General features: G+C 72.1%; 37 protein-coding genes (1 of these 37 only partly in view). 25 read left to right on the top strand and 12 right to left on the bottom strand.

What is annotated here, in order from left to right:
* On the top strand, positions 1 to 798 hold the 3' portion of the coding sequence (locus tag ACFYNL_RS33745; RefSeq protein ID WP_388810337.1) for a hemolysin family protein. It extends 222 nt beyond the left edge of the window; only the last 798 of its 1,020 coding nucleotides appear in the window; its start codon lies beyond the left edge, outside the window; the stop codon is at positions 796 to 798.
* Between the two features lie 142 nt (positions 799 to 940).
* Positions 941 to 2,092 (top strand): acyltransferase family protein, encoded by a 1,152-nt coding sequence (locus ACFYNL_RS33740; RefSeq protein ID WP_388810334.1) that lies wholly within the window; start codon positions 941 to 943, stop codon positions 2,090 to 2,092.
* Here the strand turns inward: ACFYNL_RS33740 and ACFYNL_RS33735 are convergent.
* A complete protein-coding gene (locus ACFYNL_RS33735; protein WP_388810331.1) occupies positions 2,071 to 2,580 on the bottom strand; it encodes a DUF6174 domain-containing protein in 510 nt (169 codons plus the stop codon). The two genes, ACFYNL_RS33740 and ACFYNL_RS33735, sit on opposite strands and share 22 nt — an antisense overlap.
* Before the next feature lie 221 nt (positions 2,581 to 2,801).
* Here ACFYNL_RS33735 and ACFYNL_RS33730 point away from each other — a divergent pair, with 221 nt between their 5' ends.
* Positions 2,802 to 3,575 carry a carbonic anhydrase gene (locus ACFYNL_RS33730; RefSeq protein WP_388810329.1) on the top strand — a complete coding sequence of 258 codons (774 nt, stop codon included), beginning with the start codon at positions 2,802 to 2,804 and terminating at the stop codon, positions 3,573 to 3,575.
* A gap of 280 nt (positions 3,576 to 3,855) precedes the next feature.
* Here ACFYNL_RS33730 and ACFYNL_RS33725 read toward each other — a convergent pair whose 3' ends face one another.
* Positions 3,856 to 7,887, bottom strand: coding sequence for a molybdopterin-dependent oxidoreductase (locus ACFYNL_RS33725; RefSeq protein WP_388810326.1), 4,032 nt, complete (start codon positions 7,885 to 7,887; stop codon positions 3,856 to 3,858).
* 243 nt (positions 7,888 to 8,130) lie between these two features.
* On the opposite strand from ACFYNL_RS33725, the gene ACFYNL_RS33720 reads away from it, so the two are divergent.
* The 4 genes from ACFYNL_RS33720 (at position 8,131) to ACFYNL_RS33705 (ending at position 11,482) form a co-directional block, all read left to right on the top strand.
* On the top strand, positions 8,131 to 8,520 hold the full coding sequence (locus ACFYNL_RS33720; protein WP_019756151.1) for a cell division protein SepF: 390 nt from the start codon (positions 8,131 to 8,133) through the stop codon (positions 8,518 to 8,520).
* Between the two features lie 684 nt (positions 8,521 to 9,204).
* Complete coding sequence (locus tag ACFYNL_RS33715) at positions 9,205 to 10,494, top strand: AAA family ATPase (protein WP_388810324.1); 1,290 nt, start codon at positions 9,205 to 9,207, stop codon at positions 10,492 to 10,494.
* Positions 10,491 to 10,817 (top strand): nucleotide pyrophosphohydrolase, encoded by a 327-nt coding sequence (locus ACFYNL_RS33710; RefSeq protein WP_388810321.1) that lies wholly within the window; start codon positions 10,491 to 10,493, stop codon positions 10,815 to 10,817. The genes ACFYNL_RS33715 and ACFYNL_RS33710 overlap by 4 nt, the downstream gene beginning before the upstream one ends.
* Positions 10,818 to 11,011: 194 nt before the next feature.
* Positions 11,012 to 11,482 (top strand): DUF6099 family protein, encoded by a 471-nt coding sequence (locus tag ACFYNL_RS33705; RefSeq protein ID WP_019756147.1) that lies wholly within the window; start codon positions 11,012 to 11,014, stop codon positions 11,480 to 11,482.
* Positions 11,483 to 11,656: 174 nt separating this feature from the next.
* Here ACFYNL_RS33705 and ACFYNL_RS33700 read toward each other — a convergent pair whose 3' ends face one another.
* Positions 11,657 to 11,833, bottom strand: coding sequence for a hypothetical protein (locus ACFYNL_RS33700; protein WP_388810319.1), 177 nt, complete (start codon positions 11,831 to 11,833; stop codon positions 11,657 to 11,659).
* Between the two features lie 244 nt (positions 11,834 to 12,077).
* Here ACFYNL_RS33700 and ACFYNL_RS33695 point away from each other — a divergent pair, with 244 nt between their 5' ends.
* The 3 genes from ACFYNL_RS33695 (at position 12,078) to ACFYNL_RS33685 (ending at position 17,277) form a co-directional block, all read left to right on the top strand.
* Positions 12,078 to 13,001 (top strand): LLM class F420-dependent oxidoreductase, encoded by a 924-nt coding sequence (locus ACFYNL_RS33695; RefSeq protein WP_388810317.1) that lies wholly within the window; start codon positions 12,078 to 12,080, stop codon positions 12,999 to 13,001.
* Between the two features lie 239 nt (positions 13,002 to 13,240).
* Positions 13,241 to 14,731: a 3' terminal RNA ribose 2'-O-methyltransferase Hen1 gene (locus ACFYNL_RS33690; protein WP_388810314.1), complete on the top strand. Its 1,491-nt coding sequence runs from the start codon at positions 13,241 to 13,243 to the stop codon at positions 14,729 to 14,731.
* Complete coding sequence (locus tag ACFYNL_RS33685) at positions 14,728 to 17,277, top strand: polynucleotide kinase-phosphatase (protein ID WP_388810312.1); 2,550 nt, start codon at positions 14,728 to 14,730, stop codon at positions 17,275 to 17,277. The genes ACFYNL_RS33690 and ACFYNL_RS33685 overlap by 4 nt, the downstream gene beginning before the upstream one ends.
* Before the next feature lie 102 nt (positions 17,278 to 17,379).
* Here the strand turns inward: ACFYNL_RS33685 and ACFYNL_RS33680 are convergent, their stop codons facing one another.
* Positions 17,380 to 18,279: a hypothetical protein gene (locus ACFYNL_RS33680; protein ID WP_388810309.1), complete on the bottom strand. Its 900-nt coding sequence runs from the start codon at positions 18,277 to 18,279 to the stop codon at positions 17,380 to 17,382.
* A complete protein-coding gene (locus ACFYNL_RS33675) occupies positions 18,276 to 19,313 on the bottom strand; it encodes an SPFH domain-containing protein (protein WP_388810306.1) in 1,038 nt (345 codons plus the stop codon). Before ACFYNL_RS33675 ends, ACFYNL_RS33680 begins: the two co-directional genes overlap by 4 nt.
* Positions 19,314 to 19,438: 125 nt before the next feature.
* Between ACFYNL_RS33675 and ACFYNL_RS33670 the strand changes: the two genes are divergently transcribed.
* Positions 19,439 to 20,662, top strand: a complete 1,224-nt coding sequence (locus ACFYNL_RS33670) for an arginine deiminase (RefSeq protein WP_388810304.1) — start codon at positions 19,439 to 19,441, stop codon at positions 20,660 to 20,662.
* A 61-nt stretch (positions 20,663 to 20,723) separates the two neighbouring features.
* Positions 20,724 to 21,731: an ornithine carbamoyltransferase gene (gene argF, locus ACFYNL_RS33665; RefSeq protein WP_388810302.1), complete on the top strand. Its 1,008-nt coding sequence runs from the start codon at positions 20,724 to 20,726 to the stop codon at positions 21,729 to 21,731.
* 7 nt (positions 21,732 to 21,738) lie between these two features.
* On the opposite strand, the gene ACFYNL_RS33660 is transcribed toward argF, so the two are convergent.
* Entirely contained in the window at positions 21,739 to 22,191 is a 453-nt protein-coding gene (locus tag ACFYNL_RS33660) for an ATP-binding protein (protein ID WP_388810299.1), read from the bottom strand.
* Positions 22,192 to 22,498: 307 nt separating this feature from the next.
* Here ACFYNL_RS33660 and ACFYNL_RS33655 point away from each other — a divergent pair, with 307 nt between their 5' ends.
* Together ACFYNL_RS33655 and ACFYNL_RS33650 are read left to right on the top strand one after the other, a co-directional pair.
* The gene (locus ACFYNL_RS33655) at positions 22,499 to 23,326 is read left to right on the top strand and encodes an enoyl-CoA hydratase family protein (protein WP_388810297.1); all 828 of its coding nucleotides are present in this window, start codon (positions 22,499 to 22,501) and stop codon (positions 23,324 to 23,326) included.
* The gene (locus tag ACFYNL_RS33650; RefSeq protein WP_388810295.1) at positions 23,311 to 25,626 is read left to right on the top strand and encodes a bifunctional salicylyl-CoA 5-hydroxylase/oxidoreductase; all 2,316 of its coding nucleotides are present in this window, start codon (positions 23,311 to 23,313) and stop codon (positions 25,624 to 25,626) included. Before ACFYNL_RS33655 ends, ACFYNL_RS33650 begins: the two co-directional genes overlap by 16 nt.
* Positions 25,627 to 25,635: 9 nt before the next feature.
* Here the strand turns inward: ACFYNL_RS33650 and ACFYNL_RS33645 are convergent, their stop codons facing one another.
* Both ACFYNL_RS33645 and ACFYNL_RS33640 read right to left on the bottom strand, forming a co-directional pair.
* Positions 25,636 to 26,448 (bottom strand): PaaX family transcriptional regulator C-terminal domain-containing protein, encoded by an 813-nt coding sequence (locus ACFYNL_RS33645; protein WP_388810291.1) that lies wholly within the window; start codon positions 26,446 to 26,448, stop codon positions 25,636 to 25,638.
* A gap of 15 nt (positions 26,449 to 26,463) precedes the next feature.
* Entirely contained in the window at positions 26,464 to 28,077 is a 1,614-nt protein-coding gene (locus tag ACFYNL_RS33640; protein WP_388810288.1) for an AMP-binding protein, read from the bottom strand.
* Between the two features lie 172 nt (positions 28,078 to 28,249).
* On the opposite strand from ACFYNL_RS33640, the gene ACFYNL_RS33635 reads away from it, so the two are divergent.
* Together ACFYNL_RS33635 and ACFYNL_RS33630 are read left to right on the top strand one after the other, a co-directional pair.
* A complete protein-coding gene (locus ACFYNL_RS33635; protein ID WP_388810286.1) occupies positions 28,250 to 29,419 on the top strand; it encodes an acyl-CoA dehydrogenase family protein in 1,170 nt (389 codons plus the stop codon).
* A complete protein-coding gene (locus ACFYNL_RS33630) occupies positions 29,416 to 29,814 on the top strand; it encodes a RidA family protein (protein ID WP_388810283.1) in 399 nt (132 codons plus the stop codon). The genes ACFYNL_RS33635 and ACFYNL_RS33630 overlap by 4 nt, the downstream gene beginning before the upstream one ends.
* Before the next feature lie 85 nt (positions 29,815 to 29,899).
* Here ACFYNL_RS33630 and ACFYNL_RS33625 read toward each other — a convergent pair whose 3' ends face one another.
* A complete protein-coding gene (locus ACFYNL_RS33625) occupies positions 29,900 to 30,094 on the bottom strand; it encodes a DUF5999 family protein (protein WP_388810281.1) in 195 nt (64 codons plus the stop codon).
* A 293-nt stretch (positions 30,095 to 30,387) separates the two neighbouring features.
* Between ACFYNL_RS33625 and ACFYNL_RS33620 the strand changes: the two genes are divergently transcribed.
* From ACFYNL_RS33620 to ACFYNL_RS33585, 8 genes are all read left to right on the top strand, one after another.
* Positions 30,388 to 30,867 (top strand): DUF6299 family protein, encoded by a 480-nt coding sequence (locus ACFYNL_RS33620; RefSeq protein ID WP_388810279.1) that lies wholly within the window; start codon positions 30,388 to 30,390, stop codon positions 30,865 to 30,867.
* Between the two features lie 940 nt (positions 30,868 to 31,807).
* Positions 31,808 to 33,727 (top strand): RiPP maturation radical SAM C-methyltransferase, encoded by a 1,920-nt coding sequence (locus ACFYNL_RS33615; protein ID WP_388810276.1) that lies wholly within the window; start codon positions 31,808 to 31,810, stop codon positions 33,725 to 33,727.
* Complete coding sequence (locus tag ACFYNL_RS33610) at positions 33,724 to 34,665, top strand: TauD/TfdA family dioxygenase (protein WP_388810274.1); 942 nt, start codon at positions 33,724 to 33,726, stop codon at positions 34,663 to 34,665. The genes ACFYNL_RS33615 and ACFYNL_RS33610 overlap by 4 nt, the downstream gene beginning before the upstream one ends.
* A gap of 23 nt (positions 34,666 to 34,688) precedes the next feature.
* Positions 34,689 to 35,987, top strand: a complete 1,299-nt coding sequence (locus ACFYNL_RS33605) for an MFS transporter (RefSeq protein ID WP_388810271.1) — start codon at positions 34,689 to 34,691, stop codon at positions 35,985 to 35,987.
* Complete coding sequence (locus tag ACFYNL_RS33600) at positions 35,984 to 36,235, top strand: MbtH family protein (protein ID WP_388810269.1); 252 nt, start codon at positions 35,984 to 35,986, stop codon at positions 36,233 to 36,235. Before ACFYNL_RS33605 ends, ACFYNL_RS33600 begins: the two co-directional genes overlap by 4 nt.
* 50 nt (positions 36,236 to 36,285) lie before the next feature.
* A complete protein-coding gene (locus ACFYNL_RS33595; RefSeq protein ID WP_388810266.1) occupies positions 36,286 to 39,549 on the top strand; it encodes an amino acid adenylation domain-containing protein in 3,264 nt (1,087 codons plus the stop codon).
* Between the two features lie 13 nt (positions 39,550 to 39,562).
* Positions 39,563 to 46,516 carry an amino acid adenylation domain-containing protein gene (locus ACFYNL_RS33590; protein ID WP_388810263.1) on the top strand — a complete coding sequence of 2,318 codons (6,954 nt, stop codon included), beginning with the start codon at positions 39,563 to 39,565 and terminating at the stop codon, positions 46,514 to 46,516.
* Complete coding sequence (locus tag ACFYNL_RS33585) at positions 46,513 to 50,472, top strand: amino acid adenylation domain-containing protein (RefSeq protein WP_388810261.1); 3,960 nt, start codon at positions 46,513 to 46,515, stop codon at positions 50,470 to 50,472. Before ACFYNL_RS33590 ends, ACFYNL_RS33585 begins: the two co-directional genes overlap by 4 nt.
* A 105-nt stretch (positions 50,473 to 50,577) precedes the next feature.
* Here ACFYNL_RS33585 and ACFYNL_RS33580 read toward each other — a convergent pair whose 3' ends face one another.
* The 3 genes from ACFYNL_RS33580 to argG all read right to left on the bottom strand — a co-directional run bounded on the left by ACFYNL_RS33580 (position 50,578) and on the right by argG (position 53,975).
* Positions 50,578 to 52,107, bottom strand: coding sequence for a helix-turn-helix domain-containing protein (locus ACFYNL_RS33580; protein ID WP_388810258.1), 1,530 nt, complete (start codon positions 52,105 to 52,107; stop codon positions 50,578 to 50,580).
* 65 nt (positions 52,108 to 52,172) lie between these two features.
* Positions 52,173 to 52,370 (bottom strand): DUF4236 domain-containing protein, encoded by a 198-nt coding sequence (locus ACFYNL_RS33575; protein ID WP_388810256.1) that lies wholly within the window; start codon positions 52,368 to 52,370, stop codon positions 52,173 to 52,175.
* Between the two features lie 150 nt (positions 52,371 to 52,520).
* Positions 52,521 to 53,975: an argininosuccinate synthase gene (argG, locus tag ACFYNL_RS33570; RefSeq protein ID WP_388810253.1), complete on the bottom strand. Its 1,455-nt coding sequence runs from the start codon at positions 53,973 to 53,975 to the stop codon at positions 52,521 to 52,523.
* Between the two features lie 471 nt (positions 53,976 to 54,446).
* Here argG and ACFYNL_RS33565 point away from each other — a divergent pair, with 471 nt between their 5' ends.
* Positions 54,447 to 57,245 carry an aconitate hydratase gene (locus ACFYNL_RS33565; protein WP_388810250.1) on the top strand — a complete coding sequence of 933 codons (2,799 nt, stop codon included), beginning with the start codon at positions 54,447 to 54,449 and terminating at the stop codon, positions 57,243 to 57,245.
* The last annotated feature ends 426 nt before the right edge of the window (positions 57,246 to 57,671 follow it).

Raw genomic sequence — 57,671 nt, 5'->3', positions numbered from 1 at the left:
GCGGTCGCCGAACCGGCCATCGCGCACCTGCTGGAGCCCGGCTTCGAGGCCGTCCACCTGCCGCACGCCCTGGTCCACCCGGTCGCCTTCGTGATCGCGCTGACCGTGGCCACGTATCTGCACATGCTGGTCGGCGAGATGGTCCCCAAGAACATCGCCCTCGCCGCCCCCGTACCCAGCGCCCTGCTGCTCGGCCCGCCTCTGGTGGCGCTCACCCGGGCCCTGCGGCCGTTCGTGTTCGGCATCAACGCCTTCGCCAACGCCCTGCTGAAGCTGCTGCGCGTCGAGCCCAAGGACGAGGTGGACGCCGTGTTCACCGACGACCAACTGGTGCGCATGGTCGTCGACTCCAGTGAGGCCGGGCTGCTCACTCCCGCCGACGGGGAGCGCCTGCGTGACGCGCTGGAGCTGGGCACCCGGCCGGTGGGGGAGATCCTGGTACCGGTGCAGCGGATGCACACCGTCGACCACACCGTCACCCCGGCCCGGCTGGAGCGCGTGGCCGCCGAGGCCGGCTTCTCCCGCTTCCCGGTCACCGGCCCCGAGGGCGCCCTCCTCGGCTATCTGCACATCAAGGACACCCTCGGCGTCGCCGACCGCGACCGGCCCTTCCCGCCCGGCGCCCTGCACCGGGTCACCCGGGTCCGTATCGACACCCCGCTCGACGACACCCTCACCGCCCTGCGCGCCGAGGGCAGCCATCTCGCGGGTGTCCTCGGCGAGGGCGGCAAGGTGATCGGCTTCGTGACCATGGAGGACGTCCTGTCCGAACTGGTCGGCCCCGCCGCGGGGGTGTGAGTGAGCCGGGTGCCGTGTGCGGTCCGGCCGGACGCAGGCGAGCGCCCGGGTTGGCTCATACCGTGTGCGGTTGGCTCATAACGTGTGCGTTCGCACAGGGCGTTGTTGAGCCCGGGGGCGGGCGTGTGCTTAGGGTGCTCCGATGTCCCCTGACGCCACACCCGTACCCACCGTCACACGCGCACCGAAGCGACAGCCGCAGCCTCTGCTGCCCGCAGTGCCCGCAGTGCCCGCAGTGCCCGCGGCGAGACGGCCCGGTGAGCGCGTCGTCCTGCTCGACAACGCCAAGTACCTGGCGATCGTGCTGGTGGCGGTCGGCCACGCCTGGGAGCCCCTGCGGGAGGGCAGCCGGGCCGTCACCGCCCTGTACATGCTCGTCTACGCCTTCCACATGCCGCTGTTCGTCATGCTGTGCGGCTACTTCTCGCGCGGCTGGGAGGCGAGCCCCGCACGCGTCCGGCGCCTGGTCGGCCGGGTCGCCGTGCCGTACCTCGTCTTCGAGGTGGCGTACACCCTGTTCGTCCGGTGGGCCGGGGACGACCCCGACCGTCCCCTCAGTCTGCTGGACCCGCTGTACCTGACCTGGTTCCTCGCGGCCCTGTTCCTGTGGCGGCTGACCAGCCCGCTCTGGCGGCTCATGCGGTGGCCGTTGCCGTTCGCACTCGCCATCGCGATGCTCGCCACCCTCACACCGTCCATCGGTGACGACCTCGCCCTCCAGCGCGTCCTGCAGTTCCTGCCGTACTTCGTCCTGGGCCTGCTGCTGAGGCCGGAGCACCTCCGGCTGGTCCGCCGCCGTGCGGTGCGGGCCCTCGCCGTGCCGGTCTGGGCCTGCGCCCTGACGGTGGCGTACTGGGCGGTCCCGCGCATGGACTACGCCTGGTTCTTCCGCAGCGAGAGCGCCGAGGCACTCGCCGCGCCCGCCTGGTACGGGCCGGTGATGACGCTGGCCGGTTTCGGCTGCTCGACCGTCCTGGTCGCCGGTTTCCTCGCCTGGGTGCCCGGTCGCCGGACGTGGTTCACCGCGCTGGGCGCCGGGACCCTGTACGGCTTCCTGTTCCACGGGTTCGTCGCCCAGGGCGCCAAGTACCTGGGCTGGTACGACCCGGACTGGATCCGGCGGCCCCTGGGCGAGATCACCGTCACGCTGGTCGCCGCAGCGGTGATGACCGCACTGTGCACCCCCGTCGTACAGCGGGTCTTCGGCCGGCTGGGCCGCCGGTGGCGAGCGCACCCGACGGCGGCCGACGAGGACGACATGCCGAGCCGTCGTCAGTCCTTCGTCCGCGCGTAGTCGCTGATGACGTACAGGGCCTCGTCATCGATCGCGTCCTCCTCCCAGTCCAGCGAGATCCGGACCGGGTGCCCGTCGGCCGCGTACCGGGCCTGCGCCTCGTCGGCGCCGTCCCGTCGCGCCCGGTCCAGCTCGGCGAGGAGTTCCCCGAGGGTGGGCACGGCGTCGGGTACGCGCTCGGCCACGCTCCGGCCGCTGTCGTCGAGACCCACGGCATCGACCACGGCGCCGTCGCGGACCGTGATCCGGAAGGTGCCGAGCAGGCTCCGCTCCCCGCGGCTCGACAGGAGCGTGTAGGTGTAGGAGCCGGGCTCCTGCCAGGGGACGTGGCTTTGGGCCGCCGCCCCCCGCGCCGCGTCCCCTCCCGCGGAACCGGAGGCCGCCGGCGTCCCGGTGCCGCAGGCGGCGGCCGCGCAGATCAGCCCTCCGACCAGAGCGGCACGAGCCCCGGCACGGGCGGCGGTGGGTACGACGATCACGGCGACCATCCCTTCGACGACGACTACCGCTATGACGCCGCCCGCCCGGTGAACGTTCGACCCGCCCGCAGGCCGCCGACTGTCCGGCCCCGCGCACCCGTCGGGTGACGCTCCGTGAATTGGCCCCGTGCTTCTCGTGCCCTTCATCAGCGCTGTACGGGCGCTAACCGCCGCTTCGCAACAGTGGCAACACCGCCCCACCGGGGAGGAATCAAGAAGGGAACACAGACATGGGCAGTGTCTCGGTGCCGCAGCGCAGAGCGTTTCTCGTCGGCGGTCTGGCCGCCTCCGCGGCCGTCATCACCGGCTGTTCGGCCAAGTCGGAGGCCGGCACGCCGGTGGCGAAGGTGGCCGCGGGGTCGGCGCCCACCCCCTCGCCCGCCGCCGCGGGTGCGCGGCCCGACTCGCCCCGCACCGCGTTCGACCGGCTGATGGAGGGCAACACCCGCTGGGTGGACGGGAAGCCGCAGCACCCCGACCAGACCCCGGAGCGGCGTACGTTCGTCGCCGAGGAGCAGAAGCCGTACTCCGCGATCCTCTCGTGCATCGACTCCCGGGTGCCGCCGGAGCTCGTCTTCGACACCGGCATAGGTGACCTGTTCGTGATGCGTACCGGCGGTCACGTGGTCGCCCCGGTGGTCACCGGCTCGGTCGAGTACGGGCCCCTGACCGCGGGGACCTCGCTGATAGTCGTCCTCGGGCACCAGCGGTGCGGCGCCGTCAAGGCGGCGTACAAGGCGCTGAAGGACAATCAGCCGCTGCCCGGCAACCTGCAGTCGATCGTCGAGGCCCTGCGCCCGGCCTACCAGGAGGTGTCCAAGCAGAAGCACGCCGACCCGGTGGACGCCATGATCCGGGCCCACACCCGGCAGACCGCCGCGGACCTGCGCAGGAGCAGCAACCTCTCCCCGCTGCTGAGGAAGCGCGAGGTGGCGGTCGTCAGCGCCTACTACTCACTGGACACGGGCCGTGTGGAGGTCCTCGGTGGGGCCCCCGCCGCCTGACGCAGCCGCACACCGGACGCACCTGACGCCTGCGCTCCCGATGAACCCGGCGCGCCTGAGAGGCGGCCGGTCATCGGTCTGCGGCGGCTCCACCGCCGCCCGAACCGCACCGCCCGAACCGCCCCCGCGGCCGAGCCGATTGCGGCCACCCCGCGGCATCACGGGCGCGGGCACCGCCCGGGTACCCGGGACCGCTCCGGCGACCACAGCGGCGTCGGCCCCGCGGCGAGGAGTCCGGTGCGAGCCCGGGGAGACGCTCCCCGCGGCCCGCGCACCGCGGTCAGTACACGTCCCTGACGTACCGCTTGGCCGCCGCCAGCTGTTTCACGTACGCCGACGCCTCGGCCTCCTCCAGCCCGCCGTGCGCGACCGCGATGTCCCGCAGCGCCCGGTCCACGTCCTTGGCCATGCGGGAGGCGTCACCGCACACGTAGAAGTGGGCGCCGTCCTGGAGCCAGCGCCACAGCTCCGGGCCGTGCTCACGCATCCGGTCCTGGACGTACACCTTGTTGCGCTGGTCGCGCGAGAACGCGGTGTCGAGCCGGGTGAGGGTGCCCTCGTCGAGCAGACCGGTCAGCTCCTCCTCGTAGTAGAAGTCGCTGGCCCGGTGCTGCTCGCCGAAGAACAGCCAGTTCGGCGCGCGGTGGCCGAGTGCGCGCCGCTCCTCAAGGAAGCCCACGAAGGGTGCGACACCCGTGCCCGGACCCACCATCACCATCGGCGTCGAGGCGTCGGCGGGCGGCCTGAAGTGCGGGGAGCGCTGCACGAAGACCGGCACCTCGGTGCCGGGTCCGGCGTCGGCGAGGAAGGGGGAGCAGACCCCGCCGCGGGGCCGGCCGCGCAGGTTCTCGTACCGCACCACGGAGACGGTCAGCGAGACGCTGTGCGGGTCGACGAGCGGGCTGGACGATATGGAGTACAGGCGCGGCTGAAGCTTCTTCAGCACTCCGGCCCACTCCTCGGCGCCCGCCCGCACGGGGTGCTCGGCGATGACGTCCACCGCCTGCCGGCCCCAGCTCCACTGGGCCAGGCCGTCCTTGTTGTCGGGCCGCAGCAGCCGACGCAACTCGCGGTCGTCCCGCACCCGTTCGGCGACGAAGCGCAGCAGGTCGGGGGTGATCCTGGTGATGTCGAGGTGCCGGTGCAGGGCTTCGGCGAAGGCGACGACGCCGGCACCGTCCAGCTCCACCGCGGTCGAACCGTCCACGCCGGTGACCGCCAGCCACTCCTCCACCAGCGCCGGGGAGTTGACCGGTCGCACGCCGAGCGCGTCGCCCGCCTCGTACGTCAGTGACGTCCCGCTCGTGTCGAACGTGAACCGCCGCACCTCCTTGCTCGCGCCCGGCAGGCTCAGCAGCCGGTTGCCGACGAGACGGGCGGTGGCCGGGGCGGGCTTGGCCCTGGGCCTGTCCACGGCGGCGGGGGCGGCCGCGGAGCCCAACGCCGTGAGGACCTGGTCGAGCCACACCCCCGCCGACGGCTCGTAATCCGGCTCGCAGTCCGTACGCGGAGCCAGGCGCACCGCGCCCAGCTCGTCCAGCCGTGCGTCGAGCCGGCGCCCGTGCCCGCAGAAGTCGTCGTACGACGAGTCACCGAAGGCGAGCACGGCGTACCGCACCCCGTCCAGACGGGGAGCCCGCTCGTCGGACAGCATGTCCCAGAACCCGGAGCCGTTGTCGGGCGCGTCGCCGTCCCCGAACGTGCTGGTGATCAGGAGCAGGTCGGCCGTGCGGGCGAGGGCGCCGACGTCGGCCTGGTCCATGCCGACCAGGCTGGCCCGGTGGCCGGCCGCGCCCAGCCGCTCGGCGGCGGCGGTGGCGAACTCCTCGGCGTTGCCGGTCTGCGAGGCCCACAGCACGACCACCTCGCGCCCGTCCTGCCGTGGCGCGGCGGGCTCGGCCGCCGCCCGCGAGTACATGCCGGCGAGCACGCCGTTGACCCAGGTCGCGTGCTCGGGACTGAAGGGAGCGTCCGGCGGCAGGACGGGGACGCCGGGCGCGCCGGAGTCGATGCCGGCGAGGAAGCCGGTCAGGTACAGGCGTTCCAGGGAGGTCAGGACGGGCGGCGGCGAGGGGGGCAGCCCGAACGGGTCGGCACCGGGGGTGACGGCCGTCGGGACCACCACCCCGGCGGGCTGCGCCGGTACCGGGGACGCGGGCGGTGTCGGCTCGTGGACCTTCGCCAGCGACACCGCGCACACCTTGAACTCGGGCTGGAAGGAGATCGGATCCACCGCGTCGCCGGTCACCGCGTTGACGCTCAGATACTCACCGAACAAGTCGTTCCAGTGGAACGGCGCGAAACAGCACCCCGGCCGCACCCGGTCCGTCACCACCGCGGGCAGCACCGCACGACCCCGCCGCGAGGCGACCTCCACGCGGTCCCCGTCGGCGATCCCCAGCGCCTGCGCGTCCCGCGGATGCACCTCGACGAACGGCCCCGGATTCAGCTTGTTGAGCTTGGCGACCCGCCCGGTCTTGGTCAGCGTGTGCCACTGGTGCTGCACCCGCCCGGTGTTCAGGACGAAGGGGTAGTCGTCGTCCGGCAGTTCGGCGGGCGGCATGTGCGGGCGCGCGTGGAACACCCCGCGCCCGCTCGGCGTCGGGAACCGCAACCCGCCGTCCGCGTCCACGTACCGGATCGGATTGCGCGCGGGCCCGTCCAGCTCGGCGGCCGGCCACTGCACGGGCGTCTCCCGCAGCCGCTCGTAGGTCACCCCGCGCAGGTCCCAGCCGGTCGCGGGGTTCCAGGCCCGCCGTATCTCCTCGAAGACGTCCTCGGCGCTGTCGTACGAGAACCCCTTCTCGTACCCCATCGCGCACGCGACGGCCGCGATGATCCGCCAGTCGGCCATCGCCTCGCCCGGCGGGTCGGCCACCGCCCGGGTCAGCGTGAGGTCGCGCTCGCTGTTGACGAAGACGCCCTCGCCCTCGGTCCACATCGCGCCGGGCAGCACGACGTCGGCGTAGGCGTTGGTCTCGGTCTCGCCGAAGACGTCCTGGGTGACGACGAACTCGGCGGCCTCCAGTCCCTCGATGACGGTACGGCGGTTGGCGACCGAGGCGACCGGGTTGGTGCAGATGATCCAGCAGGCCTTGATCTCCCCGTCGGCCATCCTGCGGAACATCTCGATCGTGCCCTTGCCGACGCCGTCGGCGCGCAGGGTGCCCGGCGGCAGCTCCCACAGCTCCTCGACGAACGCCCGCTCGGCGGGCACGGCGACGGACCGCTGCCCCGGCAGCCCCGGCCCCATGTAGCCCATCTCGCGCCCGCCCATGGCGTTGGGCTGCCCGGTGAGCGAGAAGGGCCCGGAGCCCGGGCGGCAGATCGCGCCGGTGGCCAGATGCAGGTTGACCAGGGCGTTCGTGTTCCAGGTGCCGTGCGTGGACTGGTTCAGGCCCATCGTCCAGCAGCTCATCCACTCACCCGCCTCGCCGATCAGCCGCGCGGCCGTGCGCAGGTCCTCCTCGGCGATCCCGGTGATCTCCGCGACGGCGGCCGGCGCGTAGTCGGCGAGGAAGGCGGGCATCCCCTCCCAGCCCTCGGTGTGCGCGGCGATGAAGTCGGGGTCGGTGTGGCCGTTGTCGACGAGCAACCGCAGCAGGCCGTTGAGCAGGGCGAGGTCGGTACCCGGCTCGACCTGCAGGAACAGGTCGGCCTTGGCGGCGGTCGCGGTGCGCCGCGGGTCGACGACGATCAGCTTGGCGCCCGCCTTGACCCGCTCCATCATCCGCAGGAAGAGGATCGGGTGGCAGTCGGCCATGTTCGAGCCGATGACGAGGAAGACGTCCGCCCTGTCGAAGTCCTCGTACGACCCGGGCGGCCCGTCGGCGCCGAGCGACAGCTTGTAACCCATGCCGGCGCTCGCCATGCACAGCCGCGAGTTCGACTCGATCTGGTTCGTCCCCACGAACCCCTTGGCCAGCTTGTTCGCCAGGTACTGGGCCTCCAGGCTCATCTGCCCCGAGACGTAGAAGGCGACCGCGTCCGGGCCGTGCTGGTCGATGATCGCGCGCAGCCGCCGCGCGGTCTCGGCGATCGCGTCGGCCGTGGGGGAGGGCACCGGCTCCTCGCCCCGGTCGTCCCTGACGAGCGCGGTCGTCAGCCGACCGGGCGCGGCGAGCATCTCGGCCGTGGTCGCGCCCTTCGTGCACAGCCGGCCCGCGTTCGCCGGGTGGGCCTTGTCCCCGGACGCCTTCAGGACCGTACGCCGCCCGTCCGGTCCCGTCCCGACGTCCAGCAGGACTCCGCAGCCCACCCCGCAGTACGTGCAGACCGTCCGGACCTGGGTCGTGGAGGTGGTCGAGGTCACGCGCTGCCCTTCTCCGGCGGTAGGGGTGGTGTCTGGAGCGTACGAATTGCCCGTTACGTCGATGTCACATCCCTTGATCATGAGGAGTTACGTCGGCCACACAGCCGCCGGGGGCGCCCTGTGAGGGGGTGGACGGCTCAGGTGCGGCGGTCGCGCACCGTGTCGCTGTTGGGCCGAACGGGTGACTTGAGTTAAGAATTGGCCGGTGCAGGTAATGAAGGCGAGTCAGGTCGGGGGGAGCCGGTGAACAGCCACGACGTCACCGATGAACAGTGGGAGGGGCTCGCCCAGGTCGTTCCTTTGCGGGGCCGGGACGCCTGGCCGTCCGCAGTGGACCATCGGGTGCCCCCGGAGGCGGTGACGGAGCCACGGCGCCGGTTCGTCGTCCTGCGGGTCAACGTCTTCGCGGACGCCCGTGAGGTCGCCGAGACGCTGATGGCCGGGATCCCGGTGCTGCTGGACCTGACCGGGGCGGAGACCGAGGTCGCCAAGCGGGTCCTGGACTTCAGCACCGGTGTCGTCTTCGGCCTGGCGAGCGGGATGCACCGGGTCGACCGGAACGTGTTCCTGCTGACGCCGCCCGGCACCGAGGTGAGCGGGCTGATGGAGGGCGCCGGCGTCCCGGGCGCGTGAGCGGTCCGGCCGGCGCGGTACCTCGATCGTAGGAAGGGTGCGAGGCCGGAACGGTTCGCCTGAGGGGCCGGGTCCTACGGTCCGGACATGGCCGTGTCGTCTGAGTCTGGTGCCCCCCTCTCGCCGCTTCCGGAGACCCCTGGGGAGCCCGGGGCGCCTTCACGGGCCCTTGGGGTGCCCGGGGCGCCTTCACGGGCCCTAGGGGTGGCCGGGGCGCCTTCACGGGCCCTAGGGGTGGCCGGGGCGCCTTCGGGAGAACCTGGGGATGCCGGGGGGCCTGTGGAGGGGTTCGGGGTTGGCGGGGCGCCTTCGGGGGCTGCTGGGGTGCCTGGCGCTCCTTCGGGAGGATCTGGGGAGCCTGGGGCACCTTCGGAACGGGGGGAGCCTGGGGCGCCTTCGGGAGGATCTGCGGAGCCCGGGGCGCCTTCGGAACGAGCTGGGGAGCCTGGGGAGCCTTCGGAACGAGCTGGGGAGCCTGGGGAGCCTTCGGGAGGGCCTGGGGTTCTAGAGGTGTCCGTGTCCGCGGAAGTGTCCGGGGTCCGTGGGGTGTCCTCGGGTGCCTCTGGCGACCCTGGGGTGTCCGCGGGTGCCCGCGGAGGTGCGGGTGCCCGCGGAGGGTCAGGGACGTCTGCGGGTGCCCCAGGGGGGTCCGGGGCGTCCTCGGGTGCCCCTGGAGGGTCAGGGATGTCTGCGGGTGCCCCTGGAGGGTCCGGGGCGTCCTCGGGTGCTCCAGGAAGGTCCAAGGCGTCCGCCGGAGCCCCTCGGTCCTCCGATGTGCCGGGGCGTGGTCCCCGGGTGCCCGGGCCGGCTTCTCAGGATCCCGAGTCGTCGGCGGCCCGTCCGGCGGGCGGGTGGGCGCGGGCGGACCGGCCGTGCGTCACCGAGCTGCGGCTGTCCGCGTTCGCCGGGCATCGGCGGGCGGTGTTCGGGCTCGGGCCGCTCACCCTCCTCGCCGGACCGAGCGGCAGCGGGAAGACGACGGCCCTGCGGGCGTACGAGGCGCTGGCCCGGCTCGGTGGCGGTGCCGATGTCGCCGAGGTCTTCCCTGATCCGGTCGCCTGCGTGCCCGAGCGGGCCCGGCCCGACGCCCAGCGGCGCCGGGGCTTTCGCATCGGCTGCACGGCCGACGGACCCGAGGGGCCGGTCCGGCTCGACGTGGCCGTGCAGGCCGAGCCCGACCTGCGCATCGTCGGGGAGCGGTTGAGCGCGGGCGGCCTGGTGCTGCTGGAGACGGCCCTGCGCGATCCGAGTCGGCCGTATGTGCAGGCCGCCTGGCACACGGCCGGCCAGTCGCCGGTGACGCGGGCACCACTGCCCGACGACCGTCTCGGCACCGCCCTGCTGCCGCTGCGGGTGGCGGGCAAGACCGACGGGCAGCGCCGGGTGCTGGCCGCCGCGGAGCAGATGGTGGTGGCGCTGCGTTCGGTGTTCTCCTGCGATCCGCGGCCCGACCGGATGCGGGCGCCCGTGCCGGTCGGCTCCGGTCGGCTGCTCGGAGGCTGCGACAACCTCGCCGAGGTGCTGTGGCGGACGCGCGCCGAGTGCGGACGACGGCACGCGCACGTCGTGGCCGCGGTACGGGCGGGGTGTGCCGGTGCGGTGGCCGACGTGGCCGCGGAGGTCCTGGGGGACGGGACGGTGCGGGCGGTGCTCGACCGGGGTGACGGCATCCGGACGGGGCTCGCGCGCCTGGGCGACGGCGAGCTGCGGTTCCTCGCGCTGTCCCTGGTGCTGCTGACCGGTCCCGGAGTGCTGGAGGTCGACCCGGCCGGTGAGGTGCCGGCGGCCATGCAGGCGCTCACCGTGCTCGCCGACGGGTTCGACCGGGGGCTGGACCCGGGGCAGCGCCGTGAGTTGCTGCGGCTGGCGGCGCGGATGTGCGGGCAGGGGCACATCCGGGTGGTCGGGGCGGTGAGCGACGCGACGGGGGCGGCGGATGAGGACGGCGTGACGGTGGTACACCTGGGGCCGTGACCGAACCCCTTGATGTGGCCGGGCTGCAGCGCAGGCTGGCCGAGTTCGCCGCCGCCCGCGACTGGCAGCCGTACCACACGCCGAAGAACCTCGTGGCGGCGCTCAGCGTGGAGGCGTCCGAACTCGTCGAGATCTTCCAGTGGTTGACGCCCGAGGAGTCGGCGCGGGTCATGGAGGACACCGGGACCGCGGAGCGGGTCAGGGACGAGGTCGCCGACGTGCTGGCCTACCTGTTGCAGCTGTGCGAGGTGCTCGGGATCGATCCGCTGGCGGCGCTGGACGCGAAGATCGACCGGAACGAGCGCAGGTTCCCGGCCCCGTAGAGGGGATGCGCACCCGAAGGAAGTGAAGAGTCCGTTTTCACTCTCCGTGTCCGTTCAGCGGGTCGTAGCCGAAAAGTTGTCCGCAGATTTCCGTCTTCCTCTGGCTTTTCGTCTCAAGGCCCTTCACTCTGGGTAGTGGACAAGGGAGTTCGGGCGGACGCGTGGGCAGCGCGTCGGACAGACGGGGACAGCGGATGGACGCGGTGCGGCTCATCGTGACGAGCAGGCGTGCGCTGGCCGGTAGTGGAGGCGCGCCGGAGGCCATGACCGAGGTGTGGCAGGCGCAGGCCCTGGCACAGGCGATAGGGAGCAGGCTCGCCGTCTTCGGCCCGCCCGAACTGCGCGGCGAGGCACTGGGACTGACGGAACTGGCAGGGCGGGGCTGCGGTGTCCTGGACGCCCCGGAGCTGGCGGAGAGCGACTTACGCGCCGCCCAGCTGACCGAGCTGGGTGATGCCCGGCAGGCACTCATGCACCTGGGCAGCCTCCTGGGGGAGGTGGGGATCGCCCTCGTCGGCATGGCCAGCGCCGCGGACGACGAGACCACGTACTGGCAGTGCATGGAGGCGATCGACGCGGCCGACGAGTCCCGGGACCGCGTGCTGGAGATGCTGCGAAGACTGGCCGACCGGGATCAGGTGCTGGCGCAGCGGGAGGCGGGGTAGGCGGGGCCGCGGCGGAGCGGCGGCGCGACCCCGCCGTGCCCGGTGCCCGGTGCCTCCGGGGAAGGCGGGCAGTGCGCCCACCGGCGCCGAACCCGCGACAGCACACCCACTTCCCGCCCGGCCCTCGCGTCCGGCAACGCCCCGGCCCAGGCCCGCGGCGGCCCGCGGTCGGGCTCAGCCGGCGTCCCCGTCCTTCCGGTTGCCGGGACCGGCGCTCCCGGCCGACTGCAGGTCCGCGTCCAGGGCCGACAGGTCCGCGTTCAGCGCCGCCATCAGCTCCTCCATCTGCTGCAGCAGCCCCTTCTGCTGCCCGGCGCCGCCGGTCTGCTGTGACGCGATTTCCTCGGACATGACGGCCTCCTCGGCCTCCGGCCCTCCGACTGGAGCGGGCCGACACGAATGACGCCCGGGCGGTCACCGTCCGGCGCGGGTGCCGGGCGGTCCGGCTCCGACCGAGCCAACGATCACCGTCGGGGGCGGTCACTGGCACGGGCCAGGGGCGGGTGCGGCGTTGACGGAATTCACCCGACCGGGGACGCCGGGGACCGGTGGGACCGGTGAGGTCGACCGGTACCCCGGCGTGCAGGATGGAGGTATGGATCTTCGCATCTTCACCGAGCCCCAGCAGGGGGCCACCTACGACACCTTGCTCACCGTGGCGAAGGCCACCGAGGACCTGGGCTTCGACGCGTTCTTCCGGTCCGACCACTATCTCAAGATGGGCTCCGTGGACGGCCTGCCCGGCCCCACCGACGCCTGGATCACGCTGGCCGGACTCGCGCGTGAGACCCGGCGCATCCGCCTCGGCACCCTGATGACCGCCGGCACCTTCCGGCTGCCCGGCGTGCTCGCCATCCAGGTCGCGCAGGTCGACCAGATGTCCGGTGGCCGAGTCGAACTCGGCCTGGGTGCGGGCTGGTTCGAGGAGGAGCACAAGGCGTACGGCATCCCGTTCCCGAAGGAGAAGTTCGCGCGGTTGGAGGAGCAGCTCGCCATCGTCACCGGGCTGTGGGCGACCGAGGCCGGGGACACCTTCGACTTCCACGGCACCTACTACGACCTCACCGACTCGCCCGCCCTGCCCAAGCCCGCCCAGGACCGGATCCCGGTGCTGATCGGCGGACACGGAGCCACCCGCACCCCGCGGCTGGCCGGCAGGTACGCCGACGAGTTCAACATGCCGTTCGCCTCGATCGAGGACAGCGAGCGGCAGTTCGGGCGGGTGCGGGCCGCGGCCGAGGAAGCCGGCCGCAAGGGCGACGACCTCGTCTACTCCAACGCCCTCGTCGTGTGCGTGGGCAAGGACGACCAGGAGGTCGCCCGCCGCGCCGCCGCCATCGGACGCCAGGTCGACGAGCTGAAGCTCAACGGGCTCGCCGGCTCCCCCGAGGAGGTCGTCGACAAGATCGGGCGGTATCAGGAGATCGGGTCGCGGCGCATCTACCTGCAGGTCCTGGACCTCGATGACCTCGACCACCTGGAGCTCATCTCGTCCCAGGTCCAGTCCCAGCTGTCGTAAGGACCGCGGGCCTTGGGCCGGTACGAGTGACCGGAGCGATGTCCGGCGGATCGGGCGCGTGCGGCGCGATCCGCCGGGCGCGTCTCAGCCGGGCGCGTCGCAGGCGGCGCCTCGCACGGCGGCACAGACTCGAACGCGCGGGCGATCGGGGCCGGCGGGAAATTCCGGGGTGCTGCCGACGGCCGCTCGGTACCGTGTGCGTATCCGCAGTTCAGACCCCTACTCCAAGGCCACCCACCGTGTTCCTGACCATCACCACCACCGGCACCCGAGAACGCCCCGCCACCGACCTCGGCTTCCTGCTCCACAAGCACCCTGAGAAATCCCAGGCGTTCTCCACCTCCTACGGCAAGGCGCACGTGCTCTACCCGGAGGCGGACGCCGAGCGCTGCACGGCCGCGCTGCTGCTGGAGGTCGACGCGGTGGCGCTGGTCCGGCGCGGCAAGGGCAAGGGTCGCGGCGGCGCCCCCGACGCGGCGCTCGCGCAGTACGTCAACGACCGCCCGTACGCGGCCTCCTCGTTGCTCGCGGTGGCGCTGAGCGGCGTCTTCTCCAGCGCGATGCGGGGCGTGTGCAACGCCCGGCCGGAGCGGGCCGCCGCGCCGCTGCCCCTGCGTATCGAGGTGCCCGCGCTGCCCGCCCGGGGCGGCCCGGCACTCGTGACACGGCTCTTCGAGCCGCTCGGCTGGACGGTGACCGCTGAACCCGTACCGCTGGACACCGAGTTCCCGCAGTGGGGCGACTCGCGTTACGTCCGGCTCGTGCTGGAGTCGGACGCGCTGACCCTCGCCGAGGCCCTGCGTCACCTCTACGTCCTGCTCCCCGTCCTCGACGACGCCAAGCACTACTGGGTCTCCTCCGACGAGGTCGACAAGCTGCTGCGGGCCGGTGAGGGATGGCTGCCGGACCACCCGGAGCAGAAGCTGATCACCAGCCGGTACCTGTCGCGCCGCTGGTCGCTGACCCGGGAGGCGATGGAGCGGCTGGAGCTGGTGCGGCTGGCGGAGGCCGACGACAGCGAGGTCGAGGACATCGACAACGCGGTCGAGGCGGAAGGCGAGGCCGAGGAGAAGCCGACGCCGCTCGCCGTGCAGCGCCGGGACGCGATCATCGCCGCGCTCAAGGCGTCCGGCGCCGCCCGCGTGCTCGACCTGGGCTGCGGCCAGGGGCAGTTGGTGCAGGCCCTCCTGAAGGACCCGGCGTTCACCGAGATCGTGGGCGTCGACGTGTCGATGCGGGCGCTCACCATCGCCGGACGGCGGCTGAAGCTGGACCGCATGGGTGAGCGGCAGGCATCGCGCGTCAAGCTCTTCCAGGGCTCCCTCGCCTACACCGACCGCCGGCTCAAGGGCTACGACGCCGCCGTGCTCAGCGAGGTCGTCGAACACCTCGACCTGCCCCGGCTGCCCGCCCTGGAGTACGCGGTGTTCGGTTCCGCCCGCCCGCGGACCGTCCTCGTGACCACGCCGAACGTCGAGTACAACGTCCGCTGGGAGAGCCTGCCCGCCGGCCACGTCCGGCACGGCGACCACCGCTTCGAGTGGACCCGCGAGGAGTTCCGCGCCTGGGCCACCGCGGTCGCCGAACGGCACGGGTACGGCGTGGAGTTCGTACCCGTGGGGCCGGACGACCCCGAGGTGGGGCCACCCACGCAGATGGCGGTGTTCGAGATGGGCGCGGCCGACACGCAGAGCACCGTGAGGGACGAGAAGGAGGCGAAGGCCGCATGACCGAGAACCACGCAGCACCGAAGGGCCGGGTCCTGCCCGTCACCGACCTCTCCCTCGTGGTCCTGGTCGGCGCCTCCGGGTCCGGCAAGTCCACCTTCGCCCGAAGGCACTTCAAGCCCACCGAGGTCATCTCCTCGGACTTCTGCCGCGGCCTGGTCAGCGACGACGAGAACGACCAGAGCGCGACGAAGGACGCCTTCGACGTCCTGCACTACATCGCGGGCAAGCGCCTGGCCGCCGGCCGCCGTACGGTGGTCGACGCCACCAGCGTGCAGCAGGACGCCCGACGGCAGCTGATCGACCTCGCAAGGAAGCACGACGTGCTGCCGATAGCCATCGTGCTCGACGTGCCGGAGGAGGTGTGCGCAGAGCGCAACGCGGCCCGCACCGACCGCGCCGACATGCCCCGCCGGGTCATCCAGCGGCACACCCGGGAAATGCGCCGCTCCCTCCGGCACCTGGAGCGCGAGGGCTTCCGCAAGGTGCACGTCCTGCGCGGCGTCGAGGACGTCGAGAACGCCACCGTCGTCACCGAGAAGCGCTTCAACGACCTCACCCACCTCACCGGCCCCTTCGACATCATCGGCGACATCCACGGCTGCGCGTCCGAACTGGAGTCGCTGCTGGGCAAGCTGGGCTACGTCGACGGAGCGCACCCCGAGGGCCGTACGGCCGTCTTCGTCGGCGACCTCGTCGACCGGGGCCCCGACAGCCCGGGCGTGCTGCGCCGCGTGATGTCGATGGTCAAGTCGGGCAACGCGCTGTGCGTGCCCGGCAACCACGAGAACAAGTACGGCCGTCACCTCAAGGGCCGCAAGGTCCAGCACACGCACGGACTCGCCGAGACCATCGAGCAGATGGACGCCGAGAGCGAGGAGTTCCGCGCGCAGGTACGGGAGTTCATCGACGGGCTCGTCAGCCACTACGTCCTCGACGAGGGCCGGCTGGTGGTCTGCCACGCCGGTCTGCCGGAGAAGTACCACGGCCGTACGTCCGGACGGGTCCGTTCGCACGCCCTGTACGGCGACACCACCGGCGAGACCGACGAGTTCGGGCTGCCGGTGCGCTACCCGTGGGCCGAGGACTACCGGGGACGGGCGGCCGTGGTGTACGGCCACACCCCGGTCCCGGAAGCCACATGGCTGAACAACACCATCTGCCTGGACACCGGCGCCGTCTTCGGCGGCAAGCTGACCGCACTGCGCTGGCCGGAGCGGGAACTGGTCGACGTACCCGCCGAGCAGGTCTGGTACGAGCCGACCAGGCCGCTGCGGACCGAGGCGCCCGGCGGACACGACGGCCGCCCGTTCGACCTGGCCGACGTCCACGGGCGCAGGGTCGTGGAGACCCGTCACCAGGGCCGTGTCTCGATCCGTGAGGAGAACGCTGCGGCGGCCCTGGAGGTCATGAGCCGCTTCGCGGTCGACCCGCGCCTGCTGCCGTACCTCCCGCCCACGATGGCACCGACGGCCACCAGCCGTGTCGAGGGCTACCTCGAACACCCCGCGGAGGCCTTCGCGCAGTACCAGGAGGACGGCGTCGAGCGGGTCGTGTGCGAGGAGAAGCACATGGGCTCGCGCGCGGTGGTCCTGGTCTGCCGGGACGCGGAGGCGGCGCGCAGGCGCTTCGGGGTCGACGGACCGACCGGCTCCCTCTACACCCGCACCGGCCGCCCGTTCTTCGACGACGAGTCGGTGACCGAGACCGTCCTCGACCGGCTGCGGACGGCGATCGGCGCGGCCGGCCTCTGGGACACGCTCGAAACCGACTGGCTGCTGCTGGACGCCGAGCTGATGCCGTGGTCGCTGAAGGCGGCGGGTCTGCTGCGCTCGCAGTACGCGGCCGTCGGTGCCGCCTCGGGAGCGGTGTTCCCGGGCGCGCTGGCCGCGCTGGAGGGCGCGGCGGCGCGCGGGGTCGACGTGTCCGCCCTGCTGGCCCGCCAGCGGGAACGGGCCGCGGACGCCGCCGCGTTCACGGACGCCTACCGGCGCTACTGCTGGCCGACGGACGGCCTGGACGGCGTACGCCTCGCCCCCTTCCAGATCCTCGCGGTCCAGGGCCGCAGCCTCGCCGCCCTGCCGCACGACGAGCAGCTCGCGCTCCTCGACAAGCTGGTGGAGCACGACAACACCGGCCTGCTGCGGACGACCCGACGGCTGTACGTCGACACGGCTGACCCGGAGTCGGTGCGGGCCGGTGTCGACTGGTGGCTGGAGATGACGGGCCGTGGCGGCGAGGGCATGGTCGTCAAGCCGCTCGGCGCGGTCGTGCGCGGCGCGCAGGGGCGGCTGGTCCAGCCCGGCATCAAGTGCCGGGGCCGTGAGTACCTGCGGATCATCTACGGTCCGGAGTACACGCGCCCGGACAACCTGGCCCGACTGCGGCAGCGGTTCCTGAACCACAAGCGGTCGCTCGCGATCCGCGAGTACGCGCTCGGTCTGGAGGCACTGGACCGGCTGGCCGAGGGCGAAGCGCTGTGGCGGGTGCACGAGGCGGTGTTCGGGGTCCTGGCCCTGGAGTCGGAGCCGGTGGACCCACGGCTGTGACCCGGGACGCCGGCGGGCGGGTGACACCTCACCGTCCCCCGCCCGCCGGACGTCCGGTCGTGAGACGCCGCCCGGTCCGCCGGTACGTCGGGACGGGGGCTCTCACTCCACCAGCCGCAGCCGCTCGCCGCACACACCCACCCGTACCGTCTGCCCCCAGGTCAGCTCGACCGCGTCCGTCTCCATCCCGTCCCCGAACGCCACCAGTCGCTCGGACTCGACGGTGAGGCGCAGACCGGAGGCGGCGGCGAGTTCCCCGGCCACCAGGGAGGTCCCGGTGGCCGGGGACGGCCAGGCCTCGCGGACGAACCACAGCAGTCGTTCCTCGGTGGGGGAGGGCAACCGCGGTCGTTCTCCCCGCTGCTGCCACACCGACCGGATCCAGCCGGTCGCCCCCGTCCCCGTGCCGATGATCACCCCGGACGAAGCCTGGGCCTCGACGACACCCCCGTCGTCTTCCAGGCCCAGGCGGTATCGGGCCGTCTGATGTCCGGCGGCGCCCAGGTAGATCTCGTTCAGCGCCACGAGGCGCTGCCCGTCGTCGGTGACGGCCTCGACCATGGTGAGTTCGTCGCAGCCGCTCCTGGCCGACTGCGTCGACGCCAACAACTGCGCCGCGTCCGCGGGACGGTGGCGCACCAGGACACCGGGGTTGCGGCCGGGGTCGGCGTCGATGCCCACCACCGGCTGCCCGGCCAGGTACTTGGCCGCGTTGGCGACCAGCCCGTCCTGCCCGACCACGACCACCACGTCCTCCGGTGCGAACAGGAACCGGTCCAGATCGGCCCGCTCCACCCGCGCCTGACGCCAGGTCAGAGGAATCGCGGAGGTCACCTCCGCCAGCGCCCGGCGGGTCCGGCGGTGGCGTTCCGCGACCTCCTCGATGCCACGCCCGCGGGAGGAGAGGAAGAAGACGGCCTGGCCGTGCGTGCCGTGCCGGGCCACCAACTCCTCGTACTCCGTCCTGCGATGGACGAGGACGACCCGGGGAGCGAGGCTCACGCCGGCTCCTGCGTGCCGAGCCGGGCGAGCAGCCCCGTGAGCACGTCCGGCGACACCGTCACGCTGTCGATCCGCGGCAGGTTCTCCGCCAGCCGCGTCCCGGTGAGTGCGTGCAGCGTGGCCACGTCCACCTCCGCGTGCACCCGCAGCCAGGCCGCCTGCGCCTGCGCCCGCGCCTCACCGACCTCGCGGGCCCCCTCCGCCTCCGCTCGCGCCAGTCGTACGGACCGGGTGGCCTCCGCCTCCGCGAGCCGTACCGTCCGTGCCGCCTCGGCCTGAGCCCGCACGGCGTCGGCCGCCGCGTGCTCCTCCGCCTCCCGGCGCGCGTTCGTGCCGCGCTGGTCCACCAACTGCTCCTCGCGGCGGGCGAGTTCGATCTGGCTGGCCAGTTCGTTCTCCGCGATGGCACGCTCCCGCTCGACGGCCACCGCGCGCCGCTCGTACGTCGCCCGGTCCGCCTCCTGCTGGATCTGCTCGCGGGCCGGTGTGCGCAGCGCCCGCTCCACCTCGGGTTCCGGGCGCAGCGCCACGACCCGTACGGCGACGACCTCGATGCCGGTCGCCGGGAGGCGGGGTTCCGCGGCCAGGCCCGCCGCGATCCGCTCCCGTACCGCCTTCACCCCGTCCACCAGGGCCGACGACAGCGGCGTACGGGCGAGGACGTCCAGCGCGTGCTGCTGTGCCGTCTCCGTCAGGAGTGTGCCCAGCTGCTCCAGCGGCGTGCCCCGCCAGGCGCCCGTGTCGGGGTCGATGGAGAAGTCCAGACGGGACGCGGCCGTCGCCGGGTCGCTGATCCGGTAGGTGACCGTCGCCTGCACGGCCACGTCCTGGAAGTCGGAGGTGCGGGCGTGAAAGGTCATCGCCAACTCGCGGTCGTCCACCGGTACTTCGGAGAGCGCGGCGGTCAGTGCCCGGAACCAGAAGCTGAGGCCGGGGCCGTCGTGCAGCAGTCGGCCGCCGCGGTGGTGGCGGATGTGCGCCGTGGGCGCGCCGCGCAGATGGCGCCAGCCGAGGCGCCGGGTGATGTCGGCCATGCGATTCCCTCCACGATTTCTCGTCATTCGGACGATAATGGAGGGGCGGTGTTGTCGTCAAGGGGACGAAAACAACAACGGGAAAGAGTGGGGTGAACGCGGCCCCCGATGGTCAGGATGGAGGCATGGGATTCCATGTCGACTCCGAGGCCGGGCGGCTGCGCCGCGTCATCCTGCACCGGCCGGATCTGGAGCTCAAAAGGCTCACCCCCAGCAACAAGGACGCGCTCCTCTTCGACGACGTGCTGTGGGTGCGCCGGGCGCGCGCCGAGCACGACGGGTTCGCCGACGTCCTGCGGGACCGCGGGGTCGCCGTCCATCTCTTCGGCGACCTGCTCACCGAGGCCCTGGAGATCCCGGCGGCCAGACGGCTGGTCCTCGACCGGGTCTTCGACGAGAAGGAGTACGGGGTGCTCGCCACCGACCACCTCCGCGCCGCCTTCGAGGGCCTGCCCGCGCGCGATCTGGCCGAGGCCCTCGTCGGCGGCATGACCAAGCGGGAGTTCCTGGAGGTGCACCCCGAGCCGACCTCCGTGCGCTTCCATGTCATGGAGCTCGACGACTTCCTGCTGGCGCCCCTGCCCAATCACCTCTTCACCCGTGACACCTCCGCCTGGATCTACGACGGCGTCTCCGTCAACGCCATGCGCTGGCCGGCCCGCCATCGCGAGACCGTGCACTTCGAGGCGATCTACCGGCACCATCCGCTGTTCCGCGACGAAACGTTCCACTTCTGGTCCGAGGGGCAGGCCGACTACCCCTCCACCATCGAGGGCGGCGACGTCCTGGTCATCGGCAACGGCGCGGTGCTGATCGGGATGAGCGAGCGGACCACGCCCCAGGCCGTCGAGATGCTCGCCCACAAGCTGTTCGCCGCCGGATCGGCCCAGACGATCGTGGCCCTCGACATGCCCAAGCGCCGCGCCCTCATGCACCTGGACACCGTGATGACGATGGTCGACGGGGACGTCTTCACCCAGTACGCCGGACTCGGCATGCTCCGCTCCTACACCATCGAACCGGGCGCCGGCGACAAGGAGCTGAAGGTCACCGACCACCCGCCGGAGCACATGCACCGCGCGATCGCCGCCGCCCTCGGGCTGAGTGAGATCCGCGTCCTGACCGCGACCCAGGACGTCCATGCGGCCGAACGCGAGCAGTGGGACGACGGCTGCAACGTCCTCGCCGTCGAGCCGGGCGTCGTCGTCGCCTACGAACGCAACTCCACCACCAACACCCATCTGCGCAAGCAGGGCATCGAGGTGATCGAGATCCCGGGGAGCGAGCTGGGGCGGGGGAGGGGCGGCCCGCGCTGCATGAGCTGCCCGGTCGAACGGGTGGCCGTATAGAAATTCTGGAGCTCGTATAGACTTCCAGGGTCTTTGTTGCCGCATCTCTGGAGCGCCCCTCATGGCGACTGTCCCGACCGCCCTCGCCGGCCGCCACTTCCTCAAGGAGCTCGACTTCACCGAGCAGGAGTTCCGCGGGCTGGTCGAGCTGGCCGCCGAGCTGAAGGCCGCGAAGAAGGCGGGCGCCGAGACGCAGTACCTGCGGGGCAAGAACATCGCGCTGATCTTCGAGAAGACCTCGACGCGCACCCGCTGCGCGTTCGAGGTCGCGGCAGCCGACCAGGGCGCCTCGACGACGTACCTCGACCCGTCCGGCTCGCAGATCGGCCACAAGGAGTCCGTGAAGGACACCGCGCGCGTGCTGGGCCGGATGTACGACGGGATCGAGTACCGCGGGGACAGCCAGTCCAAGGTGGAGGAGCTGGCGGCGTACGCGGGCGTGCCCGTCTACAACGGTCTGACCGACGACTGGCACCCCACCCAGATGCTGGCCGACGTCCTCACCATGACCGAGCACAGCGCCGGGCCGCTCAACGAGATCTCCTACGCCTACCTCGGCGACGCCCGCTTCAACATGGGCAACTCGTACCTGATCACCGGAGCGCTGCTCGGCATGGACGTACGCATCGTCGCCCCGAAGACCTACTGGCCGGCCCAGGAGGTCGTGGACCGGGCCCGGGAACTCGCCGAGACCAGCGGCGCGCGCGTCACCCTCACCGAGGCGGTCGAGGAGGGGGTGGCGGGCGCCGACTTCGTCGCCACCGACGTCTGGGTCTCCATGGGAGAGCCCAAGGATGTCTGGGACGAGCGGATCGCCGCCCTCGGCCCGTACGCCGTGACCATGGACGTGCTGCGCGCCACGGGCAACCCGGACGTCAAGTTCCTGCACTGCCTGCCCGCCTTCCACGACCTCGGCACGAAGGTCGGGCAGGAGATCTTCGAAAGCCACGGGCTGCGGTCGCTGGAGGTCACGGACGAGGTGTTCGAGTCCGCTCACTCCGTGGTCTTCGACGAGGCGGAGAACCGGATGCACACCATCAAGGCCGTGCTGGTGGCGACGCTGGCGTGAGCCGGCGTCACGCCGGACGGCGCTGAGCGGGCACGACCGGCAGCCGGAACCACACCGCCTTGCCGGAGTCGGTCGGGCGATGGCCGCAGGACGAACTGAGGGCACGGATCAGCAGCAGCCCGCGGCCGTGCTCCTGCCACGGGTCGGGCTCGCCCGCGACCGGCCGGGTCAGATCGCCGGGCGGCGCCGGATCGGGGTCGTGCACCTCGACCTGGCAGCCCGAAGGCAACAGTTCCACCACGAGCTCTATCGGGCCGTCGCCCCCGGTGTGCTCCACGGCGTTCGCCACCAGCTCCGCCGTCAGCAACTCCGCGGTGTCGCTGTCGGCGGAGTGCTCCAGCTCGGCCAGCGCCGTACGGACCAGTGCGCGCGCGACGGGCACGGCCGCGGCGGTGTGCGGCAGTGCGATCCGCCAGGAGGCGGAGGCCGAGGGGTGATCTTGCAAGGCGGGTCCGTTCATGAGCAGGCAGTCCTGCTTTCAACCTGATGAATGGTACGGCGCCCCCCGGCAGTGACGTCCGACGGGCACCGTTCGGAACCTGCGGCCCCGACTGCTGGGCGGCTTACCCGGGTGAACGGCCTGCCTCGCACGGCTGATCCCGCCGTTACGGGGGTGTCGACGAGCCGTGACGGATGTGACGGGATCGGGTCGGTCCCGACCCGCCCTATTGCGCATACGTGACGACGGTCAAAGTTCGGTGATAGCGTCGGAGGGGTAAGGCTCGATGAGCCAGTGCCCGCCGTCCCGCCCGAGGAGGCCGCACGTCATGAGTCCCTTCACCGGCTCCGCCGCCCGCACCTCCGACTGGGAGCATCTGCGGGTCGAGCATGCCGACGGCGTCGCCACCGTCACCCTGGCCAGGCCCGAGAAGCTCAACGCGCTCACCTTCGGCGCCTACGCCGACCTGCGCGACCTGCTCGCCGAGCTCTCCCGCGAGCGGGCGGTGCGGGCCCTGGTGCTGGCCGGCGAGGGCCGTGGCTTCTGCTCCGGCGGCGACGTGGACGACATCATCGGCGCGACGCTGTCCATGGACACCGCCCAGCTCCTCGACTTCAACCGGATGACCGGACAGGTCGTGCGGGCCGTACGGGAATGCCCGTTCCCGGTGATCGCGGCCGTGCACGGAGTGGCGGCGGGAGCCGGGGCGGTCCTGGCGCTCGCGGCCGACTTCCGGGTCGCCGACCCCAGCGCCCGCTTCGCCTTCCTCTTCACCCGGGTCGGACTGTCCGGCGGCGACATGGGCGCCGCGTACCTGCTGCCCAGGGTCGTGGGTCTGGGCCACGCGACCCGCCTGCTCATGCTGGGCGAACCGGTCCGCGCACCCGAGGCCGAGCGCATCGGCCTGATCAGCGAGCTCACCCAGGAGGGGAAGGCGGACGAGGCCGCCCGGTCCCTGGCCCGCCGCCTCGCCGACGGTCCCGCCCTGGCGTTCGCCCAGACGAAGGCGCTGCTGACGGCCGAGCTGGACATGCCGCTGGCGGCGGCCGTGGAGATGGACGCCTCGACCCAGGCCCTGCTCATGAACGGCGAGGACTACGCGGAGTTCCACGCGGCCTTCACGCAGAAGCGGCCTCCCAAATGGAGGGGGCGGTGACGGCGCCGACCGGACCGACCCGAACGCGCCCCCTTCGAGTCGCGGTCATCGGCGGCGGCCCCGGGGGTCTGTACGCGGCGGCGTTGCTGAAACGTCTCGACCCGTCCCGCGACATCACCGTCTGGGAACGCAACGCCCCCGACGACACCTTCGGCTTCGGAGTCGTCCTGTCCGACGAGACCCTCGGCGGCATCGAACACGCCGACCCCGTCGTCCACGAGGCACTCCAGGCGCACTTCATCCGCTGGGACGACATCGACATCGTCCACCGGCAGGTCCGCCACACCTCCGGCGGCCACGGTTTCGCCGCGCTCGGCAGAAAACGGCTCCTGCAGATCCTGCACGACCGCTGCCGCACCCTCGGCGTGGAACTCCGCTTCCGCACCGAAGCCCCGCACGCCGCCCGGCTGGCGGAGACACACGACCTCGTCATCGCCGCCGACGGTGTGCACAGCGCCACCCGCGAGGCCTACCGCCATGTGTTCCGCCCCCATGTGGCCGAGCACCACTGCCGCTACATCTGGCTGGCCGCGGACTTCGCCTTCGACGCCTTCCGCTTCGAGATCGCCGAGACCGAACACGGCGTGATGCAACTGCACGGCTACCCCTACGCGGCCGACGCCTCCACCGTCATCGTCGAGATGCGGGAAGAGGTGTGGCGCGCCGCCGGGTTCGACGAACTCGACGAACAGGAGTCGGTGGCGCGCTGCGCCAAGATCTTCGCCGACGCGCTCGGCGGACGCGCGCTCAAGTCCAACAAGTCGGCCTGGACGACCTTCCGCACCGTCGTCAACGAACGCTGGTCGCACGACAACATCGTGCTGCTCGGCGACGCCGCCCACACCGCCCACTTCTCCATCGGCTCCGGCACCAAGCTCGCCGTCGAGGACGCCCTCGCGCTCGCCGCCTGCCTGGAGGAACAGCCCGACCTCACCGCCGCGTCGACCGCGTACGAAGCCGAGCGCAAACCGGTCGTCGCCTCCACGCAGCGTGCCGCCCGGGCCAGCCTGGAGTGGTTCGAGAACCTCGGCCTCTACCTCGACCAGCCGGCCCGCCAGTTCGCCTTCAACCTGCTCACCCGCAGCCGCCGCGTCACCCACGACAACCTGCGCCTGCGCGACGCCCGCTTCACCGAGTCCGTGGAGCGCGACTTCGGCTGCCCGCCGGGCACGCCCCCGATGTTCACCCCGCTGCGGCTGCGCGGCCTGACCCTGCGCAACCGCGTCGTCGTGTCCCCGATGGACATGTACTCGGCCACGGACGGCGTCCCCGGCGACTTCCACCTCGTCCACCTCGGCGCCCGCGCCCTCGGCGGAGCCGGCCTGGTGATGACCGAGATGGTGTGCGTCAGTCCCGAGGGGCGGATCACCCCCGGCTGCGCCGGCCTCTACACCGGACGCCAGGCCGAAGCCTGGAAGCGGATCGTCCGGTTCGTGCACTCCCAGGCGCCCGGTACCGCGATCGGCGTGCAACTCGGTCACAGCGGGCGCAAGGGCTCGACCAAGCTGATGTGGGAGGGCATCGACGAGCCCCTGGAGGACGGCAACTGGCCGCTCGTGGCGGCGTCCGCGATCCCCTACACGCCGCACAGCCAGACGCCGCGCGAGCTCAGCCGCCCCCAACTCACCGACATCCGCGAGCAGTTCACAGAAGCCGCCTGCCGTGCCGCCCGCGCCGGCTTCGACCTCCTCGAACTGCACTGCGCGCACGGCTACCTGCTCTCCGGCTTCCTGTCCCCGCTGACCAACCACCGCACGGACGCCTACGGCGGTTCCCTCGGCGGACGGCTGCGCTTCCCGCTGGAGGTCTTCGACGCCGTACGCGCCGTGTGGCCGGAGGAACGGCCCATGACCGTGCGTATCTCCGCCACCGACTGGGCCGAGGGCGGCACCACCGCCGAGGACGCCGTCGAGATCGCCCGCGCCTTCGCCGCGCACGGCGCCGACGCCGTCGACGTGTCGACCGGGCAGGTCGTGGCCGACGAACAGCCCGAGTTCGGGCGGTCGTACCAGACGCCGTACGCGGACCGGATCCGGCACGAGACCGGCCTGCCGGTGATCGCGGTGGGCGCGATCTCCTCCTGGGACGACGTCAACTCGCTGATCCTGGCCGGCCGTACGGACCTGTGCGCCCTGGCCCGGCCGCACCTCTACGACCCGCACTGGACGCTGCACGCGGCGGCCGAGCAGGGCTACGAGGGCCCGGGCGTCGTCTGGCCCGCCCCGTACCGCGCGGGCAGCCGCCGCCCCCAGACCGGACGTACGGACGCCCCCAAGCCCCGCCTCGCCCTGGGCGGTTGACGCCCGGGGTCACAGGCCGGCGTACGTCGCCCCGGCGTCGCGCAGCCGTTCGTGCAGCCCTCGGAAGACGGCGGCCGACCGCGCGCCGGGCCAGTCCCCGGGCAGCAGCCGGGCGGGCAGCCCGGGGTCGGTGTAGGGGAGGTGGCGCCAGGAGTCCAGGGCGAGCAGGTAGTCGCGGTAGGCGGCCTCGGGCGGGGTGTCCCGCCGCCGTTCCCAGTCGTGCAGCACGCGCGCGTGCCGGTCGAGGAACTCCTCGTGCGCCTTGGCGATCGCGGCCAGGTCCCACCAGCGCGCCACGGCCTCCGCGGTCGGCGTGAAGCCGAGGTGCTCACCCCGGAAGAAGTCGACGTACTCCTCCAGGCGCAGCCGCTGCAGGGTGTGCCGTGCCTCCTCGAACAGCCGCGCCGGCGCGATCCACACACCCGGGGCAGCCGTCCCGAAGCCGAGGCCGGCCAGCCGGGAGCGCAGCACGTGCCGCTTCTGCCGCTCCGACTCCGGCACCGAGAACACCGCGAGAACCCAGCCCTCGTCCTCGGGCGGCACGGCGGTGTAGATACGGCGGTCACCGTCGTCGAGCAACTGGCGGGCGTCCGGGGACAGTTCGTACCCGGCGGCGCCCTGCGCGGTCCGGGCCGGCAGCAGCAGCCCGCGCCGCTTCAGCCGGGACACCGAGGAACGCACCGAGGGCGCGTCCACGCCGACCGCGGCAAGAAGTCTGATCAGCTCGGCGACCGGCACCGGGCCGGGCATGTGGCGGCCGTAGGCGCCGTAGAGCGTGACGATGAGAGACCGTGGTGCATGCTGGTCGGACACGTTGATCATCTTAAGTCGTACGGGTCACTCCTGGTCACCTGACGGGTCACCGGCCTCACGCAGCCTGAACCTCTGCAGCTTGCCGGTGGCGGTGCGCGGCAGGGCATCCAGGAAGACGATCTCGCGCGGGCACTTGTACGGCGCCAGCTCCGCCTTGACGAACGTGCGCAGCGCCTCCGGGTCCCGGCGCGCACCCTCTCTGAGCACCACGTATGCCACCACGACCTGTCCGCGTGCCTCGTCGGGCCGCCCCACGACGGCCGTCTCCAGCACGTCCGGGTGGCGCAGCAGCGCCTCCTCGACCTCCGGGCCCGCGATGTTGTACCCGGCCGAGATGATCATGTCGTCCGCGCGGGCGACATAGCGGAAGTAGCCGTCACTCTCCCGGACGTAGGTGTCGCCGGTGATGTTCCAGCCGTCCCGCACGTACTCGCGCTGCCGGAGGTCGGCGAGGTAGCGGCAGCCGACCGGCCCGCGCACCGCGAGCAGCCCCGGCTCGCCGTCGTGCTGCTCTCGGCCCTCCGCGTCCACCACGCGCGCCTGCCACCCCGGTACCGGCACCCCGGTCGTCCCGGGCCTGATGTGCCCGTCGGCCGCGGAGATGAAGATGTGCAGCAGCTCGGTCGCGCCGATGCCGTTGATGATGCGCAGCCCGGTCCGCTCGTGCCAGGCCCGCCAGGTGGCCGCGGGCAGGTTCTCGCCCGCGGAGACGCAGCGGCGCAGCGACGAGATGTCGTACGAGTGAAGCTCGTCGAGCATCGCGCGGTATGCCGTCGGCGCCGTGAACAGCACCGACACCCGGTGCTCGGCGATCGCCGGCAGCAGCTGCTTGGGGCCCGCCTGTTCGAGGAGCAGGGCGCTGGCCCCGACCCGCATCGGGAAGACCACCAGCCCGCCGAGGCCGAAGGTGAAGCCGAGCGGGGGACTGCCGGCGAAGACATCGCCGCCATGTGGTTGCAGCACATGATCGGAGAAGGTGTCGGCTATCGCGAGCACATCCCGGTGGAAGTGCATACATCCCTTGGGTCGTCCGGTGGTGCCGGACGTGAAGGCGATGAGCGCGACGTCGTCGGCGGCCGTGTCGGCGGTGACGTAGGGCGTCTCGGGGGCGGGCCGGTGCAGCAGGTCGTCGGGGGTGTCACCGCCGTAGGTCGTGATCCGCAGCCCGGGCATCTCGGCCTTGGCGAGGTCGTCGACGGCCCGGACGTCGCACAGCGCGTGCCGTACCTGGGCGATCTCGCACATGGTGCGCAGTTCGTGCGGCCGCTGCTGGGCCAGCACCGTGACGGCGACCGCGCCCGCCTTGAGCACCGCCAGCCAGCAGGCGGCCAGCCAGGGCGTCGTCGGGCCGCGCAGCAGCACCCGGTTGCCCGGGACGACCCCGAGGTCGCCGGTGAGCAGGTGGGCGATCCGGTCGACGCGGGCGCGCAGTGTGCCGTACGTCCATGTGTCACCGGACCGTGTGTGGAAGACAGGGCGCTCGGCGTCGGGGCCGTGGAGCAGTTCGGCGGCGGCGTTGAGCCGTTCGGGGTAGCGCAGCCCCGGCAGGTCGAAGCGGAGCTCGGGCCATTGCTCGGGCGGCGGCAGATGGTCGCGGGCGAAGGTGTCGACGTGCCCGGAGCGGTGCTGACCTGCCATGGCGGTTTCGCCCCCTTGCCTTGTGGGCTGCCTCGTGGGCGTCCTGGTGGGCTCGCACCAGGGAGCGTATCGTCTTGGTGACGACAGTCAATGGTGCGCGATATCGTCGGGGTGGTCCGTCGAGGAGGTCCGTCCAGAGGGTCCGTCACGCGGTCCCGCAGGGAGGTCGGCAATGCCCGCATTCTCGCTCGATCCACCGCAGACCGCCTGGTGTGCCGAGCTCCGAGCCCTGGCCGCCGAGCGACTGGCCCCGCTCGCGGAGAAGGGCGAACCCGGGCACGTCAACCGCCCACTGGTCGCCGCCCTCGGTGAAACCGGCCTGCTGAAGCGGCTGTTCACCTCCGGCGCGGTCGATCTGTGCCTGATGCGTGAGTCGCTCGCGTACGCCTGCACGGAGGCGGAGACCGCGCTCGCCCTGCAGGGCCTCGGCGCTCATCCGGTCCACGCCCACGGCACCCCGGCCCAGCGCGAGCGCTGGCTGCCCCGGGTGGCCGAGGGCACCGCGGTGGCCGCCTTCGCGCTCAGCGAGCCGGGGGCGGGCTCGGACGCGGCGGCACTGGAGTTGCGCGCGGAGCAGGACGGCACGGGGCCGGACGGGACACCGCTCGCCCACCCCGACGGCCCCGCCCGCTGGCGACTCACCGGCGAGAAGTGCTGGATCTCCAACGCCCCGGAGGCCGACTTCTACACCGTCTTCGCCCGCACCACCCCGGGCGCCGGCGCCCGGGGCGTCACCGCCTTCCTGGTCCCCGCCGACCGCCCCGGCCTCACCGGAGCCGGCCTGGACATGCTCTCCCCGCACCCCATCGGCGCCCTCACCTTCGACGCCGTCCCCGTCGACGCCGACGACGTCCTCGGCGAGCCCGACCGGGGCTTCAGGGTCGCGATGGGCACCCTCAACCTCTTCCGCCCCAGCGTCGGCGCCTTCGCCGTCGGCATGGCCCAGGCCGCCCTCGACGCGACCCTCGCCCACACCGCCCGACGGGACGCGTTCGGCGGCAAGTTGAACGAGCTCCAGACGGTCGCCCACCAGGTCGCGGAGATGGCGCTGCGCACGGAGGCGGCCCGGCTCATGGTGTACGCGGCGGCGACGGCGTACGACGAAGGCGCGCCGGACGTGCCCAAGCGCGCCGCGATGGCGAAACTGCTCGCCACCGAGACCGCGCAGTACGTCGTCGACAAGGCCGTCCAACTGCACGGCGCCCGCGCCCTGCGCCGCGGCCACCTCCTTGAGCACCTCTACCGCGAGGTCCGGGCACCGCGCGTGTACGAGGGGGCGAGCGAGGTGCAACGCGGCATCATCGCGAAGGAGTTGTACGCGCAGAGGAAGGCCGCCCCGTGACCGCCGAGCGCATCAACCCGCCCGCCCTCTCCCCGCCCACGGGCTTCTCGCACGCCGTCCTCGCCACCGGTTCACGCGTCGTCTTCCTGGCCGGCCAGACCGCGCTCGACGCCGACGGCAAAGTGGTCGGACGGACGCTGCCGGAACAGTTCGAGAGGGCGCTGTCGAATCTGCTGACCGCCCTGGCGGCGGCCGGCGGCACCCCGGCCGACCTCGCGCGGGTCACCGTCTACGCCACCGACGTCGCCGCGTACCGTGCCCAGGCCGCGGAACTGGGCCGTATCTGGCGGGAGTCGGCCGGTCGGGACTATCCGGCGATGGCGGTCGTCGAGGTCGTGCGGCTGTGGGACGAGCAGGCGATGGTGGAGCTGGACGGGTTCGCCGTACTGCCGTAGGACCGGCCAACCGGCCCGGCTGCCGTGGGGCCGGTTGTCGTCGGCCCGGCTGCCGCGGGCCCGGCTCACCCGCCGGCGGACCCGCTCACGCGGCCATGGCGAGCCTCCCGGCCGGCAGCCGGTGCGGTGCGACGACCCGCCCGTCGGGCAGTAGTTCGCCGCTGTCGTCGAACACGATCGCGCCGTTGCAGAGCAGACTCCACCCCTGCTCGGGGTGTGCGGCCACCACATGTGCGGTGGGGCCGTCGGAGGAAGGGCACGAAGGCTGGTGTGAACACATGGCGCACCTCCACATCGGACGGACGAGCCGTGTGGATCGTCCATATGGGTAGACCATGCCCCCGCCCCGAGCTCATCGGAACGGCCCGCCCAGAACCGTGACAACACGCGGACAACCCATGGACAAGCCGGGGACAAGCCGCGCGCGGGCCGCGGACGAGCCGCGGTCACCACGCCGGCCGAGCCGCGAGGGCCGGGGCGGACTCGCCACCGAAGGGGTGACGGTCACGGCCGCGGACGCACCCGCCGGGTACCAGTGGAAGGCCCCACTCCGCCCACTCGGGAGGTCATCCCATGCATCTGCGCCGCGTTCTCGCCACGCGCCCCGCCCTCGCCACCGCCGCCTGCACCGCTCTGTTCCTGCTGGTCGCCGCCCCGTCGGCGCCCGCCGACTCCTCGGCTCCCGAGGCTCGCATGGCGCCGAAGGAGACCGTGACCATCGACGACAAGGCCGTGATGGCCGCGGACGGCACCGTCACCGTCTCCGGTACCTACAACTGCGTCGACAACATCGGCCCCACCTTCGTGAGCTCCTCGATCGGCCAGAGCGACTCCACCGTCCGCCATGCCATCGGCGGCACCATGGCCGTGTGCGACGGCAAGCAGCACCGCTGGTCGAACAGGAGCAAGCCCTCCCCGAGCGCCCTCAAGCACGGCAAGGCGGACGTCGAGGCCACCGTCGTGGAGCTGTTCCCGGTCGGTGGCCTGGGCGGCCTGCCCCTGCCCCGCTTCCACGCGCTGGAGAAGAAGGACATCACCCTGTCCAAGAGGTGACGCTTCCCGCCCCGACACGGCACCGCGCCCCTCCCGGTCGGGAGGGGCCGCCGGGCAGCCGCACAGCCCGTCTTCAGGCGGCCGGGGCGGGTCGGCTGCCGGGGTCCGCTCGCTGCGCGTGGGCTCCGGCAGGAAGAGGTACGTGACGGCGAGCGTGAGCGCCGCGGCTCCCGCCCCGACCGGGAACACCGTGTGGGTGGCCGCCACCAGCGCGTCGACCACCTGGGGCCGGACGTCCGTGGGCAGTTCCCGGTCGGGGTGGCGGCGCTCGGCTCGCCGCCCCGCGCGCCCTTGAGCGCGCCGGGCGGGTGCGAGGCGCACGAGCGGGCGGGGACCGTGCCGACGACGGCGGTGCCGATGGCGCCGCCCGGCATCCGGCTGAACCGCACCGAGGTGACCGCCACTCCCATCTGCTCCTCCGCCGCGATGAGTTGCACGGGGCACCCGGGCCAGGAGGACACCGTGATCGCGTCAGCCACGACAGGCGCACCTGGGACCGGTCGACCGGTACCCGCGACCGGTCCGGTACCGGGGCCGAGCCGTTGAACGGCGGATACCGGGCCGCGAGGCGAGCGGCGGGTTCGGGCCCAGTACGGCCGGCAGGGGCGGAAGGGGCGGAAGGGGCCGTGTGAAGCCGACGTGATGTCCGACGGGATGCCATGTGGTCGCGGCCGTCGGCTTGGCCGGGAAGCGTGCCTCCGGTGGGTCGGGGCGAGGGGGCCGGGCCGCCCGGGGGAGGACCCGGAAGTCCTCCATGAAGGCTGGGCCGACCACGGTGAACGCACCCCGCGGGAGCGAGTGGGAACGCCGACGGCCCCAGATCCCATGCATGCGGAGGACGGTTTTCCCGTTGGCCAGAACTCCTCTGCCGACCGCGCGGATTTCAGTTTAGGCTTCAGTTAATGATCACGGGAGGTCGTTGTTGTTGCGTGTCGCGCTGGTGAACATGCCTTTTGCCGACTGGAACCGTCCATCATTCGCCTTGGGGCAGTTGTCGACTCTTGTACACCGAGAGTTCAACGGCCGGGCGCGAGCGCACGTGTGCTACCTGAACCAGGACATGGCCGAGTATTTCGGAACGCGTCTCTATGAATCCCTGTCGGTGAGTCACGACCACGTCGACACGGGTATCGGGGACTGGCTGTTCAGGCACATCGCCTTTCCAGGCGAGCCCGACACCGCCACGGAATACTTTCAGCGATACTACCGAGGCGCCCGCTGGGAAGGCTTCCGCGCCGAGATCCTGCGCGCCCGTGACGGACTGCTGCGGTTCTGCGAGGAGCTGATCGACCGGTACCGGCTCGACGAGGCCGACATCGTGGGCTTCAGCTCCATGTTCGCCCAGCATGTGCCCAGCATGGCGCTTGCCCGGCTGATCAAGGAGCGCAGCCCGAAGACCCTCGTCGTACTCGGCGGTGCGAACTGCGAGGCGCCCATGGGCGCCGTCGTCGCCGAGCACGTTCCGGCGGTCGACTTCGTCTTCTCCGGCCCCGCTCTGAACACGTTCGGGGAATTCATCCAGTGCGTGCTGGACGGTGAACCGGAACGCGCCGACACCATCCCCGGGATCCTCTCCCGCCGCAACTGCCGGGACCCCCGCTTCCGTAAGGCCATCGGCACGGAACGGGACATCGATGATTTCTTCCTGCCCGACTACGACAGCTTCTTCGCTGCCCTGGACAACCATCCGGAACTGCGTCGCACCGGCACCAGTGAGCCGATGCTGTTCTTCGAGACGTCCCGTGGCTGCTGGTGGGGACAGCGTTCGCACTGCACCTTCTGCGGGCTGAACGGCGAAAGCATGGCCTTCCGGGCCATGGCGCCCGACCTTGCCGTCCAGCAGTTCAACTGGCTTTTCGAGTTCGCGCCCGAATACACCTCGCTGTTCTGCACCGACAATGTCATGCCGCGCAATTACGCGCGTGACGTCTTTCCGCGGCTCGACCCGCCGGCCGGCACCTCGATCTTCTACGAGGTCAAGCTGCCCCTGAGCCGCCAGGTCCTGCAGGCGATGACGGACGCCGGTGTGACCGTCGTCCAGCCCGGCATCGAGGCGCTGGCGTCCTCCACGCTCAAGCTCATGGGCAAGGGCACCACCGCCTTCCAGAACCTGCAGTTCCTCAAGCACTGCAACGAGTTCGGCATCAAGCCCGAGTGGAACCTGTTGATCGGATTCCCCGGCGAGGACCCGGCCGTCTACCGCAAGTACGTGGAGGAACTGCGCGATTTCTTCCACCTCGTACCACCGCACGGCGTGTACATGGTGCGCTTCGACCGCTTCAGTCCCTACTTCAAGCGGAGTGAGGATTTCGGCCTCGACCTCATACCGGTGGACTACTACGCACTCACCTATCCCTTCGACGCGGAGGCGCTGTCCGACCTCGCGTACTTCTTCGCCGACCAGAACCTCGCCCCTTACACGCTCAACGCGGTCGAGTGGCACGACGAGCTGAGCCGGCTGGTCATCGAGTGGCGCGCCGCCTGGTACGGCGAGCCCGAAGCGCCCCGCCGGGAGCTGCGCCTGGTCACCACCGACGACGGCCGGCTCGCCGTCCGGGACTCCCGCTCCGGTGTCCTGCGGGTGCATCCGGTCGACGAGGCGACCGCCCGGCTGCTGCACCGCCTGTCGTCCCCCGCCAAACCTGACCAACTGGCCCGGGACTGGGCGGAAGGCCCGGACGACCTGCGGCGGCGCCTCGACCACCTCTTTGAACAGCGGTTCCTGTTCACGGAGAACGGCCGTGTGATGAGCCTGGTGCTGACCGGGGCGGACGGCGAGCCGGAGGAGCCGCCCCAGGAGGAGCCCACAGCGACCGGCGCCCGGCGCCTGCTTCCGCTGCTGTCGGAGGCACCGCGATGACCGCCGAAACCCCGCTGCTTCCGCTCCTCGTCGAGCCGGACGGTGTTCCAGCCACCGAACAACTGCGCGCCGACCGGGAGAAGGTGCGCGCGGCGCTGCGCGAACGGGGCGCGGTGCTGCTGCGGGGCTTCGACGTCGAAGGCCCCGACGGCTTCGCCGACATCGTCCGCGCGCTGTCCGGCGAACCGCTGCCGTACACGGAGCGCTCCTCACCCCGCAGTGTGATCAAGGGAAACGTCTACACGTCGACCGACTACCCGCCCGGCGAAGAGATCTTTCTGCACAACGAGAACTCGTACCAGGCGAGTTGGCCGCTGACCCTGTTCTTCCACTGCGTCCGGCCGCCGCTGACCGGGGGCGCCACCCCGCTGGCCGACACCCGTCGGGTACTCGACAGCATCGACGAGGAGGTTCGCCGAGAGTTCACGCGGCGCGGCTGGATGGTCGTCCGCAACTACGGCGACCTGGTCGGTCTGCCCTGGCAGGAAGCGTTCAACAGCACCGATCCCGCCGAGGTCGAACGGTACTGCCATGAGCAGGGCATCGAGGCGCAGTGGCTGCCCGGCGGCGGGCTGCGCACCCGGGCCGTGCGGGATGCCGTGCACCGGCACCCGGTGACGGGCGAGCCCGTGTGGTTCAACCACGCGACCGTCTTCCACGTCAGCACCCTGCCGGAGAGCGCCCGGCTGGGACTGCTGGAGATGCTGGGCGAGGAGAACCTGCCCAGCCAGACGTACTACGGCGACGGCGGGGCCGTGCCGGCCGACGTCATGGACCATCTGCGGGCGTGCTACCGAGCCGCCTCGACCCGCTTCGACTACCGCGCGGACGACGTCCTGGTGATCGACAACATGCTGGTCTCCCACGGCCGGGAGCCGTTCACCGGACCCCGCCGGATAGCGGTCGCCATGGCGGAGCCGTACACAGCACATCGATGAACTCTCGGACGGAAGACCCTCCCATGCCCGCGCGTTCGCTCTGGTCCAACCGGGACTTCTCCGTCTTCTGGGCGGTACAGGCGCTGTCCGAGGTCGGCAACGCCTTCTCGCTGGTGGCCGTTCCGCTCCTGGTGCTGCACACCACTGGCTCGGCGGCGCAGATGGGGCTGCTGACCGCCGTCGCCGGCGTCGCGGCGCTGCTCACCGGTCTCGTGGGGGGCGCCTGGGCCGACCGGTTCGACCGGCGGCGGCTGCTGATGCTGTGCGACGCGGCCCGTCTGGTGCTCTACGGGGCGATCCCGGTCTGCTGGGCGCTGAGCCCGCAGATCTGGCTGCTGTACGTGGTCATGGGACTGGCCTCGATCTTCGAGATGCTGTTCAAGATCACATACGTCACCGCGGTGCCGAACCTCGTCGACAAGGACCAGATCGTCGCGGCGAACGGCCGTCTGGAGGCCACCAACGCGATCGCGTACATCGCCGGACCCGCCCTGGCCGGTGTGGTGTCCGGGTTCTTCGGGCCCACGGCCGCGGTGGCGATCAACGCGGGCAGCTTCGGGATCTCCCTCCTCGGTCTGGCCCTCATCAGGCTCAGGCCCACCGAGCGGCCGTCGGACGACGATCAGGCCGCCGTCAGGACGCGCGCGCACGATCTGCGCACCGGCTTTCGCACCGGCGCCGCGTTTCTGTGGCGTACGCCGGTGCTGCGGGCGCTGACCGTGCTGCTGACGATCACCACATTCCTCAGCCTGGGCATGACCGACGTATTCATCTACCACCTCAGGCACGGTCTGGAGCAGGACGAACGCACGGTCGGCTACGTCCTCGCCCTGGCCGGAGTGGGCACCTGCGTGGCCGCCGCGGCCACCGCCCGGTTGCGCCGTTCCTGGGGGTTCGGCCGCTGCTGGCTCGGCTCGATGGCCCTGTGCTCGATGGCGACCCTGGCCCTCGGCGCCTTCGGGCAGGTGCCCGTGGCGGCCGTGGCGATCTTCCTGTACTCCTTCGGCATGGCGCTGGCCGGCGTCTGCTCGATGTCCCTGCGGCAGGAAGTCACCCCGGACCACCTGCTCGGGCGCGTCACCTCCGCGTTCTGGACGATCCACGGCAGCCTGGCACCCCTCGGCGCGGCCCTGCTGACCGCCCTGGTCGGCCGGCTGGGTACGCGCGGCCCGCTGACCGGCGTGGCCCTGGTCTTCCTGGCCGTGGCGGCCGCGGCCGCCTTCACACCCATCCGGCAGCGCCACCCCGAGCGCACCGCCGTACCGCCCGCGCACCCGCCACGGACCGAGCCGACACCACCGAGAGAGGAGTCACGGGGATGACGCAGCAGCCCGACGACGACCGGCTGTACAAGGTCGTGGTCAACCACGAGGAGCAGTACTCCCTTTGGCCCGCCGACCGGGACAACCCGGCCGGCTGGTCGGACGCGGGCAGGACCGGCCCGAAGAGCGACTGCCTCGCCCACATCAAGGACGTGTGGACCGACATGCGCCCGCTGAGCCTGCGCCGCCGCCTGGAGCCGGGCGAACAGGCCGGACCGGCGGCCCGGGACACCGACCGCGCGGACTGAGCCCTCGGTCCGTCACCGCATCGCAGCACCGCGAACCAGGGAAGGCACTCGTGCACGACGACCTGGAAACACAACCGGCGGCCCAGTCAGGGGAAACGGTCCGGCAGCCGCTCTCCCACGGCCAGGAACGACTGTGGTACCTGGAGCAGATCACCGCCGGCGACCCCGTCCACCACCTCTCCTCCGCCACCCTCGTCGAAGGCCCCCTCGACGCCGAGCGCCTGGCATCGGCCCTGCGGATCTGCGCGGCCCGCCACGACCTCCTCCGCAGCACCTTCAGCACCGGGGACGACGGCCCGTACGGCATCGTCCGCCCCAGCCCCGAACTGCCCTTGCATCAGGTGGACCTGGGCCCCGGCCCGGTGCCGGAAGCGGCGTTGCGCCACGCTCTCGCCGCCGAGATCGCCCGCCCGTTCGCCCTGGACGCCGCGCCCCCGCTGCGCGCCGTCCTGGTGCGCGCCGGCGAGGAGCGGTCCGTCCTGCTGCTCACGGCACACCGCATCATCGCCGACCGGGCCTCGCTCACCCTCCTGGAGAGCGAACTCGCCCGGTACTACGCCGAGTCGGGGGCGGCCCCGGTGAACTCCCCACCCGCGTACGCGGACCGAGCGGCCCGGGAGCGGCAGGACCGCGACGACTGCCTGCCGTTCTGGCAGCGGCGGCTTGAGGAGCTGCAACCGCTCGACCTGGCGACGGACCGGCCCCGGCCGAGGACCGCGACCCACCGGGGCACCGGCCACCGACTGCACGTCGAGGCCCGGCACGCCGAGTCCCTGCGACGACTGGCCCACGAGGAAGGAGTCGCCGCCGGGACCGTGCCGGCGGCCGCCTTCGCCGTCCTGCTCGCGCGCTGGACGGGCCGGTCCGACGTGACCTTCGGCAGCCCCGTGGACCGCCGCCCGCCGACGGGCGCGCAGACGGCGCTCGGCCCGTACGAGGACCTGCTCGTCCTGCGGACCGATCTGACGGGCCGCCCCTCCCTCCGGGAGGCGGTGCGCCGCGTAGGACGGACGCGGGACCAGGCGCACCGGCACGCGGAAACCCCCTTCGGACGACTCGTCACCCTCCTCGACCCGGATCGGGACCTGAGCCGTCATCCGCTCTGCCAGGCAGTCTTCCGCACCACCGGGCCGCCTCGAACGAGCTTCACCGCGGCGGGATGCACCACCTCCCCGCTCGAACTGCACGACGACACCACCCCGTACGACCTGCTGTGCACGGTCACCGAGGACGCCGACGGGCGCGGCGGCCTGGACGTGGAACTGCGCCTCTCGTCCGACCTGTGGCTGCCGCGGACGGGGGACCGCATGGCGTCGGCCCTGCGCACCCTGCTCACCGCCCTGGCCGACACCCCCGACCGCCGGATCGGCGACGTCCCCCTGCTGCCGCCCGAGGACCGGGCCCTGATCGACGCCTGGAACGCCACCGACCGGCCGCTGCCCGAACCCGCCACCGTGGACGGCCTCTTCCGGGCGTGCGCGGCCCGCGACCCGCAGGCCGTCGCCCTCACGGACCGCACCGGCAGCTGGACGTACGCCGCGCTCGCGCGTCGGGCCGCGGCCGTCGCACGGTCACTGACCGGGGCGGGCGTCACCGCCGACAGCCCCGTCGCCCTGCACATGGTGCGCTCCGCCGACCTCGTCACGGGCATGCTGGGAGTCCTCCTGGCCGGCGGCGCCCCTCTCGTCCTCGACCCCGGCCACCCCGTCGAGCGGTTGCGGTTCATGGCCGACGACGCCGGGGTCGGCGCCGTGCTGAGCGGCGGCGACCCGCCCGCCTGGCTGGGCGGCCTGAGTGTGCCCGTCCTCCGGCTCGCCGACGCCGAGAGCGGCCCGGACAAGGCCCTGCCGGTGCCGCGCAGCCACCCCGACAGCCTCGCCGGCGTCGTCCACACCTCGGGTTCGACCGGCCGCCCCAAATGCCTCGGCATACCCCACCGTGCCGTCGTCCGGCTGATCACCGCGACCGACTACGTGACCATCGGTCCCGACGACGTCCTGCTGCACCTGGGCGACCCCGCCTTCGACATCACCGCCTTCGAGGTGTGGGGCGCGCTCTGCAACGGCGCCCGGGTCGCCGTACTGCCCGGTGACGAGCCGCTCGGCCCCGACGAGGTGCTGGTCGCGCTGCGCGAACTGCGGCCCACAATCGTCTCCCTCACCGGCACCCTCTTCAACCGTGTCGCCGACATCGACCCACGGGCCTTCGGCGGGCTGCGCCACCTGTTCGTCGTCGGAGAGGTGATGGACGCCCGCCGCACCCGGGCGGTGCTGCGCGGCGGCGCACCGCCCGCACACCTCCACAACGGCTACGGCCCCAGCGAGAACGCCACGTTCTCCACGACCCACCTGGTGGACCGGCTGCCCGAGGACGCGGTGAGCGTGCCCATCGGCACCGCCATCACCAACACCACCCTGCATGTGCTGGACCAGGACCTGCGTCCGGTACCGCTCGGGGTGGCCGGCGAACTCCACGTCGGCGGAATGGGAATCGCCCGCGGGTATCTGCGCCGCCCGGACCTCACGGCGGAGCGCTTCCTGCCCGATCCCTTCTCCTGTCGACCGGGGGCGGTGATGTACCGCACCGGCGATCTGGTGCGGTGGCTGCCCGACGGGGCGCTGGACTTCCTCGGCCGGGCCGACCAGCAGGTGAAGATCCGCGGCTACCGGATCGAACCGGGTGAGATCGAGGCCGCGCTGCTGGACCGCGGCGACGTCCGCGAATGCGTGGTGCGAGCGGTCGACGTCGCCGGGGACCGGCGGCTCGTCGCCTACGTCGTCCCGGTGCCCGGCCGCCGGCCGTCCCCGGCCGAACTGCTGGGCGGGCTGAGGGACCGGCTGCCGTCCCACATGGTGCCCGGCCATGCCGTCCTGCTCGACGCCCTGCCCACGACGGCCAGTGGAAAGACCGACACGCGGGCGCTGCCCGGCATCACCGAGGACGACGCCGGCCCGCCGGACACGGACACCGTGCCGCCCAGAACCGCGACGGAACGCGCCCTGTGGGACATCTGGGCCGAGGCCCTGAACGTACGGGCTTTCGGAGTGCACGACAGTTTCTTCCTGATCGGCGGTCACTCGCTGCTCGCCTCGGTGGTGCGCACCGCGGTCCGTGAACGGCTCGGCGTCGCCCTGCCGCTGCGGACCCTGTTCGACCTGCCCACCATCGCCGGACTGGCCGACGAGGTCGAACGCGTCGGCGGCGAGGCGGTGGCCGCACGGACCCGGGCCCGACCGGCCGACGACTCGGATCGACTCGAAGGCCTGGTGGCCGAACTGGAGCGGCTCGCCGGGACCCGGCGCGCCGAGGGATGAGCGGGGGAGCCGCATGACGTACAGCACGAAGACCGCCGAGACGATCGACGCCGACCTGCGCGACAGGATCGAACAACTCCCCGCCGAGCAGCGGGCCCTGCTGCGCCAGCGCATGTGGGAGAAGGGCGCCTCCACGGGTCTGCCGGCCCTGGACGAGAACGGCGAGGCCCCCGCGTCCTTCACCCAGCGTCGGATGGCGTTCCTGTCCGGACTGGACCCGGACAGCCCCGCGTACCACAGCCCCGTCGTCCACCGGCTCACCGGACCGCTGGACGACACGGCCCTCGAAGACGCACTCAACGACCTCCTGCGGCACCACGCCGTCCTGCGCACGGTCCTCCCGGTCAGCAAGGACCGCACCGTCCAGCGGGTCCTGCCGCACCGCCACCGGGCGCTGCCCGTCGTCGACCTGACCGCGCTGCCCGAACGGGACCGCCTCCCGGAGGCGGAACGCCTCGCCCTGGCGGACGCCGGGGAACGGTTCGACCTGGCCACGGGGCCACTGGTGCGGTTCTCCCTGGTACGCCTCGCCGCGGACGACGCGATCCTGGTGCTCGTCTTCCACCACGCGGTCATCGACGGCTGGTCGCTCGGCGTCTTCCTGAGCGACCTGGGCACCGCGTACGGCGCCCGCCTCGACGGCCGGACACCCGAACTGCCCGCCCCCACGGTCGAGTACGCCGAATACGCCCGCTGGCAGCACGAATGGGCCCAGGGCGCCGAGGCCGCGCGCCAGCTCGACCACTGGGAGCGCTGTCTGGCCGGCGCTCCGGACCCGATGCCGCTGCCCGCCGACCGGCCCTGGCCCGACCGCCCCTCGGGCCGCGCCGCCTCCACCGTGTTCACGGTGGACGCCGGGGTGAGCGACGAACTGCGGCTGCTGTCGGCGCGCACCGGCACCACACTGTTCATGGTGCTGCTCGCCGCGTTCCAGATCGTGCTCGCCCGCTACGGCGGACACGACGACGTGGTGGTCGGCACGCCCGTCGCCAACCGCCGCTACCGGGGCTTCCACGACCTGGTCGGATTCTTCGCCAACTCGGTCGCACTGCGGTCCCGGGTCCGCCCCGGGACGTCCTTCCAGGACTTCCTCGCCGAGGTCCGCGCGACCTGCCTGGAGGCCTACGAGAACGAGGACGTCCCCCTGGACCTGGTCGCCCGCCGGCTGCACCCGGAGCGCACCCCCGGCCGCAACCCCATCTACCAGGTCAACTTCACCCTGCACAACACCCCGCCGCGCGCGGTCGCAACCCTGCCGGGCGGGATCACCCTCACCCCGCTCGACCACCTGGACCACGACGCCGCCCGCTTCGATCTCGACCTGAACGTCTGGGAGACCGACGCCGGCCTGGAGTGCCGGCTCATCCACTCCACGGACCTGTTCGACACCGCCACCGGCGAGCGGCTGGCCCGCTCCCTGACCACCCTGCTGTCCGCCGTGCCCGCCGACCCCACGGCACCGATCGGCACCCTGCCGCTGCTGACGGACGAGGAGACCCGGCAGGCCCTGCGCGAGGGCACCGGCACCGCGGTGCCCCGCCCCGAGGACGTCCGAGTGGACCGGCTCTTCGCCGAGCGTGCGCATGCCACTCCCGAGGCGGTCGCGGTGTCGGCCGCGGGCCGACCCGACCTGACGTACCGGGACCTCGACCGGCGCGCCAACGGGCTCGCCCACCGGCTGCACGGCCTCGGCGCGGGCCCCGGCGACGTGGTCGCGGTACTGCTGCCGCGCGCCCCCGAGGCGGCCGTCGCGCTGCTCGCGGTGCTCAAAAGCGGCGCCGCCTACCTGGCGCTCGACCCGGCGTATCCCGAGGCCCGGCTCGACCACATGCTGCGCGACAGCGGAGCCCGCCTGCTGGTCACCGACGCGAGCCTGCGGAACCTGGCGCCGGGCGCGGGCCCTTCGGTGGTCACGCTGGACCCGGACCGGATGCTCCGGGAGGAGGCCGAGACCCCACCGCGAGGAGACTTCCGCTCCGTAGACCTGATGTACCTGATGTACACCTCCGGTTCGACGGGCGGGCCCAAGGGCGCCATGCTCTCCCACCGCCAGGTCGCCAACTACCTGCTGTGGGCCGTCGAGACGTACCTGCCGCCGGAGGCCGACGGTGCCGTCCCGGTGCACTCCTCGCTGTCCTTCGACCTGACCGTGACGAGCCTGTTCGCACCGCTGCTGGCGGGCCGCAGGCTGCTGTTCGCCGACGACGCCGGCACCCCGGGCCAGGCCCTGCGCGGCTGCGCCGAGTCCGACAGGGGCCTCGCCTTCGTCAAGCTCACCCCTTCACACCTGGGGATGCTGGCGGACTCGGGCGCGCCCGCACATGCCGGCGACTGGACGCGCACCCTGGTCGTCGGCGGTGAGGAACTGCACGAGGAACGGCTCACGGCCTGGCGCGCCGCACCCGGCCGGCCCCGCATCGTCAACGAGTACGGCCCCACCGAGACCGCCGTGGCCTGCGCCGCGTACGACAGCGCGCACCCGGTCGGCGGCTTCGGCCGGGTGCCCATCGGCAGGCCCGTGCACAACGTGCGGCTCCACGTCCTCGACGCGTGGCTCAACCCCGTGCCGGTGGGCGCGCCGGGCGAGCTGTACGTCGGCGGGGCGGGCGTCTGCCACGGCTACTGGAACCGTCCCGACCTGACGGCGGAGCGCTTCGTCCCCGACCCCTTCGGGGAGCCCGGCGGGCGCCTGTACCGGACCGGTGACCGGGTGCGGCGACTGGCCACCGGAGACCTGGAGTACCTGGGCCGGCTCGACGACCAGGTGAAGATCCGCGGCCACCGGATCGAACCGGACGAGGTGGCCGCCACCCTGGCCCAGGACCCGCAGATCCGGGAGGCCGCTGTGATCGCCCACGGCGACACCCCGCAGTCCCGGCACCTGGTGGCCTTCGTCAGCCCGGACACCGCAACCGTTTCCGGCCCGGACGCCGAGGACGACTGGGTGAGCCGCTGGCGCACCCTGTACGAGGACACCTACGGCTCCGCCGAGCGCCCCGCCGACCCGTCCTTCGACCTGGCCGGCTGGAACAGCAGCTACACCGGCGAGCCCCTCCAGGCCGACGCGATGCGCGAGTGGCTGGACCACACGGTCGACCGGATCCGCGCGCTCGGGCCCCGCCGGGTGCTGGAGATCGGCTGCGGCACCGGCCTCATCCTGTCCCGCGTCGCCCCCGACTGCGACTTCTACCAGGGCGTCGACCTGTCCGAGCAGGTCGTCGACCGGCTGCGGCGCGAGGTCGGCACCGACCCGAACGACCGGGAGCGGATCGCGCTGCGGTCCGACCCCGCCCACCTCGCGATCCGCCGAGGCGAGACCTACGACACCGTCGTCCTCAATTCCGTCGTCCAGTACTTCCCGTCCGTGGACTACCTCTTCGGTGTCCTGGAGCAGGCCGTAGAGGCGATGCCCGACGGCGGCCACGTCTTCCTCGGCGACGTGCGCAACCTCGCTCTCCTGGAGGCCTTCCACGCCTCCGTGACCGCCCACCGCGCGCGGCCGGGCACCTCCACCGACGCACTGCGCGCCGAGACCCGCTGGCGCATGGAGGCCGAGAGCGAACTCTGCCTCCACCCACGGCTGTTCGACGAGCTGCGCACCCGGCCGCGCATCGACTCGGTACGGGTCCTGCCGAAGCGGGGGACGGCCGACAACGAACTGACCCGGTACCGCTACGACGTCGTGATCACCGTCGCCGGCCCGCACACCGCGAACGACACGGCCGCCGGGTCACCGCGGTGGCGCGACTGGCAGGCGGAGGGCATGGATGCCGCCGCCCTGGACACGCTGCTCGGCTCCGAACGCCCCGACCGGCTCGCGCTGCGCGGCATCCCCAACAGCCGCCTGACAGCCGACCTGCGGCTGCTGAACCGGCTGTCCGGCGCGACAGCGGACGCCGTCGGCCCGGGCGCCGACCCCGAGGAGCTGTGCCGCCTGGCCGGGCGCCACGGATACCACGCCGAACCGAGCTGGGCCGACGGACGTCCCGACGGATCCTTCGACCTGCTGCTGCACCGCCGCGGAACGGCACCCGCGCCCCTGCCGTCCACGGGCACCTCCGCCCCGCCACAGCGGCTCGCGACCGAACCGCTGTGGCGGCCCGCCGCGCTCGCCGCACTGCCCGGCATCGCGGACCGCGTCCGCACCCGGCTCCCCGGCCCCATGCTCCCGTCGCGGTACGTCGTGCTGCGCCGGCTCCCGCTCACCGCCCACGGCAAGGTGGACCGCGCCACGCTCACCGCCCTGCTGGCCACCGCCGCCGCCCCCGCCGACGAGGAAACCGGGCACCCGGGGGCGGAGCCCGAGGTCGAACTCACGCCCACCGAAGGGCGGATGGCCGCCATCTGGAGCGAACTGCTCGGCCGCGACGGCATCCGCCCCGAGGACGACTTCTTCGACCTCGGCGGCCACTCCCTGCTCACCTTCCGCCTGGTCTTCCGGCTGCGGGAGGAGTTCGAGGTGGAAGTGCCGATCCGCGGGCCCTTCGACGCCTCCACGCTCGCATCCCTGTCCGCACTGGTCGACGGCCTGCTCGCGGAGAAGAACCGCCCCGCGCTGCCCGCGCTGGCGGCCGTCGAGCGGGAGGCGACGGTACCCGCCTCCTTCGCCCAGGAACGCCTGTGGTTCCTCCACCAACTGGACCCGGACACCGCCCAGTACAACTTCCCCGTCTTCGTACGGCTGACCGGTGAACTCGACGTCGACCTGGTGCGGCGGTCGCTGGCGCAGATCGTACGGCGGCACGAGGCGCTCAGGACCGTGATAACCGCCCGCGACGGGCGGGCGTACCAGACCGTGCTGCCCGCCGAGCCGCCCGCGCTGCCCCTCACCGACCTGACCTCGTACCCGCCCGAGCAGCGCGAGAGCGAAGCCCGGCGGCTCGCCAGGGAGCAGTACGCCCAGCCCTTCGACCTGGCCGCCGCCCCCGTGCTGCGGGCCGCACTGCTGCGGCTCGGCCCCACGGACCACGTGCTGCTGCTGACGGCCCACCATGTGACGGTGGACGGCTGGTCGGCAGCCGTCCTGCTGGAGGAACTGGCCGAACTGTACGCGGCGGCCCGTGAGGGACGGCCGCACCGGCTGGCCGACCTGCCGGTGCAGTACGCCGACTACGCGATCTGGCAGCGCCGGCTCGCCGAGGCAGGCCACTTCGACCGCCTGGTGGAGCACTGGACCCAGCGTCTCGACGGCATTCTCGACCTGCCCGGACTGCCCCTGGACCGGCGCCGTCCGGCCCACCCCGAACACCGCGGTGAGAGCCTGCGCTTCCGGATCCCGGCCGGCACCGCAGACGGGGTGCGCACACTGTGCCGGGACGAGGACAGCACCCTGTTCATGGCGCTGCTCGCCGCCCTGTACGCGGTACTGAACCGGCGGACCGGGGAGACCGACCTCGTCGTCGGCTCGGACGTCGCGGGCCGCTCCGACACCAGGACCGAACCGCTGATCGGGTTCTTCGTCAACCAGATCGTGCTGCGCGCCGACCTCACCGGCGCCCCGACCTGGCGGGAGCTGCTGCAGCGCACCAAGACCCTGGCGCTGGACGCCTACGCCCACCAGGACCTGCCGTTCGAGGAGGTGGTCAAGGCCCTCAGCCCGCCCCGCACCCGCAACCACAGCCCGCTGTTCCAGACCAAATTCGTGCTGAACAACAACCGGCGGGCGACCGGCTCCGCGGCCGGACTGCGCATCAGCCCCTTCTCCGCGGACCTCATCGACACCAGCCGCTTCGACATCACCATCGTCCTGGAGGAGGACGACTCCGGTATCGCGGGATTCCTCAACTACGACCCCGCCCTCTTCGACGCCTCCACCATGGAGGAACTGCGCGAGCAGTACCTCGCGCTCGTCGCGGACATGGCCACCCGGCCCGACGTCTCGATCGCGGACGCGCCCCTGCCCACGACGCCGCCCACCACCCCGGGCCGGCCCGCACCGGGCCGGGGCAAGCGGCGCGGCCCCGGCGCACTGCGCGCCCTCACCCCGACGAAGGTCGCCCTCACCGGGGGCGACGTCGTCACCCGTGAGCACCTGCGCGCAGACGCCGACCTGCCCGTCGTGCTGCGGCCGGCCCGCCCCGACGTCGACCTGGTGGCCTGGGCACGCGCCCACCGCGACCGGCTCGACGCGGACCTGGAACGGCACGGCGCCCTGCTGTTCCGCGGCTTCTCGGTGACCGACCCCGACGCCCTGGAGCGCTTCGCCTCCGTGTTCGTCGACGACCTCTTCGCCGAGAACGGCGAGCACCCGCGAGCCTCGCTCGGCGGCAACGTCTACACGCCGGTGTTCTTCCCGCCGGAGGAGAAGCTCCTCTGGCACAACGAGAACTCCTTCAACGCCGAGGGCCCGACCCGCATCTGGTTCTGCTGCGCCCGCCCGGCCGAGTCCGGCGGCGAGACCCCCGTGGTCGACAGCCGCGCCGTCCACCGCAGGCTGGACCCGGCGCTGCGCGAGGAGTTCACCGCCAAGGGAGTCATGTACATCCGCACGTACGGCACCGGCCTGGGCCTCGACTGGCGGGACGTCCTGCGCACCACCGACCGGGCCGAGGCCGAGGCCCGCTGCGCCCGGCAGGGACTGCGCCACACCTGGCACGGTGACCGGCTGCGCACCACCGCCGTGCGCCCCGCCGTCCTGCGCCATCCGCGCACCGGCGAGTGGTCCTGGTTCAACCAGGCCCAGCACTGGCACACCGCCTGCCTCGACCCGGACGTGCGGGAATCGCTGCTGTCCACGATGGCCCCGGAGGAACTCCCCCGCAGCTGCCGCTTCGGCGACGGGACACCGATACCCGACGACGCCATGCGGGAGATCCTGCGGGTCTACCAGGAACTGGAGATCAGCTTCCCCTGGGAACGCGGCGACGTGATGCTGCTGGACAACATCCTCACCGCCCACGCCCGCAACCCCTTCCGCGGCGAGCGTGAACTCCTCGTCGCCATGGGCGACATGGTGAGGTTCCAGTGACGACACGGACCGAGCAGGTACGGCAGGTGGAGGGATACCGGCTGTCCTTCCAGCAGCAGCGGCTGTGGCGGCTCACCGAACTCGGCGTGCCGTCCTGGGCGCAGATCCTCCTCACCGCCGACGGTGACCTGGACGCCGGGCGCCTGGCGTCCGCGCTGCACGACACGGTGACCCGGCACGAGATCCTGCGGTCGACCTACCAGCGGGTGCCCGGCGTACGCACCGCGCTGCTCGTCGTCCAGGACCCGGACGACGCGCGCCCGCACTGGTCCCACGAGGACCTGCGGCACCTCGACGAAGCGGCGCGACTGCGGCGCATCGACGAGGTGGCCCGCATGGGCAGGCGGCTGCCGCACGGCACACCGGACGAGCCGGTCCTGCGGGCGACCCTGTTCACCCTCGGCCCCGAGCGGTACGCACTCCTGCTCACCACCACCGCCCTGGCCGCCGACGGCCCCGCACTGCGGCTGCTCGCCGACGAACTGGCCCAGCGGTACGCCGGCACACCGCCCACCGGGGAGGTCCTGCAGTACAGCCAGTTCGCCGAATGGCAACACCAGGAGTACGGACCACAGCCGAGCCGGCCGGCGCCGCCCGGCGCCCCCGCGAGGCCGCTGCCCCTGCCGCTGCGCCGGCACGGCGGCTCCGGCCGGCCGGAGCGCCGGACCGTCACCGCACCTGTGCCGGAGGGCGTCACGTCCGCCGTCCACGCCTACGCGCGACGGCGGCGGGTGCGCCCGGCGGCCGTGCTGCTGGCCGGCTGGCAGACGCTGCTGGGCCGGATCAGCGGACAGCGCGACCTCACCGTCGGCACGCTGCTCACCGGCCGCGATTTCGAGGAAACGGCAACCGCCCTCGGCCACTTCGCCCACTGGACCGGCGTGAGCGCCCGGCTCGAACCCGCGGTGGTCCTGGACGCCCTCGCCGCACGGGCGGAACGCGCCCTGTCCGACGCCGAGGAGGCAGACGAGGACGCCCCGTCCCCGGACCCGGGGGTCGGGGCGCCCCACGACATCGGCTTCGTCTGCCAGGACCTCACCTCGATGCCGCCCACCACGGGCGGCCCGGCCGCCGGCGTCACCTTCACCGTGCTGTGGGACGACGTCGAGAGCGAGCACCACGCCCTGCGGCTGATGTGCACGCTGGGCCCGGCCGAGGGCCGAACGACGTGGACCTACGACGGTGAGCAGTTCGACGACGCCTACGTGCGTGTCCTCGCCGACCAGTACACGACGCTGCTCGCCGCCCTGCTCGCCGCGCCCGCCACTCCGGTGCGCCGGACGCGCCTTCCTCCGGCGCCCGGCGCCGCCCCGCTCCTGGACCGCCTGCCGGAACCGTCGGACGACCTCTGTCTGCACCATCTCGTCGAGCGGCAGGCGCGGCGCACTCCTGACGCCCTCGCCGTGGTGGCCGGACCGGAGCGGCTGACCTTTCGGGAACTCGACCTGCTGGCCGACCGGTGGAGCCGGTCGCTGCGCGCGCGGGGCGTCGGCGTCGAGACCCCGGTGGCGGTGAGCGCGGCCCACTCGGCCGCACTGGTCGTGGCGCTGCTGGCCGTGCTCAAGGCCGGCGGAACGTACGTTCCGCTCGATCCGCAGCTCCCGCCTCTGCGCGTGGGGGAGTTGCTGGAGCGGGCGGGGTGCAGACTGCTGCTCACCGATCGTCCGGACGAGACCGGCGTCCCGCAGGGCGTCGAGTGCGTCGATCTGCGCGGCCTGCCATCCGACGCCGCGCAGACGGCGGCCGGGTCCGCCACGCCGGACGGCGCACGGCCCGACACCCTCGCGTACATCATGTTCACGTCCGGCTCGACCGGGGCCCCGAAGGGGGTGATGCTCTCGCACCGGGCCGTCCGCGACTACCTGATGTGGAGCGCCCGTACCTACCTCGCCGACGGCGACCAGGAGGAGACTGACGACACGGGCGCCGGTCGTGGCCGGCAGGGCGGCGACCGTGCGGGCGGTGCGATGGCGCATTCCTCGATCGGGTTCGACCTCACCGTGACGAGCCTGTTCCTGCCCCTGGTCACCGGTCGGCCCGTCCACCTCGACCCCGCCTGGCGCGACGCCCTCGCTCTCTCGGCGGAACTGGCCGGCAGGTCCGGCCTGGACCTGCTCAAGCTGACCCCGTCCCACCTGAAGGTCGTCAACCACGCCTTGGAGCCGCGGCACCTGGCCGACACCGCGGGGTCGCTCGTCCTCGGCGGTGAGGCCCTGGACGGCGAGGCGATCGCCCCCTGGCTGGCAGCCGCTCCGGGGACGAGGGTGTTCAACGAATACGGTCCGACCGAGACCGCCGTCGGCGTGTGCGTCCACGAAGTGAGCGCCGAGGACGGCCCCGGCCCGGTGCCCATCGGCCGGCCCATGGACCATGCGGAAATCCTGCTCCTGGACGAGGACCTCGAACCCGTGGCCGTCGGCGTGCCGGGAGAGATCCACATCGGCGGCACGAGCCTGGCCCGCGGTTACGTCGGAGCCCCGGACGCCACCGCCGAGCGCTTCGTGCCCCACCCCTTCTCACCGGAGCCCGGCCGCCGTCTGTACCGCACCGGCGACCTCGCCTGCGTCGGCCCGGACGGCCTGATCCACTATCTCGGGCGCGTGGACGACCAGATCAAGGTCAACGGCGTACGGGTGGAGCCCGAGGAGATCCGAGCCGCGCTGCTGCGCCACCCCGGCGTGCGGGACGCGGCCGTGGTCCTGGTCTCGGAGGAGGAACGCGGCGACCACCTGGCCGCCTGTGTCGTCACCGCCGCCAGCGCCACCGACACCGACACCGCACCCCGGTCGCTGCGCACCTTCCTGGCAGAGCGGCTGCCCGCCCACCTGGTGCCGCTGACGTACGCCAGGACCCGGGCGATACCCCTCACGCCGAACGGGAAGGTGGACCCGGCCGCGGTACGGGCCCTCACCTCCGGCGGCGCCGCCGCGCCGCACATCCCCCCGGCGGGCCGCACCGGAACACCGCCGCGGGGGCCGGTGGAAACCGCCGTGGCCCGTGTCTTCGAGGAACTGCTCGACGCCGGCCCGGTCGCCGCGGACGACGACTTCTTCGCCCTGGGCGGTCACTCCCTGCTGGCGGTCCGTCTGATCGCCAGACTGAACGCGGAGTTCGGTACCGCGCTGCCGGTACCCGTCCTGTTCACGGAGCCGGACCCGGAACCGGGGCACCGCGACCGGCCGGCCACCCCCCGGCACCTGGCTCGGCTGCTGAAGGCGGACACCGCTGCCGACCCCGCCCGATCCGAGGACGTCGTCGCGCTACGGCCCCGGGGCGAGGGCGCACCCCTGTTCTGCGTCCACCCCGCGGGCGGGGAGGCCATCGGTTTCCGCCACCTCGCCGCCCGCCCGGAACTCAGCAGCCCGCTCTACGCCCTCCAGGCACCGCCGGCCGCCTCGGCGGACGACGCGGCACAGGAGGACCAGAGCATCGAGGCGCTGGCCGCCCGCTACCTGAAGGCCGTCCGCGCCGTGGCCCCGAACGGCCCGTACCTGCTGCTCGGCTGGTCCATGGGCGGGCTCGTGGCGTTCGAGATGGCCCGACTCCTCGAACAGCGGGGCGAGCGGCCCGGGATGCTCTTCCTCGTCGAGAGCTACCTTTCCGAGCATCTCCCTCGGAGCGACGAGGACAGCGACGCAACGGGAGCGGGCGCCGCCCGGCTCGACGCCGGGGCGACCGACGCCGAACGCCTCGACCTGGACCTCCGCCTGCGCGCCAACCGCATGCACCTGCGGGCCGCCCGCGACTACCGCCCGTCGGCGTACACCGGACCGGTGTGCCTGATACAGGCCGGCCGTCAGGACCCCGACTTCCGGCGCGCGGCGGCCCGTTCCTGGTCCCGCGTCTGCGCCCCCGCACATCTCACCCACCACGTCCTGGAAGGCGACCACCTGTCCCTCTTCGCACCCCCGCACGTCACCGAACTCGCCCGCCTGATCGACAGGAAGACCCGATAGAGCTCCGAGCCGCCCCTCCCTCCGCGGTGACCCGCCGCGGCGGAGGGGCGAAGCTGCGGGAGCGGTCGGCCTCCTGCTCGGTTCGGGGACGCCCCGGCCCCCGCGTCAGATGTCCCGGAAGATCTCGATCTGCGCCCCGATCGAGTTCAACCGCTCCGCGAGGTCCTCGTACCCCCGGTTGATGACATACACGTTGCGCAGCACCGACGTGCCCTCCGCCGCCATCATCGCCAGCAGCACGACCACGGCCGGCCGCAGGGCGGGCGGGCACATCATCTCGGCGGCGCGCCAGCGGGTCGGGCCCTCCACCAGGACGCGGTGCGGGTCCAGCAACTGGAGCCTGCCGCCGAGGCGGTTGAGGTCGGTCAGGTAGATGGCGCGGTTGTCGTAGACCCAGTCGTGGATCAGCGTCTTGCCCTGCGCGGAGGCCGCGATGGCCGCGAAGAACGGGACGTTGTCGATGTTCAGGCCCGGGAACGGCATCGGGTGGATCTTGTCGATCGGCGCCTCCAGCTTGGAGGGCCGGACGGTGAGGTCCACCAGGCGCGTACGGCCGTTGTCCGCGAAGTACTCGGGCGTACGGTCGTGGTCGAGGCCCATCTCCTCCAGGACCGCCAGCTCGATCTCCAGGAACTCGATCGGTACCCGGCGCACCGTCAGCTCCGACTCGGTGACGACGGCGGCGGCCAGCAGGCTCATCGCCTCGACCGGGTCCTCGGACGGCGAGTAGTCCACGTCCACGTCGATGGTCGCCACGCCGTGCACGGTGAGCGTGGTGGTGCCGATGCCCTCGACCCGGACGCCGAGCGCCTCCAGGAAGAAGCACAGGTCCTGGACCATGTAGTTGGAGGAGGCGTTGCGGATGACCGTGATTCCGTCGTGCCGCGCCGCGGCCAGCAGGGCGTTCTCGGTCACCGTGTCGCCGCGCTCGGTCAGCACGATGGGCCGGTCGGGGCGGACGGCCCGGTCGACCGTGGCGTGGTAGTGGCCCTCGGTCGCGGCGACGTCCAGGCCGAAGCGGCGCAGCGCGATCATGTGGGGCTCGATGGTCCGCGTGCCCAGGTCGCAGCCGCCGGCGTACGGCAGCTTGAAGCGGTCCATGCGGTGCAGCAGCGGGCCGAGGAACATGATGATGGACCGGGTGCGCACGGCGGCCTCGGCGTCGATCGCCGCCATGTTCAGCTCGGCCGGCGGCACGATCTCCAGGTCGACACCGTCGTTGATCCAACGGGTGCGCACGCCGATGGAGTTGAGCACCTCCAGGAGGCGGTAGACCTCCTCGATACGGGCCACGCGGCGCAGCACCGTGCGCCCCTTGTTGAGCAACGAGGCGCACAGCAGGGCCACACAGGCGTTCTTGCTGGTCTTGACGTCGATGGAACCGGACAACCGGCGTCCGCCGACGACCCTCAGATGCATCGGACCGGCGTACCCGAGGGACACGATCTCGCTGTCCAGAGCCTCACCGATGCGGGCGATCATCTCAAGGCTGATGTTCTGGTTGCCGCGCTCGATGCGGTTGACGGCGCTCTGAGAGGTGCCGAGCGCCTCGGCCAGCTGCGTCTGCGTCCAGCCACGGTGTTGCCGGGCGTCACGGATGAGCCTGCCGATGCGTACGAGGTAGTCGTCTGCCATGAGGTTGAGGTTATCTCAGATATGAGATGGCACATCCCTGTGGGGGCCATCCGGGTGATGGGGCGTCAACGTCGCCTGGCCGTACGGGTGCGACGCCACCCGAAAGGTCCAGGCAAATCCACCGATGTCGTACGACGTCCGGTGCTGCTGTGGGTGTGTCGCGGGCCGTTCTTGCCGCCGGTGGTGATGGACCAGGAGCGCCGGTTGATGTTCAGGCGCACTCCGGGCAGGATGCGGAAACTCTTGCGGAACGTGAGGGGCATGGACGCCTCCTTCTCGGGTCGCTTCCTTTCGAGGTCGCGCGCGTACCCCTTCGGTTACCCCGACTCGGCGAACTGATGGCATGCCGAAGGCCGGCTCGACGCCCTGGGCGCCGGCCGGCCTTCCGGTGTGGTCCGTCCTCTCGGCCGCGGTCAGTCCGTGCCGGACTCCATCGCGGCGCGGTCCAGCCACGCGTCCTCCTCCGAGACCTCGCCACGGGAGGCGATGGCCTCGGCGCCGCCCTCCGGCAGCTCCGGCATCGTGCCGATCAGGCCGGTCGCGGCCGCCTGCGAGGCGCCGATGGTGGGGGAGCCGGTGCCGATCAGGCCGAGTCCGGCGTACTGCTCCAGCTTGGCGCGCGAGTCGGCGATGTCGAGGTTGCGCATGGTGAGCTGGCCGATCCGGTCGACCGGGCCGAACGCCGAGTCCTCGGTGCGCTCCATGGACAGCTTGTCCGGGTGGTAGCTGAACGCCGGGCCCGTGGTGTCGAGGATCGAGTAGTCCTCACCGCGCCGCAGACGGAGGGTCACCTCACCGGTGACGGCCGCGCCGACCCAGCGCTGCAGCGACTCGCGGATCATCAGCGCCTGCGGGTCCAGCCAGCGGCCCTCGTACATCAGGCGGCCGAGGCGCCGGCCCTCGTTGTGGTACTGGGCGAGGGTGTCCTCGTTGTGGATGGCGTTGACCAGGCGCTCGTAGGCCGTGTGCAGCAGGGCCATACCGGGCGCTTCGTAGATGCCGCGGCTCTTGGCCTCGATGATCCGGTTCTCGATCTGGTCGGACATGCCCAGGCCGTGCCGGCCGCCGATGGCGTTGGCCTCCATGACCAGGTCGACGGGGGAGGCGAACTCCTTGCCGTTGATCGTCACCGGGCGGCCCTGCTCGAAGCCGATCGTCACGTCCTCGGTGGCGATCTCGACCTCGGGGTCCCAGAACCGCACGCCCATGATGGGCTCGACGGTCTCGATGCCGGTGTCGAGGTGCTCCAGCGTCTTGGCCTCGTGGGTGGCGCCCCAGATGTTGGCGTCGGTGGAGTACGCCTTCTCCGTGGAGTCCCGGTAGGGCAGGTTGTGGGCGACCAGCCACTCCGACATCTCCTTGCGGCCGCCGAGCTCGGTCACGAACTTCGCGTCCAGCCAGGGCTTGTAGATCCGCAGGTTCGGGTTGGCGAGCAGGCCGTAGCGGTAGAACCGCTCGATGTCGTTGCCCTTGAAGGTCGAGCCGTCACCCCAGATCTGGACGTCGTCCTCCAGCATCGCCCGTACCAGCAGCGTGCCGGTGACGGCGCGGCCCAGCGGCGTGGTGTTGAAGTACGCGCGCCCGCCCGAGCGGATGTGGAACGCGCCGCACGTGAGCGCGGCCAGGCCCTCCTCGACCAGCGCCGCGCGGCAGTCGACCAGACGCGCGACCTCGGCGCCGTAGGTCTTGGCGCGGCCGGGCACCGAGGCGATGTCGGGCTCGTCGTACTGGCCGATGTCGGCGGTGTAGGTGCACGGGACGGCGCCCTTGTCGCGCATCCAGGCGACCGCGACCGAGGTGTCGAGACCGCCCGAGAAGGCGATGCCGACGCGCTCGCCGGTGGGCAGGGAGGTGAGGACCTTGGACATAGGAAGAGTATGCATCATCCCGCATGATCATGCAAAGGGGTCGCGCGCGAGTTCAAAGGGGTCGTGCGTGAGCTCGGGGACTCCTACGGAAGTCGCGATGTCGGGGTTGCCGGGCGGCGGGGCGGGAGGTCTGGGGGGAGGTCCAGTGGAGGTCTATGGGGGCGCGTGCCCCGCCGTACGCCTCCTGCGGTGGTGCGTGGCGGCGTGAGTCGGATGCGTGGAATGTCGCGGCGGGATGTGGGCAACGACACGGCCGGACGCAACGCGACAGGGAGGCCGGGCATGACCATCCCGGCCCCATGTACTAGAGTTATCTCGACATCGAGATATCTGCCGAGGCGTACCGCAGTCGCACGCTCTCGCTGGGTCTGGCAGTAAGGCATGCCTAACTTAGCCTTACCTTAGCGGATCGGCCAAGACGGCGTGGCGGCAGGATGCGGTGGTAAGCGCACAAAAATGAAGGAGACTGTCGTGTCGGCGAACAGCTTCGACGCCCGCAGCACGCTGCAGGTGGGCGACGAGTCGTACGAGATCTTCCGGCTGGACAAGGTCGAGGGCTCCGCGCGCCTCCCCTACAGCCTGAAGGTGCTGCTGGAGAACCTCCTCCGCACCGAGGACGGCGCGAACATCACCGCCGACCACATCCGCGCCCTCGGCAGCTGGGACTCGCAGGCCCAGCCGTCGCAGGAGATCCAGTTCACGCCGGCCCGCGTGATCATGCAGGACTTCACCGGTGTGCCCTGTGTCGTCGACCTCGCCACCATGCGTGAGGCCGTCAAGGAGCTCGGCGGCGACCCGGCGAAGGTCAACCCGCTCTCCCCGGCCGAGCTGGTCATCGACCACTCCGTCATCGCCGACAAGTTCGGCACCCACGACGCCTTCGCGCAGAACGTCGAGCTGGAGTACGGCCGCAACAAGGAGCGCTACCAGTTCCTGCGCTGGGGCCAGACCGCCTTCGACGACTTCAAGGTCGTACCCCCCGGCACCGGCATCGTCCACCAGGTGAACATCGAGCACCTGGCGCGCACGGTCATGGTCCGTAACGGCCAGGCCTACCCCGACACCCTCGTCGGCACCGACTCGCACACCACCATGGTCAACGGCCTCGGCGTCCTCGGCTGGGGCGTCGGCGGCATCGAGGCCGAGGCCGCGATGCTCGGCCAGCCGGTCTCCATGCTCATCCCGCGCGTCGTCGGCTTCAAGCTCACCGGTGAGCTCAAGCCCGGCACCACCGCCACCGACCTGGTGCTGACCATCACCGAGATGCTCCGCAAGCACGGTGTCGTCGGTAAGTTCGTCGAGTTCTACGGTGAGGGCGTGGCCGCCACCTCGCTCGCCAACCGCGCCACCATCGGCAACATGTCGCCGGAGTTCGGCTCGACCGCCGCGATCTTCCCGATCGACGACGAGACCATCAAGTACCTGAAGCTGACCGGCCGCTCCGAGCAGCAGCTCGCGCTCGTCGAGGCGTACGCCAAGGAGCAGGGCCTCTGGCTCGACCCGACGGCCGAGCCGGACTTCTCCGAGAAGCTGGAGCTCGACCTGTCGACGGTCGTGCCCTCCATCGCCGGCCCCAAGCGCCCGCAGGACCGCATCGTCCTGGCCGAGGCCGCCCAGCAGTTCGCGAAGGACGTCCTCAACTACGTCGACGCCCCCGTCGCGCAGACGCCGGCCGCCGCGGCCTCCCCGGTCGACGAGGCGAGCGCCGAGTCCTTCCCGGCCTCCGACGCGCCCGCCTACGGCAGCCAGGAGAACGGCGCCGGCGCCCCGCAGCACGCCGACGGCACCGGTGCCGCCGTCCCGTCCAACCCGGTCACCGTGACCGCCCCCGACGGCTCGACGTACGAGATCGACCACGGTGCCGTGACGGTCGCCGCCATCACCTCCTGCACCAACACCTCCAACCCGTACGTCATGGTCGCCGCCGCGCTCGTCGCGAAGAAGGCCGTGGAGAAGGGCCTGACCCGCAAGCCGTGGGTCAAGACCACCCTCGCCCCGGGTTCGAAGGTCGTCACCGACTACTTCGACAAGGCGGGCCTGACCCCGTACCTCGACAAGGTCGGCTTCAACCTGGTCGGTTACGGCTGCACCACCTGCATCGGCAACTCCGGCCCGCTGCCGGAGGAGGTCTCCAAGGCCGTCAACGACCACGACCTCGCGGTCACCTCGGTCCTCTCCGGCAACCGGAACTTCGAGGGCCGTATCAACCCCGACGTCAAGATGAACTACCTGGCCTCCCCGCCGCTGGTCGTCGCGTACGCCCTCGCGGGCTCCATGAAGGTGGACATCACCAAGGACGCCCTGGGCACCGACCAGGACGGCAACCCGGTCTTCCTGAAGGACATCTGGCCCTCCGAGGCCGAGGTCAACGACGTCGTGGCGAACGCCATCGGCGAGGACATGTTCTCCAAGTCCTACTCGGACGTCTTCGCGGGTGACGCCCAGTGGCAGGCCCTGCCGGTCCCGACGGGCAACACCTTCGAGTGGGACGCCGAGTCGACGTACGTCCGCAAGCCCCCGTACTTCGATGGCATGACGATGGAGACCACCCCGGTCTCCGACATCACCGGCGCCCGCGTGCTGGCCAAGCTGGGCGACTCGGTGACCACGGACCACATCTCGCCCGCCGGCGCCATCAAGGCCGACACCCCGGCCGGCAAGTACCTCACGGAGCACGGCGTGGAGCGTCGTGACTTCAACTCCTACGGCTCGCGTCGAGGCAACCACGAGGTCATGATCCGCGGTACGTTCGCCAACATCCGCCTGCGCAACCAGATCGCGCCGGGCACCGAGGGCGGCTACACGCGCGACTTCACGCAGGAGGGCGGCCCGGTCTCCTTCATCTACGACGCCTCGCAGAACTACCAGGCGGCCGGCACCCCGCTGGTCATCCTGGGCGGCAAGGAGTACGGCTCCGGCTCCTCGCGTGACTGGGCGGCCAAGGGCACGGCCCTGCTCGGCGTCAAGGCCGTCATCACCGAGTCGTACGAGCGCATCCACCGCTCGAACCTCATCGGCATGGGCGTCCTGCCGCTGCAGTTCCCGGCCGGCCAGTCGGCCGACTCGCTCGGCCTGACCGGCGAGGAGACCTTCTCCATCACGGGCATCACCGAGCTGAACGAGGGCACCACGCCGCGCACGGTGAAGGTCACCACCGACACCGGTGTCGAGTTCGACGCGGTCGTCCGCATCGACACCCCCGGTGAGGCCGACTACTACCGCAACGGCGGCATCATGCAGTACGTCCTGCGCAGCCTGATCCGCAAGTAGGCGCTACGGCACGGCGGCAGACGCCACGAAGGGCCGCACCCCCGGCGAGGGGGTGCGGCCCTTCGCCGCGCCCCCGCGAGAAGCTCCAGGGTCTCGCCCCACGTCAGCAGGGCCTGTAGGTCGCTCACGGACACGTTGACGGTTCCGATCTCCATCCGGATGGGCTCGGACTGCTACCACTCCACCTGCTCGGCGGCCACGCCGGCTCGTGCCGGTGCGCTTGCGGCACGGAGGGCTCAACGGGCGCACGGAACGGCGCGGCAGCGCATCGATGTGCGCCGGGCGCAACCTCACCTCGTCCGTCATGGGGGCTCGCGGTCGCCCGTGTACGACTGTCACGCGTCAGGCGTTTACAACTGCGCCACATGGCGCTACTTTCCGAAACAGGCGGGTGGTGGGAGCGCTCCCATATGGGTGGACCGGAAC

The sequence above is a fragment of the Streptomyces sp. NPDC007808 genome, assembly GCF_042868655.1.
In the GTDB taxonomy this organism is placed as follows: domain Bacteria; phylum Actinomycetota; class Actinomycetes; order Streptomycetales; family Streptomycetaceae; genus Streptomyces.
This window is presented reverse-complemented; position numbering and strand designations above follow the sequence as displayed.

What these genes read in the sequence shown, in the direction of transcription:
- ACFYNL_RS33730 (WP_388810329.1), top strand. Translation starts at nt 2,802, where the DNA reads ATGGGCAGTGTCTCGGTGCCGCAGCGCAGAGCGTTTCTCGTCGGCGGT.
- ACFYNL_RS33590 (WP_388810263.1), top strand. Translation starts at nt 39,563, where the DNA reads ATGACGTACAGCACGAAGACCGCCGAGACGATCGACGCCGACCTGCGC.
- ACFYNL_RS33610 (WP_388810274.1), top strand. Translation starts at nt 33,724, where the DNA reads ATGACCGCCGAAACCCCGCTGCTTCCGCTCCTCGTCGAGCCGGACGGT.
- ACFYNL_RS33715 (WP_388810324.1), top strand. Translation starts at nt 9,205, where the DNA reads ATGTCTGCGGGTGCCCCTGGAGGGTCCGGGGCGTCCTCGGGTGCTCCA.
- ACFYNL_RS33645 (WP_388810291.1), bottom strand. Translation starts at nt 26,448, where the DNA reads ATGATCAACGTGTCCGACCAGCATGCACCACGGTCTCTCATCGTCACG.
- ACFYNL_RS33655 (WP_388810297.1), top strand. Translation starts at nt 22,499, where the DNA reads ATGAGTCCCTTCACCGGCTCCGCCGCCCGCACCTCCGACTGGGAGCAT.
- ACFYNL_RS33650 (WP_388810295.1), top strand. Translation starts at nt 23,311, where the DNA reads ATGGAGGGGGCGGTGACGGCGCCGACCGGACCGACCCGAACGCGCCCC.
- ACFYNL_RS33575 (WP_388810256.1), bottom strand. Translation starts at nt 52,370, where the DNA reads ATGCCCCTCACGTTCCGCAAGAGTTTCCGCATCCTGCCCGGAGTGCGC.
- ACFYNL_RS33705 (WP_019756147.1), top strand. Translation starts at nt 11,012, where the DNA reads ATGGACGCGGTGCGGCTCATCGTGACGAGCAGGCGTGCGCTGGCCGGT.
- ACFYNL_RS33635 (WP_388810286.1), top strand. Translation starts at nt 28,250, where the DNA reads ATGCCCGCATTCTCGCTCGATCCACCGCAGACCGCCTGGTGTGCCGAG.
- ACFYNL_RS33580 (WP_388810258.1), bottom strand. Translation starts at nt 52,107, where the DNA reads ATGGCAGACGACTACCTCGTACGCATCGGCAGGCTCATCCGTGACGCC.
- ACFYNL_RS33620 (WP_388810279.1), top strand. Translation starts at nt 30,388, where the DNA reads ATGCATCTGCGCCGCGTTCTCGCCACGCGCCCCGCCCTCGCCACCGCC.
- ACFYNL_RS33625 (WP_388810281.1), bottom strand. Translation starts at nt 30,094, where the DNA reads ATGTGTTCACACCAGCCTTCGTGCCCTTCCTCCGACGGCCCCACCGCA.
- ACFYNL_RS33600 (WP_388810269.1), top strand. Translation starts at nt 35,984, where the DNA reads ATGACGCAGCAGCCCGACGACGACCGGCTGTACAAGGTCGTGGTCAAC.
- ACFYNL_RS33660 (WP_388810299.1), bottom strand. Translation starts at nt 22,191, where the DNA reads ATGAACGGACCCGCCTTGCAAGATCACCCCTCGGCCTCCGCCTCCTGG.
- ACFYNL_RS33735 (WP_388810331.1), bottom strand. Translation starts at nt 2,580, where the DNA reads ATGGTCGCCGTGATCGTCGTACCCACCGCCGCCCGTGCCGGGGCTCGT.
- argF (WP_388810302.1), top strand. Translation starts at nt 20,724, where the DNA reads ATGGCGACTGTCCCGACCGCCCTCGCCGGCCGCCACTTCCTCAAGGAG.
- ACFYNL_RS33700 (WP_388810319.1), bottom strand. Translation starts at nt 11,833, where the DNA reads ATGTCCGAGGAAATCGCGTCACAGCAGACCGGCGGCGCCGGGCAGCAG.
- ACFYNL_RS33670 (WP_388810304.1), top strand. Translation starts at nt 19,439, where the DNA reads ATGGGATTCCATGTCGACTCCGAGGCCGGGCGGCTGCGCCGCGTCATC.
- ACFYNL_RS33675 (WP_388810306.1), bottom strand. Translation starts at nt 19,313, where the DNA reads ATGGCCGACATCACCCGGCGCCTCGGCTGGCGCCATCTGCGCGGCGCG.
- ACFYNL_RS33695 (WP_388810317.1), top strand. Translation starts at nt 12,078, where the DNA reads ATGGATCTTCGCATCTTCACCGAGCCCCAGCAGGGGGCCACCTACGAC.
- ACFYNL_RS33640 (WP_388810288.1), bottom strand. Translation starts at nt 28,077, where the DNA reads ATGGCAGGTCAGCACCGCTCCGGGCACGTCGACACCTTCGCCCGCGAC.
- ACFYNL_RS33605 (WP_388810271.1), top strand. Translation starts at nt 34,689, where the DNA reads ATGCCCGCGCGTTCGCTCTGGTCCAACCGGGACTTCTCCGTCTTCTGG.
- ACFYNL_RS33685 (WP_388810312.1), top strand. Translation starts at nt 14,728, where the DNA reads ATGACCGAGAACCACGCAGCACCGAAGGGCCGGGTCCTGCCCGTCACC.
- ACFYNL_RS33740 (WP_388810334.1), top strand. Translation starts at nt 941, where the DNA reads ATGTCCCCTGACGCCACACCCGTACCCACCGTCACACGCGCACCGAAG.
- argG (WP_388810253.1), bottom strand. Translation starts at nt 53,975, where the DNA reads ATGTCCAAGGTCCTCACCTCCCTGCCCACCGGCGAGCGCGTCGGCATC.